Source organism: Paraburkholderia sp. BR13444, from assembly GCF_040948755.1.
GTDB lineage: Bacteria > Pseudomonadota > Gammaproteobacteria > Burkholderiales > Burkholderiaceae > Paraburkholderia > Paraburkholderia youngii.
Map to the genome: position 1 here is coordinate 1 of NZ_JBFPKM010000027.1, position 55993 is coordinate 55993.

Below are 55993 nucleotides of genomic sequence, written 5' to 3' on the forward strand. Positions count from 1 at the left end.
CCCCTTCCCATCCCGAACAGGACCGTGAAACGACTCCACGCCGATGATAGTGCGGATTGCCCGTGTGAAAGTAGGTAATCGTCAGGCTCCCCCAAAGCCAGAAACCCCACCCGCAGCGGTGGGGTTTTTGCGTTTGCGCGGTCAATTCCGCGCGCTTCACTACTCTCCGATCCGCAGCGCATCCGCGTAACCCGGCGACTTCCGACACGTTCGTCCAAAATCCGTGTCCTTCTGGCTCAGGCGGTCAGCACTTCATCCAAAACCGCTATGCCCGCTTACGCGCCGGCGTTCGATCGGATCTCCCTGCGATAAAGCGGTCTAGTCTCTCACTGGCCTCCGTAATCGCCCAAAGCGGAGCGCGATGCAGTTGCCGATCGTACCTCGTAGCGATCGATGCAAAGAGCTCGAATCCCGCTTCGTCCAGCTTCCATTCGTCGCGTTCCCGACCTGCGTCGAACACCATCGCCGAGGCGCGATCCGCGGCGTGGAGTTCTTCTTGGCTCATCGAGCCGAAGCCGGCATCGGCGAGGTAGCTGGTCAACAGCATGATCTGCGTGAGTGTCTGTGCATCGCTCTTCGTGCCGACGCCGCGGCGCAATGCGTCGAGCGACAGATGAACTCGTAACGCGAGATCGTCGGCGATCTGGCGCGCGATGGGCAACAGCATGGCTTTGGCATGCCGCGCGCGGGCGGCGCCAGAGTTGCGGAAAGGAATCGGTTGTGCCATGGAGATCCAAGGGGTTTGCCTGAGCACATGCAATAACGGCGCGCTTCGCAAAAGGTTGAGCCTTCATTGCGTTTTACCCGCTTCCTTCAACGAAAACGTTTGCTGGCGACCACTTGCGCGCAGATTGCCGGCATGTCGCGGCGTCCGTAGTCGAGCGGATTGACACCTAAATCGCCCGTGGTGCGCCGTTCGCTACCCTTGAATCCAGCGGTTTTCCCGCCATCCTCGCCCACGGAAAGGCGTCGCCGCATTGCCGCCTCGCGGACGTCCGGCCGTCAGCCTCGGCCAAACCTCTCTATCATGACAACTGGAACAACGCCGACCAGCAAGCCGGAACGGAGCAAGTCCCGTCGGCAAGCGCCATCCAGTTGCGTTCGACCCGGGAAGCATCGAAGCGGGCTCCACGCGGCGAACCGCATCGGGCGCGCGATCATGCGCCGCGTCGCCGCGCCACGGTCGGCTGGCTCGAGGTGTCTGTCGTCGACGGATGTAACCAGCGGCACGGGCAATGACGCGGGCTATTTCGCGCGCATCACACCCAGCGCGACGATCTTCGTTCCGTGCAAGGACGGCATCAGCCACGACGAAATCGAGGACGCGCGCCGATCATCTGGAAGCCGGCTTCAAGGTGCTGCTGCAGTTGATGCTGAGCGCCGCGTCGAGGACAGGGAGCGTACGCGTATGAAGATCCTGATCGCACGAATGAACCACGAGACCAACACGTTCTCGCCGGTAGAAACCCCGCTGGCCGCATTCGGCCGCACCGGTCCCAGCTACGGCCGCGCCGCGTTCGACGAAAACAAGGGCATGCAAACGGCGATGGCCGCGTTCATCGACGCCGCCGAGCGCGTGCACGCCGAAATCGTGACGCCGATCTCCGCCATGGCGAATCCGAGCGGGCCGGTGGACGCCGCAGCCTACGATACGATCTGCGACGCGATCCTGGCAGGCGCGACGGGTTGCGACGCGGTGATGCTCGATCTGCACGGCGCGATGGTCGCCGAGAACTCGGCCGACGGCGAAGGGGATCTGCTCGCGCGCGTGCGTGCGTCGTTGCCGCACGCGCGGATCGCGGTCGCACTCGATCTGCACGGCAACGTCACGCAAAAGATGATCGACAACGCCGACATCATCGTCAGTTTTAAAACCTATCCGCACGTCGACATGTACGAGACTGGCGCGCACGCGGCGCGCCTGCTGTTCGACATGATCGACGGCCACGCGAAGCCGGTGATCGCGTGGCGTCAACCGCCGCTTCTCACGCACACGCTACGCAGCGCGAGCGCCGACGGCGCGATGAAACGCGCGCTCGACGCCGCGCGCGCCGCCGAGGCCGACGGCATGCTCGCGGTGTCGGTGCTGGCGGGCTTCTCGCTCGCCGATATCGACGCGCCATGCATTAGCGTCGTTGTAGTGGGCAATGGCGAGCGCGCGGATGCCGAGGCGGTCGCCGAGCGTGTCGCGCGACAGATCTGGGACGAGCGCGACGATTTCGTCTATCGCAGCGCGCCGCTTGCCGAATCGGTCGCGCGGGCGGCGTCGCTCGCGCGCGGCGCCGACAAACCGGTGCTGCTGCTCGATCATGGCGACAACTGCATGTCGGGCGGCACGTGCGACACGATGGATCTGCTCGAGGAAGCATTGAAGCAGGGGCTCGAAGACATCGTCAGCGGGCCGTTGTGCGACCCGCAGGCGGTCGCGGCCCTGGCGGCCTCGGGGGTCGGAAGCACGGCCACGCTCGCGATCGGCAACAAGCTGACAAACGATGCTTTGCCCTCGCGTTCGCCGCTCGCCCTGACCGGCGTCGTGCGCGCGCTGACGGACGGCGAATACGTGATCAGCGGTCCGACCTACACCGGCCAACGCGCGTACATGGGGCGTGCGGCAGTGCTCGACGCCGGCACGGTGAAACTCGTCGTGACCGAACACACGCATGAGCCGTGGGATCTCGGCGTGTTCGAGAGCGTCGGCATCGATCCGCGCCGCGCGCGTTTTCTGCTGCTCAAATCACGCATGTATTGCCGGCCGGTCTTCGTGCCGATCGCGGCGGCGCTCGTCGAATGCGATAGTCGCGGCGTCACGAGTTCGGACTACAGTCTGTTCAGATTCGAGCGCGTGAAACGGCCGGTTTATCCATTGGACCCTGACACCGAATGGACCGCGACCAACTGATCAACACGCATGCGATTCGATAAATCGCGGCAAGGGCTTGTGAAGTCTGCAACGAGTCTCTATAATTCGCGCCTCTAAAGGCTCGTAGCTCAGTTGGTTAGAGCACCACCTTGACATGGTGGGGGTCGTTGGTTCGAATCCAATCGAGCCTACCAACGCATCTGTGACGTAGACGAAAGCGGTTCCGCTTTCGTCTACGGTCCAGTCAAGTCCATCCCGTCGTTCCCGCAGTTTCGCCGTTCGGCATCACGTCCCCTTCGTTTTCGTTCTCCGCTCGTGGCTCGCAGCTCGCGCACATTCACGCGTTCTCTGCCGCTTTTGCGTCGTCGTTCGACAATGCGCGGTACAGTTAGTCCTCCCGCTTTCGCCGACGACCCGACTGCCGTTCCCATCGCATCATTCGATCATGCGCTGCCGGCAGCATCCAACGGAGCTGACGCAATGAAGAAGCTCATCAACGATGTGTCCACCGTGGTCCCCGACATGCTCGACGGGCTCATCGCCCTCAATCCCCAGCTCTCGCTGTTGCAGGGGGGCACGACCGTGTTGCGCGCCGATGCCGAGGCCGTGGCCGCGCGTGGCGAGGTCGCGCTGATCTCCGGCGGCGGCTCGGGCCACGAGCCCGCGCACGGCGGCTACGTCGGCCACGGCATGCTGAGCGCGGCGGTGGCCGGCGAGATCTTCACATCGCCATCCACCGACGCCGTGCTCGACGCAATCCGAGCGGTGGCCGGCCCCGCAGGCGCGTTGCTGATCGTCAAGAATTACACGGGCGACCGCTTCAACTTCGGCCTCGCGGCCGAAATCGCGCGCGCCGAGGGCATTCCCGTCGAGATGATGATCGTCGCCGACGACGTCGCGCTGAGCGCGAGCGGCAATCACGCGGGTCGTCGCGGACTCGCGGGCACGGTGCTGGTTCATAAGATCGCGGGCGCGGCGGCCGCGCGCGGATTGCCGTTGCCCGAAGTCGCGCGGATCGCCAAAGAAGCGGCCGCGTCGCTCGGCACGATGGGCGTCGCGCTGACGTCGTGCACGGTGCCGGCCGCGGGCAAGCCGGGCTTCGAACTGGGCGATCGCGAAATCGAATGGGGCCTCGGCATTCATGGCGAACCCGGGGTGTCGCGCGGTGCGCTGGAACCGGCCGATGCGATGGTCGGCAAGCTGCTGGCAAAGATCATCGACGATCTCGCGTTGCAGGCCGGCGAGCGCGTCGCGCTGCTCGTCAACAATCTTGGCGGCACCCCATCGAGCGAGCTCCACGTGGTAGCCGGCGCCGCGCTGCGCGAGCTTGCCGGGCGCGGCATCGAAGTTGCGCGCGCGTGGGCCGGCACGTTCCTGAGCGCGCTCGAAATGGCTGGCGTGTCGCTGACGCTGCTGCGGGTCGATGACGAACGGCTGAGCCTGCTCGACGCCGCCTCGCATACGAGCGCATGGCCCGCGCTGAGCGGCCGCGTCGCGCAGGTCGCGGTGCGTGCGGCGCCACCCGCGCCGCCAAGCGCCAGCGGCGCGACGCTCGCGCGTGACGCGACGCTGCGTCGAGCGATCGAAGCGGTCTGCGAGTGCCTGCTGGCAGCCGAGCCGATATTGACCGAACTGGACCAGCGCGTCGGCGACGGCGACCTCGGCATCAGCCTCGCGCGCGGCGCACGCGCAGTGCAACTCGAACTCGATTCCTACGCGTCCGCAACCACGCCGAGCGCGGTGTTGCGCGGCATCTCGGCGACGCTGCGGCGCGTGGTGGGCGGTACGTCGGGTCCGCTATACGCGGTGATGCTGTTGCGCGCGGCGGCCGCGCTCGAACCGTCGGGCGGGGCCACGGCACGGCAATGGGCGACGGCGTTCAGCGCCGGTGTCGATGGAATGATGGAACTCGGAGGCGCGACGCCGGGCGATCGCACGATGGTCGATGCGCTGAAGCCCGCCGCCGACGCGCTGTATGACGCACTCGCTCAGGGCGCGTCGACGGATGCCGCATTGCAAGCCGCCGTCTGTGCGGCAATCGATGGCACGTCGCGTACCGCTTCGATGCATCCGCGCCGCGGGCGTTCGAGTTATGTCGGCGAGCGAGCGATCGGTCATGTGGACCCGGGCGCGCACGCGGTGGTGTTGTGGCTCGCGGCGATTGGCGAGGCCCTTTCCGGTTAGGCGCGGGCGAACGCGAACGCTACTGCGAACAACGACCCCTTCAAGGCCGCAGCAGATCGAACCCCGCGAAAGCAACGACGCCGCTCAGCGCGATCAGCGCCACCGAGTGCTGTCCAACGTACAGCAGCCCTGCGGCGGACCAACACGTGACGGCGAAAGCGGCGATACGTTTCATGCTTCCTTCTTCTACGAGTCGAACTCAAATACCGGCTCAAAAGCCCAGCGCAACGGCCAGCAAACCACTGACGACACCGCACACCACCACCGCACAGGCCACCACCGTCAGCACGCGCCGCGGAAACGACCGCGCGAGCATCGCGAGCGACGGCACGCTGACGAGCGGCAGCGTCATCAGCAGCGCGGCGGCGGGGCCGGCGGCCATGCCGAACGACAGCATCGCCTGAATGATCGGCACCTCACCCGCGGTCGGAATCACGAACAGCGTGCCGGCGACCGACAGCGCGATGATCCACAGCAGGCTGTTGTCGACATCCGGGCCGACGTGCGGAAACAGCCATGCGCGCGCCGCGCCGAGAATCAGCACGAGCACGATGTATTCCGGCACGAGCCGCAGCGTCATGCGCCCGAGAATCGAGACCCAGCGCGAGAACGCGGTGCCCGGATCGTCGGCGCTGACCAGTTGCGCGACGGCTTCTCGCGACGCTTGCGCTTCCTGCGGCGTGATCATGCGGTTCACGAGGTAGCCGAGGCCGAACACCATCACGATGCCGAGCGCGAGGCGCAGGCCCATCCACTGCCAGCCGAGCACGAAGCCCATGAAAATCAGCGTCGCGGGATTCAGCGCGGTGTTACCGAGCCAAAAAGCAATCGCCGCGCCCGGCGCCGCTTCGCGCGCGCGCAGGCCGGCGACGACCGGCGCCGCGCAGCAGGTGCACATCATGCCAGGCAACGACATCAGGCCGCCTTTGACGACACTGTTGAAGTCGGCGCGACCGAGCGCACGCGCGACCCACTGCGGCGGAATCAGCGCTTGCACCGCGGAGCCGAGCAGCAGGCCAAGCACCATCGCCTGCCAGATCGCCTTGCCGTACGCGAGCGCGAAGTCGATCGCGGCCTGCCACGAGGCCGCCGGCGCGCTCGCGGACGTGCCCATCAGGATCGACTTGCCGATCGAATGCTGGCTCGCGGCGACGAACGCGCGGTTGTAGTACGGAAACCACTTCACATAGAAGAGGCCGACGACGGCGATCAGCAGGAAGACGATCCAGCCAAACGTGACGCGAGGTTGCCGAAGGGTTGATTGCATGATGGTTCTTAAATGTCGTTGTGAGTCAACCGAGGACTAGCGTACGGGTGTCGAGCTGCGCGAGCAGCGTTTTCGCCTGCTCGACGACGTCGGCGTCGTTCGGGCGGAAATGGAGTTGCAGCGCATTCGGCAGCTGATCGAAATGCTGGCCGCTGCTGCGCGCGTACGCGGGATCGTAGTGAAGTTCGATCAGTTCGTGCGCGAGCTCGGCGCGCCGGTTGTCGTCGACGAGCCGCTGCCAGCCCGCGACCCGCTCGCGGCTGTGCAGGCCGATCAGCCGTTCCAGCTGTCCCTTGAAGTAGTCGGGATGCTCGAACAGATGCGCGTAATCCTGCAGCAGAAACGCCGCGCGATCCTCGCGGCTCGAACGCACCTCGACGCACGCGCCGCGATGAAACGTTTCGAGCAGCGCGAGCGGCAGCGTGACGGAGCCGATGCGCCGGCTTTCCGCCTCGACGAAGACCGGCCGGTTCACGTCGAAGTCTTGCAGCGCGGTGACGAGCAGCGTGTCGAAACGCTTTTGCGACGGCTGCTGCACGCCCGTGTACGCGCCGAGCAGCGAGCCGCGATGCGAGGCGAGCGCCTCGAGGTCGAGCGTTTGCGCGCCGGCCTCATGCAGCGCCGACAGCAGCCGTGTCTTGCCGCTGCCGGTCGGGCCGACGAGCGCGATGTAGCTGAAACGGCGCGGCAGGGTTTCGAGCCTCTCCAGCGTGGCGCGCCGGTAGCTCTTGTAGCCGCCCTCGAGTTGCCGCGCCGACCAGCCGATCATGTTGAACAGCGTCGTGACCGACCCCGAGCGCTTGCCGCCGCGCCAGCAGTAGATCAGCGGGCGCCAGTTGCGCGGCCGGTCGGCGAACGTGGTTTCCAGATGATGCGCGATGTTGCGCGCGACGAGCGCCGCTCCGAGCCGCGTGCCCTCGAACGGCGACACCTGCTTGTAGGTCGTGCCGACCAGCACGCGTTCCTCGTTGCTCAGCACTGGCGCGTTGGTCGCGCCCGGAATATGGTCTTCCTCGAACTCGAGCGGCGTGCGAACGTCGACGATTTCATCGAAATCGCCGGCTTTATCGAGGCTAACTAGAAGACTTTTCAAGGGAGTAGGGACGAAACGGACCGCGGGAAGACCGAAATTATCGCATGCGCGGCTCGTTCGGGCCGGTAATGCGTCCTTTCAGGCGTTCTCTAGTGACGCGTTCCTTCAACCGACTGCCTCAGATGACCTCGACCCGCGCTTCACCGCTCACAAGCTCGCCGATCACTCGCGCGTCGGCGAAGCCATCGGCGTGGAACAGTGCGAGCACCTCGTCGACCGCTTCGGGCGCGCACGACACCAGCAGCCCGCCCGACGTCTGCGGATCGGTCAACAACGCACGGCCGGCCGACGGCAACGCGGCGGGCAGCACCACGTCGCGGCCATAGGCATCCCAGTTGCGGCCCGATGCGCCGGTGAAGATGCCGGCTTCCGCGAGGCTCGCGACGTTCGGCAGCCACGGCAGGTCCGCATAGTGCACGCGCGCGGTCAGCTTCGAGCCGCGCGCCAGTTCCAGCGTGTGGCCGAGCAGGCCGAAGCCGGTGATGTCGGTCAGCGCATGCACGCCGTCGAGCCGCGCCAGTTCGGCGCCCGGCCGGTTCAGCTTGGTGGTCGCGCCGATCATGGCCGCGTAGCCGGCCTCGTCGAGCCGGTCTTTTTTCAGTGCCGCGGACAGAATGCCGACGCCGAGCGGCTTGCCTAGGATCAGCACGTCGCCGGCCCGGCCGCCCGCATTGCGCTTGACGCGCTTCGGATCGACGATGCCCAGCGCGACGAGGCCGTATATCGGCTCGACCGAATCGATCGAATGGCCCCCCGCGAGCGGGATGCCCGCGTCCGCGCACACCGATTCGCCGCCTTTCAGCACGGCCGCGATCACGTCGTGCGGCAGCACGTTGATCGGCATACCGACGATCGCAAGCGCCATGATCGGCTTGCCGCCCATCGCGTAGACGTCGGAAATCGCATTGGTCGCGGCGATGCGGCCGAAGTCGAACGGATCGTCCACGATCGGCATGAAGAAATCGGTGGTCGCGACGATCGCCTGGTCCTCGTTGAGCTTGTAGACGGCGGCGTCGTCGGCGGTGTCGTTGCCGACCAGCAGGTCGGGGAAAAACGGCAGCGGCGCGCTGCGCTTGAGCAGATCGGCGAGCAGGCCGGGCGCGATCTTGCAGCCGCAGCCGCCGCCGTGCGACAGGCTGGTAAGGCGGGGCGACTGGCTTGCTTGGACTTGGGTCATGAGGGCGGGAGTTCGGGTTCGTCGAATGACCGCATTATGAGGGTAGTTTTCACACTGTGCAGCGTCGGCAAGGGCCGCAAACCGGCTTTATGCGGAAGCGGTATATCCGAACGATAAACACCTGCATAAAAAGTAGTAATGCCGAAGCAAATACAAACGGCAGATGCGAGCGATCAAACGAATTCTTCGCGTGCTAACACAATTGCGCACCGCCGCGCGAATCGATCGCCGTCGACAATTAGCAAACCAATTACCGCGCGATTGCAAAGCCTTATTTATTGCTGCCTGCGCCGGTCCCATACAAGCCATTGTTAAATCCGCCCGCGCCCTCGGTTTTTTGTCCCTGACCGGCGGTTTTGCCGCGCGCCTTACCTTGCCCGCTGTCTTTCGACTGGGGTTTCAGTGATTCGTGAACCGCCGACGCGCCCGGGTCGGGCGTCGAACCCATCCCGGACGAGCGGCTTTCCATGTGCGAAGAGCCGCCCGACTGGGGAATCTGCGCAAGGCTGGGGGAGTTCGTGGCCAGCAGTGCGGCGCCGAGAAGCGCAAGCGAGGCTGCGCCGGCTGCCGCGCGACAGGAGTAAGTAGAGGAGTTCATAGGAGCGCAATAATCCGTCGACAAGGTCAATTGAATTCACCATTCGCGGATTCAGCATGAACGGTGCCCGGGGCCTGGAATAAATCGTGCAGGCAGAGGCGCGGTTCATTCAGGCGACTTTCGCATGTCTGATTTACCCGGGTGGCGAATGCACTACGATCGAGCTACGTGTCGTGAAACGGCATCTATAATCAATTTTGTTCCCAAAAGAGCCGAGGCCATGCAATGACGCAAATGACTCGGCGACAATTCCTGAAGGTTTCTGCCACCTCGCTCGCCGGATCGAGCCTAGCCCTGATGGGCTTCTCGCCGACACCCGCGCTGGCCGAAGTCCGTCAGTACAAATTGTCGCGTGCTACCGAAACCCGCAACACCTGCCCGTACTGCTCGGTGGGCTGCGGCGTCCTCATGTACGGCCTCGGCGACGAAGCCAAGAACGTGAAGACGAGCATCTTCCACATCGAGGGCGACCCCGACCATCCGGTCAATCGCGGCACGCTATGCCCGAAGGGCGCGAGCCTGATCGACTTCATCCATAGCCCGAGCCGTCTGCGCTATCCCGAGTACCGCGCGGCCGGGGCGAACGAGTGGAAGCGCATCTCGTGGGAAGACGCGCTGGACCGCATCGCGAAGCTGATGAAGGAAGACCGCGACGCGAACTTCGTCGAGACGACCGCGGACGGCAAGAAGGTCAACCGCTGGCTGACTACCGGGATGCTCGCGGCGTCGGCCAGCAGTAACGAGGTGGGTTATCTGACGCACAAGACTGCCCGCAGTCTTGGCATGCTTGGATTCGACAATCAGGCGCGTGTCTGACATGGCCCGACGGTGGCAGGTCTTGCCCCGACGTTTGGCCGTGGAGCGATGACGAACCATTGGGTCGACATCAGAAACGCGGACTTGATTCTCGTGATGGGCGGCAATGCGGCCGAGGCCCACCCATGCGGTTTCAAATGGGTCACCGAAGCCAAGGCGCACCGCAAGGCGCGCCTGATCGTGGTGGACCCGCGCTTTAATCGCACCGCGTCGGTCGCGGACTACTACGTGCCGATCCGCACCGGCACGGACATCGCATTCCTCGGCGGGGTGATCAACTATCTGCTGACGAACGACAAGATCCAGCACGAGTACGTGAAGAACTACACGGACGTGTCGTTTATCGTCCGTGATGACTTTGCGTTTAACGACGGCCTGTTCTCCGGCTACAACGCCGACAAGCGCCGCTACGACAAGACCTCGTGGGACTACGAGCGCGGCGACGACGGCTTCGCCAAGGTCGACCCGACGCTGCAGGACCCGCGCTGCGTCTATCAGCTGATGAAGAAGCATTACTCGCGCTACACGCCCGAGCAGGTCGAAAAAATCTGCGGCACGCCGAAGGACAAATTCCTGCACGTGTGCGAAATGCTCGCGGCGACGTCGGTGCCGGGACGTGCGACCACGATCATGTACGCGCTCGGCTGGACCCAGCACTCGGTCGGCTCGCAGATCATCCGCACCGGCGCGATGGTACAGCTGCTGCTCGGCAACATCGGCATCGCGGGCGGCGGCATGAATGCGCTGCGCGGTCACTCGAACATCCAGGGCCTGACGGACCTCGGCCTGATGTCGAACCTGCTGCCTGGCTACATGACGCTGCCGATGGAAGCGGAGCAGGACTTCGACGCCTACATCGAGAAGCGCACCCAGCATCCGCTGCGGCCGAACCAGCTGAGCTACTGGCGCAACTATCGCGCCTTCCACGTGAGCTTCATGAAGTCGTGGTGGGGCGACAAGGCGACCGCCGAGAACAACTTCGCTTTCGACTATCTGCCGAAGCTCGACAAGTCGTACGACCTGCTGCAGGTATTCGAGCTGATGAGTCAGGGCAAGATGAACGGCTACATCGCGCAGGGCTTCAACCCGCTTGCCGCCGCGCCGTACAAGTCAAAGAACGGCGCGGCTCTGGCCAAGCTGAAGTGGCTCGTGATCATGGATCCGCTCGCGACCGAAACGTCGGAGTTCTGGAAGAACCACGGCCCGTTCAACGACGTCGACAGCGCATCGATCCAGACCGAGGTGTTCCGTCTGCCGACCACCTGCTTCGCCGAGGAACGCGGCTCGCTCGTCAGTTCGAGCCGCGTGCTGCAATGGCACTGGCAGGGCGCGGACGGCCCGGGCGAAGCGAAGAGCGACCTCGAGATCATGGCTGGGCTGTGGCTGCGGATTCGCGACGCTTATCGCAAGGACGGCGGCAAGTATCCCGATCCGATCCTGAACATGAGCTGGCCGTATGCGAAGCCGGACAGCCCGACGCCGGAAGAGCTCGCGATGGAGTTCAACGGCAAGGCGCTCGCGGACGTCACCGATCCGAAGGACCCGACCAAGGTGCTCGCGAAGAAAGGCGAGCAGCTCGCGAGTTTCGCGCTGCTGCGCGACGACGGCTCGACTTCGAGCGGCTGCTGGATCTTCTGCGGGGCGTGGACCCAGGCGGGCAACCAGATGGGCCGCCGCGACAACTCGGACCCGACCGGCATCGGCAACACGCTGAACTGGGCGTGGGCATGGCCGGTGAACCGGCGGGTTCTGTACAACCGCGCGTCGTGCGATCTCAACGGCAAGCCGTTCGATCCGACGCGCAAGCTGATCGCGTGGAACGGCAGCACGTGGTCTGGCGCCGACATTCCGGACTTCAAGGTCGACGAGCCGCCTGACAGCGGCATGAATCCGTTCATCATGAATCCGGAAGGCGTCGCGCGATTCTTCGCGCGCGACGCGATGGTCGAAGGGCCGTTCCCCGAGCACTATGAACCGTTCGAGACGCCGCTCGGCTACAACCCGCTGCATCCGGACAACAAGCTGGTCGTCAGCAACCCGGCGGCGCGCGTATTCCCGGGCGACAAGGCCACGTTCGGCACGCACGAGAACTTCCCGCATACGGGGACCAGCTATCGTCTGACCGAGCATTTCCACTACTGGACGAAGCACGCGAAGCTGAACGCGATCATCCAGCCCGAGCAGTTCGTCGAGATCGGCGAAGACCTCGCGAAGGAGATTGGCGTGGTGGCCGGCGACCGGGTCAAGGTGAGCTCGAACCGCGGGCACCTGATCGCCGTCGCGGTCGTGACGAAGCGCATCAAACCGCTGACTGTCGAAGGCAAGAAGGTGCAGACCGTCGGGCTGCCGATTCATTGGGGCTTCATGGGGCTCGCGAGGCCGGGCTATCTCGTCAATGCGCTGACACCCCCGGTGGGCGACGGGAACTCTCAGACACCGGAAACCAAGTCGTTCCTCGTCAAGGTCGAAAAGGCATAAGGTAAAGAGATGGCACTGCAATCACTGGACATCAGACGCGTCTCGGCCACCACCACGCAGCCGCCGGTGGCTCGCGCGCCGGCCACCGCGCAGGTCGCGAAGCTCATCGACGTATCGAAGTGCATCGGCTGCAAGGCGTGTCAGACGGCCTGCATGGAGTGGAACGATCTGCGCGACGAGATCGGCGTGAACGTGGGCGTCTACGACAACCCGCCCGACTTGAGTCCGGATTCGTGGACCGTCATGCGTTTCGCGGAGTACGAGAACTCCGCCGGCGATATCGAATGGCTGATCCGCAAGGACGGCTGCATGCATTGCGAAGACCCTGGCTGTCTGAAGGCCTGTCCGTCGCCGGGCGCGATCGTGCAGTACACGAACGGCATCGTGGATTTTCACGAGGAGAACTGCATTGGCTGCGGCTTCTGCATCGCCGGCTGCCCGTTCAACATACCGCGTATGTCGAAGAAGGATCGCCGCGTGTACAAGTGCACGCTGTGTTCGGACCGCGTCGCGGTCGGCCAGGAGCCGGCCTGCGTGAAGACCTGCCCGACCGGCGCGATCATGTTCGGCACCAAGGAGGACATGAAGCTGCAGGCCGAGGACCGCATCGTCGATCTGAAGGAGCGCGGTTTCCAGAACGCTGGCCTGTATAACCCGGAAAAGGTGGGCGGCACGCATGTGATGTACGTGCTGCATCACGCCGACCGGCCATCGCTGTATCACGGCCTGCCGGACGATCCGCGCATCAGTCCGATGGTGACGTTGTGGAAGGGTATAGCCAAGCCGATCGGGCTCGCCATCATGGGGATCGCCGCGCTCGCGGGCTTCTTCCACTACACGCGCGTCGGTCCGAACGAGGTGACCGAGGCCGACGAAGCCGCCGCCGTCAAGGAAGCCGAAGAAGCGCGCCGTTCGCGGGAGGGTAAGCAATGAACCACTCTGAGCACACCGACTTCACGGACCTGAAGGGCAACCGCCTGATCGTGCGCTATACGCCGAACGAGCGCACGAATCATTGGATCACCGCGATCTGTTTCATCCTGCTCGCGCTGTCCGGTCTCGCGATGTTCCATCCGGCGATGGCGTTTCTGTACTTCGTGCTTGGCGGCGGACAGTGGACGCGAATCCTGCACCCGTTCATCGGCTGCGTGATGTTCATCTCGTTCCTGATTCTTGCGTTGCGCTTCTGGCATCACAACTATCTGGACCAGGCGGATATCCAGTGGATGAAGCAGTATCGCGACGTGCTGAACAACCGCGAGGAGCGCCTGCCCGCAATCGGCAGGTACAACGCCGGGCAGAAGCTGCTGTTCTTCGTGATGGTGATCTGTATGCTGCTGCTGTTGCTGAGCGGCATCGTGATCTGGCGGCGCTACTTTTCGCTCTACTTCCCGATTGACCTGATCCGGCTCTCCGCGGTCGTGCACGCGGTGACGGCGTTTTTGCTGATCGTCGGCATCATCGTGCATGTCTATGCGGCGCTGTGGGTCAAGGGCTCCATAGGTGCGATGACGCGCGGCACCGTTACTTATGGCTGGGCGCGCAAGCACCATCCGAACTGGTTCAGGGAAATCATCGGCAAGTAAAGTATGCTCAATCGGCGCTGCCTCAGCGCGTGTTTCAATGCGCCGCACGCAGCACTCCGCGCACCGGGCCGCCGCGCCACGTCGATGACGGGCGGCGGCTCTTCAGTTTTCAGAGGTCGATAACTTGGCTCAACGAATTCTCGAAGCCGCCGACATCGAGTCGCTCGATCCCTCGGCAATCCCCCGCATCCGCATGCCGGAGCGGCTCGCGGTGTTCGCGCCGCGCGCCGCGCGCCTGCGCCAGCTCGCCTCGCGCGGCAATCCGATTGCCGGCTACCTGCGGCTGATGGCGGCGCTCGCCGATGCGCAGCAGGCGGTGCTCGCGCACTTCAAGGCGCAGCCGCCGAGCCCCGAGCTGATCGCGAGCGCGCAGCAGTATTCGATGCCGCTGATTCCGGCGCTGTCCGGCGCGCGCGATCCGGCGTGGCGCGACGTGCTGCTGCAACTGCTCGACAAGATCGAAGCCGCGGGTCCGTTGACGCCACCGCTCGTCGCGGTGTTCACGCAACTGCGCTCGCTCGACGTCGCCACGCTCGAAGCGCAGGCCGACGCGATCTTCGCGCAGCGCTTCGCCGACGTCGAGCCGGCGAGCGCGCCATTCATCATGGCCGCGCTGCAAGTCGTATGGACCGACCTCGCCGCCGACATCGACAAGCGCGCCGTGCCGTACCTCGACACGCCGGGGCTGTGCCCGGTGTGCGGCTCGCATCCGGTGGCGAGCACGGTGCGCATCGGCGGCGCATACGACAACTATCGCTATCTGCAATGCGGGCTGTGCGCAACCGAATGGCATATGGTCCGAAGCAAATGCTCGAACTGCGATTCGACGAAAGGCATTGCGTACCACGTGGCCGGCTCGCCCGACGCCGACGCGGCCACGCGCGAAGCCGAAACGAAAAACGCCGTGCTGAAGGCGGAGTCGTGCGACGAATGCCATACTTACCGCAAGATCGGCATCCAGGCGAAGGACTACGAGTTCGATCCATTCGCGGACGACCTCGCGAGCCTCACGCTCGATCTGCTGATGGGCGCGGAAGGTTACCGACGCGCGTCGCCGCATCCCTGGCTGTGGCCGGAGCAATCGGCCGGCGGGACGGAAGCGGAGGACGACGAGTCCGCCTGACGGCGACCTGGCCGGACGCAAGTTCAACACGACATAAGGGATTGCTCGTGAGCGATGTGAGCGGCTCGGAATTGCGCGCGCTGATGGCGCGCGTGCCATCGGTGGACAAGGTGATGGCGTCGGCCGAATTCGCGCCGCTGATCGGCGAATACGGCCGCCCTCAGGTGCTCGATGCGTTGCGCGACGCGCTCGACGCGTGGCGTATCAGCGCCCAATCGGGCGATGCGGCGGCCAACCCGGCGGTGAGCGCGCTCGAAACCCCGCAGCTGCATGCGACGGTCGCTGCGGCGCTGCTCGCGCGCAACGCGTCGCGGCTGCGCAGTGTGTTCAATCTGACCGGCACCGTATTGCACACGAACCTCGGCCGCGCGCTGCTGCCCGACGAGTCGGTGCGCGCCGTGATGACCGCGCTCACGCAACCGGCGAACCTCGAGTTCGATCTCGCCACCGGCATGCGCGGCGATCGCGACGACCTGATCAACGATCTGATCTGCGAGCTGACCGGCGCCGAGGCGGCAACCATCGTCAACAACAACGCGGCCGCGGTGCTGCTCACGCTGTCCGCGCTCGCGGCGAAGAAGGAAGTGGTGGTGTCGCGCGGCGAGCTCGTCGAAATCGGCGGCGCGTTTCGCATTCCCGACATCATGAGCCGCGCGGGCGCGAAGCTGCGCGAAGTCGGCACGACGAACCGCACCCATCTGAAGGACTATGAACAGGCGATCAACGCGCGCACCGCGCTGCTGATGAAAGTCCACGCGAGCAACTATGCGATCAGCGGCTTCACGAAGGAAGTCGGTATCGAAGAGATCGCGCCGCTCGCGCACGCGCGCGGGCTCGCGGTGGCCGTCGATCTCGGCAGCGGCACGCTGGTCGATCTCGCCGAATGGGGCTTGCCGCGCGAGCCGACGGTGCGCGAGACCGTCGCGGCCGGCGCCGATGTCGTCACCTTCAGCGGCGACAAACTGCTCGGCGGACCGCAGGCCGGGTTGATCGTCGGGCGGCGCGATCTGATCGCCAAGATCAAGAAACATCCGCTGAAGCGCGCACTGCGCGTCGGCAAGCTGACGCTCGCGGCGTTGGAGCCTGTGCTGCGGCTGTATCGCGCGCCCGAGAAGTTGGCGGAGCGGCTGACCACGCTACGGCTCCTCACGCGTCCCGCCGAGGACATTCACGCTGCCGCGCAGCGCGTGCTACCGGCGCTGCAGCAGGCGATCGGCGCGCGCTACACCGTGGCGGCGGAACCGATGTTCAGCCAGATCGGCAGCGGTGCATTGCCCGTCGACGTGCTGCCGAGTCATGGACTCGTCATCAGGATGACCGACGGCAAGCGCGGCGGCCGTCATCTGCTCGCGCTCGAAAAGCAGTTGCGCGAGATGGCGCGGCCGGTGATCGGCCGGATCGCGGACGACGCGTTGCGGCTCGATCTGCGCTGCCTCGAAGCCGCCGACGAAGCGCAATTGATCGCACAGCTAATCGCGCAACCGAAAAGAAACTGAAGGACAGGCACGCATGATCGTCGGTACAGCAGGGCATATCGACCACGGCAAAACCAGCCTCGTGAAGGCACTGACCGGCGTCGATACGGACCGGCTCAAGGAAGAAAAAGCGCGCGGCATTTCGATCGAGCTCGGTTACGCATACGTGCCGCTCGAGAACGGCGACGTGCTCGGTCTGATCGACGTGCCGGGCCACGAAAAGCTCGTGCATACGATGACCGCGGGCGCGAGCGGCATCGACTTCGCGCTACTCGTGATCGCCGCCGACGACGGCGTGATGCCGCAAACGCGCGAACATCTGGCGATCGTCGAACTGCTCGGCATCCGGCGCGGTGCGATCGCGTTGACGAAAGTGGATCGCGTCGACGAGGAGCGACTGCGCGAAGTGCACGACGAAGTGAGTGCGTTCGTCGGCAATAGCGTGCTCCGCGACGCGCCGGTATTCGATACCTGCGCGACTCGCGCGGGCGACGCGGGCGTCGCCGCGTTGAATGCGTATCTGCGCGAGCAGGCCGCCACATGGCGTATGAAGCGCGACGACGGCCTGTTCCGCCTCGCCGTCGATCGTGTGTTCACGCTCGCCGGGCAGGGCACGATCGTGACCGGGACCGTGGTGGCAGGCAGCGTGAATGTAGGCGACACGATGCTGCTCGCGCCGAAAAATCAGCCGGTGCGTGTGCGCAGTATCCACGCGCAGAATCGCCCCGCCGAAATCGGCCGCGCCGGCCAGCGCTGCGCGCTGAATCTGGCGGGCATCGACAAGAGTGCGATCGAGCGCGGCGACTGGGTCGTCGATCCGCGACTGTCGCAAGCGAGTGAGCGTATCGACGTCACGTTGACGCTGCTCGCCGATGCGCCGCACCCGCTCGAACACTGGACGCCGCTGCATGTGCATCTCGGCACGCAGCATCAGGTTGCGCATGTCGCGCTGCTCGAAGGCGACACGCTCGCGCCCGGTCAGCGCGCGCGCGTGCAACTCGTGTTCGAGCGGCCGCTGTGCGCGGTACCGGGCGATCGCTTCGTCGTGCGTAACGCTCAGGCCAATCGCACGGTGGGCGGCGGGCATGTGCTCGATCCGTTCGCTCCGGCGCGCAAGCGGCGCTCGGCGGAACGCTTCGGCTGGCTCGACGCGATACAGACGCTGCTCGACACCGGCTCACTCGATGCGCCGTTCGCGCACGCGCCATACGGTTTGTCGCGGGCGTTGCTGGAGCGCCTGACGGGGAAGCCGGCAGCCGGGCTCGCGTTGCCCGCCGGGACGCGCACGATCGAACTGCCGGGCCATGACGCACTGCTGGTTGCGGACGCGACATGGCATGCACTGGCCGGGCGCGCGACGAGTGCGCTCGCGCAATACCACGAGCGCTCGCCGGATGAGTTGGGCCCGGACGTGTCGCGCTTGCGGCGCATCGCGGCGCCACTGGTCGACGACGCGCTGTGGCGCGCGGTGGTCGACGATGCGGCGGCGCGTGGCGAGCTGATCAGACGCGGACCGTGGCTGCATTTGCCCGGCCACACCGTGACACTCGATGCCGCCGATCAGGCGCTTGCCGCGACGCTGCTGCCCGAGATCGAGGCGGGACGTTTCGATCCGCCGTGGGTGCGCGAGCTCGCGAACGGGCACGGTGTGCCGGAGGAGCGCGTGCGTCAGTTGCTGCGCAAGCTCGCGCGTCAGGGCGAGCTGTTCCAGGTCGTGCATGACCTGTTCTATCACCAGCAGGTGATTCGCGAACTTGCGTCGATCGCGGCGACGGAGGCGCACAAGAACGCCGGCACCGTGGCGGCCGCGCCGTTTCGCGACGCGACAGGACTCGGCCGGAAACGCGCGATCCAGCTTTTGGAGTTCTTCGACCGGGTTGGGTATACTCGCTTCCACCGTGGCCTGCACCTCGTGCGCACGGATAGCCGCTGGCTCGATCTGCGTTGATCTGGCTTCTGCGGCCTGTTTCTATCGGGCACGCGTCATTCAATCACCGTAGGAAGGCATTCGTATCCGGTGGTGCGGCTGGGCTTCAAACCCAGTTGAGGGCGTCAGACGCTCTCAGGTAGGTTCGACTCCTGCTGCCTTCCGCCACATGGGCCTTCCGGGCCATTCCGGCTTCTTTGTAGAGGTAACCATAAAACTTCCGCCTGGAAGTTAATTGGTTTAAAAATCGCCTGCCCAATTTACGTTTTGTCACGCATGACGGTAGCCGCCTGCATTCTGGCAGTCGATACGGTCGTTCCCTGCGATGGTGGCCATTGGAATCATAGAAATCAGGCGGCTTGCTCCGGCTTTAGCCTTCGCTATCTTCGTTGTGTGAAACCAAGGCGCGGATTGCATGAACCATTCTTTACCGCAACGTCACAGCCTCATTGCCGGCGCGTGATCCCGGAATGCCTGTACCGGTTCTCGAGCGCGCCAGCCTCGAGTATCCGGCCGGTTCGGTGCAGTCCGAAATGCTGCATGAGGACAATGCCAGTCCCATCGGCATGCCGTGCAACATCCGGCTGAACGTCCCTTCAGGATTCGCGGATCACTGGGTGCGAGGATGTCGTCTGGGGCCTCAAGTTTCTTGGCGAGGACGAGAACTTCGCGTGGGCGAAGTGGCTGGAGTGTCTTGACGACCGCTCGTTCAAGTCCCGCGGCCGTCTCATTCTGGTTTTAGTGTTATCCGGCCATTCTTTGTTTGATTCGACCATCTTTTACCGGTGCCAAGACGGTCCACATGTTTTTGAAGTCCCCGAGCCCATGCAAAGTCGGCCTCACGTCCGAGGTCGCGCACGAGCCTGACGACCTTCACCCGATGGCAGTGGCTCAAAAACTCGTCGAGCACGTCGCCGCGCAGGTTATGCAGGCTCACCATCAGGTTGCTCGCTTCCTCGAACGACTGACCTTTGCCGATGTCGCTGGCGAGTTCCAGGATCGCCCGCTCGGGCACTGACACATTGACCTCCGAGTCGCCAGCGGCAAGTGGCTTCAGGCCCTTGTCGTAGGGCAGATCGTCGTCGAACAGAGAGGTGGTCTGGAACGAGTAGACCAGATGCTGGCCCACCCAGGACGGGATGCGATAGGGCTTCTGGCCCCACAGCACAACCTATTCGCGGAACGCGATGTTGTGCCGGACGCCCTGCCAGGCAAGGGCGGTTTTGCCTCCAACGTGAAGACCCGCAATGCGGCGAGTCAGGTACGCGATCGAACCGTCCCGTGTCGGCGTGTCCCCGGTCAGAAGGTAGACGCCCTGCGAGAGCCGTTGCAGCCACCCGGATCTGACCATGTGCGCTGCGAGCGCAGCGCTGATCCCCATGTCCCTGAGCATGCCGGAATCGATGGGGTGACCGCGCCGGCTTTCCTGCATCAACCGCTGGACTGTCCTGCTTCATTTTCTGCAAATTTTTAACGCACCCTAAGATCGAAACTTGCGTCGCCGCGCGATTTCCCGGGCCGGTCATCCCCGGCTCAATGTGAAATCCCATACGGGTGGTCAGATAACTATCCTTATCTGACCACCGGGATTCATTGCCCACCCTAGGCCACCGGAAAACGCGACGGCCCAGTGTGAATGACGCTGGCCCTTGGCTTCGGCTATGTCCGGTGCACTTTTGCGCACCCTCGCCCAGACCGTGGCGCGTGTCCGGCGGCGCAAGCCGTCCTCGTCCAGTCCACCGGTGACCGACCTGGATCAGGATCAAGCCACCCTCGGCACGACCGCTTCACACCACACGCGCTACAAAGCTGCAGCGATGAAATCTGATCCGCTTACCTGATGATCGAACGCGGCTTGACAAACGAGTCCTCATAGAAGCGGCCGTTGGCGACCTCACCCCATCGGCCAGGAGCAGCCACTCGACATGAGCGCGTAGATCGTCAACAATCACGGCCGCAGCCATCCCGGGCCACCGACTTGCGTCTATCGGAACATTGCTGAGCGTATTCGGGCGCCCCTTTTACTACGCCGCAGCGCCCATCGCCCACCCGCGAAAAACCGGAATGCTCTGATTCCCCCTCCCTCAAGACACCAACGATCCCGACCATGACCCGTTGTCACGTTATTCCCGGCTTTCCCGCGTCATGTCGCCGAGCAGGCGCGCAAACAGAGCAGACAATGCTCAATATGAAGCGTACACCTAGCGCCACCGGCCTCGATTGAACGACGTTTTGAGTGTACGCGTCTTCCTGACTTACTTCGGGCGCGACTATAACGAGATAAACTAGGTCTACCGGTCTTACTTCGAAGACGACCGCCGTCCAGCGCGAACCTGTGTCGGCGTGACAGAACTGGTTCGCAGCGTCTTAGTTGAGATCGACTGCGTCGCTCGCCGACCAGTTGACCCCAAACTCCAGCCATCAACATGAGGTGACTCTACAGATCAAGGGGAATCGGCATCGCGAACTTCAGCTGATTCATGACAACGAGTGTATTGAAGCGACGCACATTGTTGTTTCCGAAAAAGAAGTGGCGCGTGAAGTTCTCGTAGTCGGGCATGCTTGAGGCCGAGATCATCATCACGAAGTCGACGTCGCCCGTGACGTAGTGGCACTGAATGATCTCGGGCGCCTGCATGACCGCCCGTTTGAAATCGTCAATCATGTCTGCGCGCTCGCGCTCAAGGGATACGAGCGCCAGCATTGTCATAGATTTGCCGACGCGTGACGGGTCCACAACCGAAACATCCTTGACGATCACCTTCGCCTCACGCAGACGTTTCAGCCGTCTCAGGCATGACATGGAAGAGAGGTTGACCCTTTCTGACAGCTGTTGTGCAGTGAGCTGATTATTTTCCTGTACGGCGCCCAATAGCTTCAGATCAAACGTATCCAGCTCCGTCTTGTGGTCGGTGCTTTTTTTCATTCCCGTGCCCGTTTATGTTGAAAATTAACACACCGCGGCGTGCTTCTATTATTTTACATCGGAGGTCTTCCATAAAATGAAATTGTTCGTCAAACAAGGAGGGGACAGCGTGTTCAGCCATAAACAGGGAAGCACGATTGCGGCGCGCCTGGATCGCATTCCCACGCATTCGTTTCATACCCGCCTCCTCGGTCTGGTTGGTGGCGGGATGCTTATCGATAATTTCGACATCTATATTGCTGGGTCGGTCCTCGTCGTCCTGTTGCACAGTGGCTGGTCGACACTTTCCTCGAACGCTGCGTTTGTTTCCGCAACATTCGCCGGAATGATGATCGGTACGTTTGCAGCGGGGTTGATCGGCGATCGATATGGCAGAAAGCCTACCTTCCAGATCAACCTTGCAGTATTCGGCCTTGCCTCAATCGGCGCAGCGGCCGCTACCAACATAGATCTACTCATCGCGATGCGATTTATCTGCGGCGTGGGCCTTGGTGCAGAGATCGTCACCGGTTACAGCACACTTGCTGAATTTGTTCCGCCCCAGTCGCGCGGCAAATGGCTTGCCCTGCTGTCAATGTGCTCTTCCTGCGGACTTCTTACAGCAACGCTCTTCAGTTATTTGCTGATCCCCATTGCTGGTTGGCGCATTATGTTCGCGATCCCCGGCGTTGCAGCGCTATTCGTTCTGTGGCTGCGAAAGGCTATTCCCGAGTCGCCGCGCTGGCTGGAGATGCGTGGACGACATGCCGAGGCGGACGCCATCGTCTGCTCCATCGAGGACTCCGCACGTAAGACCGGTGCAACATTGGCTTCCCCCGCCGCTTTTCCCATGCGCACTTCGGAATCGATCTGGCAGTTGAAGTTTCTACGACCGCTCGTCCTCGGCACGATCATGCAGGTTGTGCTTTTTACGGTGCTCTATGCACTTGTAGCATGGCTGCCCACGTTCCTGGCACGGCAGGGAATGCCGATCAACCAGTCATTAAAGCAGTCTGCAATCATGGCACTCGGTGGTCCGGTGGGCGCGTTTGTCGCCCGCCTGCTTGCTGATCGTCTGGGCCGCCGCAAAGGGATCATTTTCGGGTCTGTAATCGCCGCCGCGATGGCCGCCGCCTTCGGCCACGTTTCGTCGCCCATGGTGGCGATGTCATTCGGCTTCGCAACGTATGCATCGCTCTTCTATCTGCTGGCCACGGTGCAGGCCATTTACCTGCCGGAGATCTTTCCGACAGAAATCCGGATGCGCTGCAACGCCGTGTGCGTTGGCATTGGCCGCGCAAGCGCGATTGGTGCTCCTTTCGTCATCGTCTACCTCTTCGAACATGGTGGAGTCACCGCGGTCATCACGTTGATCTGGATACTGTTTGCAGTTCAGGCTGTGTCGATGGCCGTTCTCGGATCGGAAACGAGCCGCAAGCCGCTCGATGATGTTGGAGGGAGCCCTGTTGATCAACGTCCGCCCCGCTCAACTGAAACAACTGCTGCGTGGAGCCAGTAATGACGTATCGAGCGAACGATCGCATGCTTACGCCCCAGGCGTTGCGCTCTGCCGTACGGAAAGGCACCTATAGAGGCCATACGGCAGTACATGCGCCTGGCTATGTGCAGAGCAATATCTGCATCGTTCCGCGTGAATATGCAGATGAGTTCTTGCTGGTTTGCCAGCAGAATCCGCAACCTTGTCCGTAGATCGCTCGAACAGACGTGTCCGATCCATATCTTCCGACACTGGGGATCGATATCGATATTCGCACCGATGTGCCGCGATATCACGTCCTCGAGCACGGCGTACTCACCGCGGAGGTTCAGGACTTACGTGCGTTGTGGCACGCTGACCTTGTGACATTCTTACTCGGCTGTTCGTAGCTCGCCGCCCCGCACGCGCGGCCGCCGCTTTGTATCACTTACGCACCGTCGTCGATGTTGGTAACCGATCTGCGAAACGAGTCTCTGGCTGTTATCTGACCTACTGGAAATGTCTCATGCGTGACTTTGAACTCCCCGGGCGTTCTGAGGCTCTTGGCACCCGCGGTATGGCCGCCGCCTCACATCCTCAAGCCACCCTTGCTGCGCTCGACGTCCTGAAGGCAGGCGGCAATGCTGTCGATGCAGCGATTACAGCGGCCGCAGTGCTTGCGGTCGTTGAACCCACACAGACTGGAATTGGTGGCGACTGCTTCGTCCTGCTAAAACGCCCCGAGCAATCCATCATCGCACTAGACGGTGCTGGTTGGGCGTGCGCTGGCGCAAGCGCGTCGGAGTACCGGGCGTCTGGCGTAGCTGGAATCAATCCCCTCTCGGCACATGCAGTGACGGTACCCGGCTCCATTCGGACGTGGGCCCAACTTGCGCGGGACCACGGGACCCGCCCGTGGCCCTCCCTGCTGCACCCAGCCATCGAGGCAGCCACGAACGGCGCGCCGGTCACAGAAAGGCTTGCACGAGACTGGGCCCGACAGACGGTCAAACTGAGCAACGACGCCGACACCGCGAGGGTTTTCCTTCATAGCGACGGGAGCGCTTATCAGGCCGGCGAATTGCACAGGCAGCCCGCCCTCGCGGAAGCGCTGTCATCGATTGCGTCGGATGGTCCAGACGTTTTCTACGAGGGATGGATCGCCGAGGATATCGTGACCAAGCTGAGAACGCTTGGCGGTTATCACCGGGCCGATGACTTTGCGGACTGGCGCCCTCGTTACGTCACCCCGATCTCCACTTCATACCGCGGGTACGAGCTCTGGGAGTGCCCACCGAGTGGGCAGGGAATTATTGCTCTCGGAATGGCCGCGATGCTCGAACGCTTCGATGTGTCGAAGTTTGGTCCGCTCTCGGCGGAACGTTTCCATCTTCAAACCGAAGTGGCCCGACTGGCCTATGCCGAACGCGATCATTATCTATCCGATAGCGAAGATCCGGACACAATCGTGCAGCACATGCTTGCCGCAGACAGAATTGACCAGCGCATTGCGCGCATCCGGATGAATGGCCGAATGGCCGACGCGGCTCCAATGTATGGGCCGGCTCACCGTGACACGATCTACCTGACCGTCGTTGACAAGGACGGACTCGCGGTCTCCTTCATCAACTCGATCTTTGATGACTTCGGCAGCGGACTGATTGCTCCACGTTCGGGCATCCTTCTTCACAACCGTGCTTGTGGCTTTGTGACGGACCCTGCTCACCCTAACGCCATCGCCGGCAGAAAGCGGCCGATGCATACGATCATACCCGCGATGCTGACCCGAGACGGCGAAGCCGTCATGTCATTCGGCGTCACGGGCGCGCATTTCCAGCCGCTCGGACAGATCCAGGTCCTGACAAACATCGTGGACTACGGAATGGGAATCCAGGAAGCACTCGATCACCCCCGTATGTTTGCCCACGGCGACACGCTTCATCTTGAACACAGTGTGCCTCAGCCAGTCTGGAGCGGACTTCGCGCGCTCTCCCATTTCCCTCAGCCGGCTCCGAATCCGCTGGGGACAGGACAGGCCATCTGGATTGACAGGGCGCGCGGACTTCTCAGGGGCGGTGCCGATCCACGTCGCGACGGCGTTGCGCTCGGCTATTGATCAATCACTTATACAGGAAACATTCCGTGACGAAGCTCGTGTCCGGCCCGTTGGGCTTTCTCCTTAATCCGCAACCGCCGCGCCAACATCCATATCACCTTGGCGGACTCAGCGAAATCCTGAACCTGCACGCGTTGAACGAAGCGAGAGCCGAGATCACGACGTGGCCCGGTTACGCCGTCACGCCTCTCGTCGCGCTTCAAGGGCTCGCTTCGAAGGCCGGACTCGGGAACATCCTGTACAAGGACGAAGGGTCGCGCTTCGGACTGGGCAGCTTCAAGGCTCTTGGCGGTGCGTATGCAGTATTGCGCTATTTGAAAAAGGAAGTGTCGAGGCAGCTCGGGGTGGAACCTGACACGTCCTCCCTCATTCGTGGCGAGCATCGGGAGATCACCGAGATGCTTACCGTCGTCTGTGCGACCGACGGAAACCATGGCAAGTCGGTTGCCTGGGGCGCGAGAAACTTTGGCTGCAAGTGCGTGATCTATGTCCATGCACACGTCAGCCAGGCGCGACGTGACGCGATCGCAGCCTACGGGGCGAGCGTGCTTGAAGTCAAGGGCGCCTACGACGACGCCGTGCGCAAGGCCGCCGACGATGCGTTGGAAAATGGATGGCAGGTTATCTCGGACACGTCCTACGAGGGGTACACGGAGGTACCGCGCGATGTCATGCAAGGTTACGGCATCATTGCCGCAGAGGCCGCGACCCAGTTCCCCGCCGGCGTGCGTCCGACTCACGTCTTCGTACAGGGTGGCGTTGGCGGGGTTGCGGCAAGCCTGTGTTCGTGGTTCTGGGAGAGCTACGGAAGTGATGCCCCGCGATTCATCATTGTCGAGCCAGCTAATGCCGATTGCCTGATCCGTAGCGCTGGGGCGGGCAAACCCACTCCGGCCGCGGGCGACCTCGACACCATCATGGCCGGCCTCGCGTGCGGCGAGGTATCGGTTATCGCATGGGAGATTCTGCGAGAAGGCGCAGATGCGTTTCTGACAGTGACAGACGAGGCGGCCGCAAGCTGTATGCGCCTGCTTGCCGAGGCCCCGTTCGGCGACGCCAGGGTGGTTGCGGGCGAATCAGCGGTTGCGGGTCTCGCGGGAGTACTGCTCGCCGCAACTGATCCGGAAAAGCGCAAAGCGCTGGGCTTATCGGAATCGAGCGTCGTGATGCTGGTTGGGACCGAGGGCGCGACTGACCCAGCCCTTTATGAACAGATCGTCGGGCGTAGTGCCGATGCAGTACGCGACAGCATGCTGCAAGTGGCCGACGCGTGATTTGAGGGATTCATATGGACTCGACAATAGTGGAAGCGATTTGCATTGGAGCCTACGATGCGCAAGTGGTGCGAGCCGTCGAGGAAGAAGTCGAGGCCTCGCGGGAAAATCTCGTTGAACTTTGCGGCGCGCTTGTCGCAGCGGAAAGTGCAAACCCGCCCGGCAACACCGCTGCAATGGCACGCACTCTTGAGGCCTTCCTGCGAAGGCACGACCTGCCGGCGAAAACCGTAGCAGCGGACGCCGAGGCACCGAACATTGTCTGCACGGTAACAGGAAGCCGCCCCGGCGCACATGTGGTGTTCAATGCCCACATGGACACCATGCTCGCGGGCGACGAGTCCGCGTGGACGGTTCCTCCTCTGGAACTGACCCGAAAGGACGGCCGACTGTATGGCCTCGGCATGGGGAACATGAAAGGCGCGCTCGCAGCGATGGCGCTCGCGATGAAGATCGTCCAGCGCCGTCTGCCCCAGCTAGCCGGAAAGTTGAGCCTCACCGCGGTATCGGATGAAGTCATGTTCGGCTCGCGCGGCTCGCCTTACGTGCTGAAGCAAGATCCCGAACTGTACGGTGACTACCTAATCAGCGGCGAAGGACCAGGGTGGATGAATTTCGCTGTCGCAGAAAAGGGGCTGCTCTGGCTCGACATCACCGCGAAAGGGACGGCTGGCCATTCGTCTCGTGCGCTCACGGGACAAACCGCCGCAGCAAGAATGGCCAAGTTTATGTGCGGGCTCGACCAGCTGAACGACTTCTACGCCGATTTGCCCAAGGAAATCGAGGGCATTGAGGGAGGCGAAAACGATGTCGGCTTCCGTCTATCCGCGAGCGTTGGAAGTATCGAAGCAGGAAGCGTACGCAGTCTCATTCCACCGGTCGTTCGTGCCAAGGCAGACCTGCGCCTGCCCCCCGGTCTATCGATCACCGATCTCAAGGCACGCATCGACGAAATGGCTAAAAGCTGCGAGGGTATCAGCATCGAGTATGCAAAGGGATGGCCTGCAAGCTGGGCTCCGCTCGACAGCGATCCCGTGAAAAGCCTCGCGGGTGCAGTCGCAGCCGTTCGCGGAGTAGCCCCACGCTATGTAGTCAGGCTCCCGGGCTCGGATGCGCGTTTCTGGCGCGACCACGGAATCGCTTCGGTCTGCTATGGTCCGCAGCCCACCCTGTCCTCGGGGATCGATGACTATGCTGTCGAGCAGGATGTTCTTGATTGCGCTGCCATCTATGCGCTGACTGCGATGCAGCTCATGTCCGCAAAGGCGTGGCCTCCGGGCAATTAAATATCGGGAGATCGTACATGTCTATTTCCCCTGCTGGAGGCGACCTTATGAAAATCGGCCGGATCGAACTCGACATGAACGCGCGATGCGTGCGGCGCGATGGCCAGGACCTGCGACTGGGCTCGCGCGCCTTCGACCTGCTGGCGACGCTCGCCTCCGCAAACGGTCGAGTGGTGTCGAGATCCGAGCTGATGCAGACGGTCTGGCCCGGCACCGTCGTCGAAGACTGTAATATCGACGTCAACATCTCTGCGCTGCGCAAGGCGCTGGGTGATGACCGGGACCTCATCGTCACGGTCGCGCGCCGTGGCTACCGGTTGGCCCCGTCTCGGGAAGTACAGCCGAAACTCCGTACTGCCGCCAGTCCGCGGCCGCTCCCGCGCCGCGTCGGGAATCTCGTCGGGAGAGACGTGGTCGTGGCCAAGGCAGCCGAGGCATTGGTCGACTCCCAGGTGCTTACCCTGACGGGCACAGGTGGTGTCGGAAAATCGAGTCTTGCGCTTGAACTCGCCTATCGGATAGCGCCGTCATGCCCGGCGACGGTGGCCTTTGTCGATCTTTCATCCGCAGCCACGACCGACGAGGTGCTGAGAGCCATCGCGTACGGTTGCGGTGTCGACATGCCGGAGGACGTCGTCTGTTCCGAGCGTCTGGGCGCAGCGCTGTCGAATGCGCCGTGGTTGTTGGTACTCGATGGTGCGGAGCACGTCATCTCAGCGGTTGCACAAATCGTGGAAGCATTGTTGGCGGCAAGCCTGAATATCCAGTTCCTGGTGACGAGCCGGGAGCCGCTGAAGATTCGCAACGAGACGGTTTTCCGGGTGAACCCGCTTGGCGTTCCCAAACTGACGGACCGTTGCGACGAGATGTTGGACAGCCCAGCTGTCCAGCTGTTTGTCCACCATGCGCGGCAGATGCATCCGAGGTTTGTCCCTCGCATCGGCGAGATAGCGAGTATCGCAAAGATTTGTCAGCGCCTGGATGGTATTCCACTCGCAATCGAGTTGGCCGCCGGCAGGGCGGAATTGTTGGGCGTCGAAGGCGTGCGACGCCTGCTGAGCGATGGACTGTCGTTCCTATCCGGGGGATACCGCACTGCGACGGCGCGGCATCGCTGTCTACGGGCGGCCTTCGATGTCAGCTTCAACCTGTTGAGCGACCCGGCCCAGTCCCTGCTCGTTCAACTTTGCCGGTTCGTCGGACCGTTTAGCTTCGATTCGCTGCGTGGAGTCGTCAACGACATGACAGTGACGACAGGCAGCTTGATTGAAAACATCGATGAGCTTGTCTCGAAGTCGCTTGTCAATGTCTGTATCGATGGGCCGGAGGCGATGTATAGCCTGTTCGAATGCACCCGGACGTACGTCGCAGAGAAATTCCAGTGCGCGTCGAATGAGCACGTCGCCAGCAGGCCAGTTCAAATACCTCTCGAAGGCGACGTTAGCTTTCTCGGCGAGCTATTGCCCTTAAGCGTCTGAACGACGACCCCGTCGATCGGGCCAGCCGTAGTCAAAGCGCGAACGACGTAGACACAGGGCGCGATCCCGCAACGCTTCCGACGCCACCGGGATCGGCACGATAGCCGACAAGTCCTACCACCCGTACTTGAGTTCGACGCCCGCGTAATCGGCATTGCGGCCGCCCGCCTGACGAATCGAGTTTCCCACCTGGAAGTGCACCGCTTCGACCGAACCTACCAGGTTGGCCGCAATCGTCCAGTCCGCGCGCAATTGCACGTACATGCCTGTCCACAGGCTCCCTTTTCCCGCCGTGCCCGGCACAGGCTGATTCGGCTGCTGGTAGACGGCGTCGCCAGTCGTCTCACGCCACTGGAAGCCCAGCGCGTCAAGCAGCGTGAGACTGGCCGAAGGCTTGAGCGTGATCGACGGTTTGATATGGATAAGGTTCGCGTAGCCCGTATAGCCTGCCAGCGTGAAGTAATAGCCGTTCGGAAATAGCGGATTGAAGGTCTCGAGCCGACCATCATGCGGGTGCCGGTCGCCAGACGCCGCGCCTAGTTGCACTGCGATACGCGGCGTCCACGGCATGTCGAATTTGTACTCCGCGAATGGACAGTCTCATGATGCGGGTCTTGGTCGGTGAGCGCGTGGCATGACAGGAGCAGGAAATACGCGAAAGGGCTCGCGGAAAGAGTATAGGTTTGTCTGGATCACCAAGAGTCGGATTGAGAACATTTAATCTCTGGCACATGCCGCATATCCGTTCGATCGAGCTTGGGGACGTGCGTAAGCGCGAAGACGGCGCCGAATCGTAGCGCAAAGCTTTTAGGTCTCTCTGGGCGCAAAAGGAATGACGGCTTCATTTCAGGACTTTTTAGTTTGCGCCAAGGACTTCGGCCGCTTGCGTCAGTAGAGTGCCAGCCGGCATGTGGCGCTATTCAGCGCGTTCTCGCTCGTCGCCGCATCGCTGTCCAACTCAACACGGAAGGTCGTCGCCACGCTCGCGCGCGGCGATGCAACGACGGAGATCCAGCATGAACACGCAGCAAATCGATTCGACCAGACCTTCGGCATCGCGCCGCAGGCTGCTTTCGGCAGGTGCGGGCATGGCCGGCGCCGTGGCCGCCATGTCGAGCCTGTCCGCGAATGCAGCGGCGTCCGTGACGGGCGGCTCGGTGCATACGCACGGCACCTCGCATCATCACGGCGGCAACTACGTGAGCGCGAAGGACGGCACGCAAATCTTCTTCAAGGACTGGGGCACCGGCGTGCCGGTCGTCTTCTCGCACGGCTGGCCGCTCTCGGCTGACGCGTGGGACGCGCAGATGCTCTTCCTGGTGAACCAGGGCTACCGGGTGATCGCGCACGACCGTCGCGGCCATGGCCGCTCGGGCCAGCCGTCCGAGGGCAACGACATGAGCACCTACGCCGACGATCTCGCCGCTGTGCTCGACGCGCTCGACGTGAAGGGCGCGATGCTCGTGGGCCATTCCACGGGCGGAGGCGAGGTCGCGCATTACATCGGCCGCCATGGCGAAAAGCGCGTGGCGAAGGCCGTGCTGATCGGCGCAGTGCCGCCGCAAATGGTCAAGTCCGCGAACAATCCGAACGGTCTGCCGATGTCGGTGTTCGACAACATCCGCGCCGGCGTGGCGGCGAACCGCTCGCAGTTCTATCTGGACCTAACCACACCGTTCTACGGCTTCAACCGCCCCGACGCAAAAGTCTCGCAGGGCCTCGTGCAGGACTTCTGGCGCCAGGGCATGGCCGGTTCGATCAAAGGCCAGTACGAGTGCATCAAGCAGTTCTCTGAAGTCGACTACACCGACGACCTCAAGAAGATCGGTGTGCCCACTCTGATTCTGCACGGCGACGACGACCAGATCGTGCCGATCGACGATTCGGCGAAGCTCTCGGCGAAGATCGTCAGGAACGCGACGCTCAAGGTCTACAAAGGCGCGCCGCACGGCATGTGCAGCACGCACGTCGATCAGGTCAATGCCGACCTGCTCGAGTTCCTGAAGTCCTGAGGCGCTACGACGAGATCTGCGTGACTCGCTTGCGAGGCAACGCGCGTCGGTTCGGAACTCTTCGGCCTGTCACAAGGACCTTCAGCCGCGCGCCGCCTTAGCTCGATGCCAATCGCGGCCACCATGCCCCGCCGTGCGGCGGGGCATGCATGAGTTCGCCCCGCTGCGGTTCATACGTGCACTGCAGCGCGCGACCCTGTCGGGCATACGTCGGCACGCGCACGGCTTGGCATGGCGCAGCAACGTGCCTGCGTCGGACCTGAACGGTTGGCTGGGGCGCTCCCGGCAGTAGCCGCTTCGCGTTTGGAACGAACGCGAAACAGGCCTTTTGCGCCTGGCGCCCGGTTTTGAATGGCTTCGAAAAGGGAATGAAATGGGTTTGAAACTGCAAGGCTCGCACCCGCATAGCCTCGAGATCACGCGTCTGGCTGCCGCCGTTCGCGCGAATGCTGACGATGCGCGCGTCTGGCGCTGGTACGCCGACCTCATGGAAGACGGGCGCGTGAGTTGCACGCGTACGCGCAAGGGATGGCTGATCACCGTAGACGGTCGCTGCACGGTGGAAGATGAGTCGTTCGATTGCGCCGTGCGTCGAGCGGAGCAGACATGGAGTGACATCGCGCAGTCTCAGGTTAAGCTGCTCCGCCGCGGCAAGACCGCTGTGAAGACGATCGGCTCGAGTTTGCCGCAGCTTAGGTGAAGCGGCGAGGCAGGGTGCATTGCCGCATGCACGACGGGACTCCAGGGCATGGTTGCTCACGCTAAGCGCGCCGGAGATGACTGCGTTGATTGGCGGCCTGCGCGTGCTCAACGTCCACACGGGCCGGGACGCGCACGGCGTCTTCACAGAGCGTCCCGAAACGCTCACCAACGACTTCTTTCGCAACCTCCTCGACATGAGCACCGAATGGCAGCCGGTCTCGGCGGCGAAGGACGTGTTCGAGGGCCGCGAGCGCAACACCGGCAAGCTCAAGTGGACCGGCACGCGCGTCGACCTGATCTTCGGTGCGCACTCGGTGCTGCGCGCGCTGAGCGAGGTCTATGCGAGCGCGGACGGCGAGCAGAAGTTGGTGCGCGACTTCGTGGCCGCGTGGGTCAAGGTGATGAACCTCGACCGTTTCGAGTTCGCGTGAAGGAGGCACGGGTCACGCGACGAACGACGTATGTCGTCAGCGCGTGACTCGAGGGATCGGGCGAGGTAACCCAAGTGTTCTCTCGCGCATTCGAGGCCGACGCCCGAGAGATGCCGATCAGAATGAGGATGACTGCGGGTCCTTTGCGGCTGCGTTGGAGCCGTGAGCACCCGGCAGCGAGCCGAACATGTGCTGGCTGCATTTCGCCTCGCGCCATGCGGCACCCAACCTGGAACCGGACAGCACCCTGCGCGCGAGCGGAAGTATCTGCTCACCGGCAAGCATGCCTAGCAGGCCCATCAGCGCAATGGTAGGCGGCGCCGGCGACTGCACGCCGATCACACCGTAGACGACCCCGGCAAGGATGCCGGCCAACATGGAAAAGATATACGGTTTCATAGTGCGAGTCTCATTAAAGACCTGTCCCATTACAGGATTTACCCAGCGAATTCGTGAAAAGACTACCGGCTACTCTGCATTAAGAAAATCCCAATTAAGCGTTTTTAAGATTAATTATTTGGGAAATAAAATTTAATCCATTTTTAGTTGTTGCTGCCCCGTCTTCGCGTGTCAAATAACCGCAGCTGGATGCCGGATTGCCCAGCGCCAATGCACATCGGACGCCCACCGGCCATGCCGGCACGGCGACTCCCTCCTCTTTCCGGTTCAAAGGAAATACCCGTCATGAACAATTCGAAGCTCGAAGTACTCACTCCGCAGAACAGCCAACTGATCATCATCGATCACCAACCGCAAATGGCGTTCGGCGTGCAGTCGATCGACCGCCAGGTGTTGAAGAACAACGTCGTCGGTCTGGCCAAGGCGGCCAAGGTGTTCGACATTCCGACCACCATCACTACGGTCGAGTCGCAAAGCTTTTCGGGTTATACGTATCCGGAACTGCTCGACGTGTTCCCCGAGCACAAAGTGCTCGAACGTACGTCGATGAATTCGTGGGACGACCAGAAGGTGCGCGACGCGCTCGCGGCGAATCGCCGCAAGAAGGTGGTCGTGGCGGGTCTGTGGACCGAGGTCTGCAACACCACATTCGCGCTGTGCGCGATGCTCGAAGGCGACTACGAGATCTACATGGTGGCCGATGCATCGGGCGGCACGTCGAAAGACGCGCACGATTTCGCGATGCAGCGCATGGTCCAGGCGGGCGCCGTGCCCGTCACGTGGCAGCAGGTCCTGCTCGAATGGCAGCGCGACTGGGCTCACCGCGCGACCTACGACGCGGTGATGGCGATCGCGAAGGAACACTCGGGCGCGTACGGCATGGGCGTCGACTACGCCTACACGATGGTCCACAAGGCAGCACAGCGCACGGCCACGCCGCACGAGGTCCTGCCGGCTGTACCGGCACGCTGATCGCCTCGTCGCGATCGCCGAAACCGGGGCGATGCGCTCCGCGTGAAGGCGGCGGCAGCGCATGCGATCCACCGATCGCTGCGCTGCAGTGCATCTCCCGCGAGGTACTCGGGTTGAACCGCGAGGTCTCGCATCAGCATTCCAACCTCACAGAGAGACTGATCGAATGGAATCTTATCTGCTGTCCCTCGCTGCAGGGATGCTGATAGGCGTGATCTACAGCGTGATCAAGGTCCGCTCACCCGCGCCTCCGCTCGTTGCCCTCATCGGCCTGCTTGGCATGTTGATCGGCGCGCAGGCCGTGCCATCCCTGAGGCAGTTGTTGGGCTTTTAATCGAACTGATAGAAACGAGGAAACGCAAATGGGCGCAACCGCAACCCATCCCGATCTGATTTTGCATAACGGACGGTTCACGACACTGGATCGTTCGAACCCGGTCGCCAGTGCCGTGGCGATTGCCGACGGCCGCTTCGTCGCGGTCGGCAGCGAGGCGGAGGTCATGCCGCTCGCGGGCCGCGCGACCAAAGTTATCGATCTCGGTGGCCGGCCGGTGCTGCCTGGCCTGATCGACAATCACCTGCATCTGATCCGCGGCGGTCTGAACTACAACATGGAGCTGCGCTGGGACGGCGTGCGTTCGCTCGCCGTTGCGATGGAGATGCTCAAGCAGCAGGTTGCGGTCACGCCCGCGCCGCAATGGGTGCGCGTAGTCGGCGGCTTCACCGAGCACCAATTCGAAGAGAAGCGGCTGCCGACGCTCGACGAGCTGAACGCCGTCGCGCCCGATACGCCCGTGTTCATCCTGCATCTGTACGACCGGGCGCTGCTCAATGCCGCCGCATTGCGCGTCGTCGGCTATACGAAGGACACGCCGGAGCCGCCGGGCGGCACGATCATGCGCGACAGCGCGGGCAACCCCACCGGGTTGCTGCTGGCGAACCCCAATGCATCGATCCTGTACGCGACACTCGCGAAAGGCCCGAAGCTGCCGCTGGAGTATCAATACAATTCGACGCGCCATTTCATGCGCGAACTCAATCGCCTTGGCGTGACCGGCGCGATCGATGCCGGCGGCGGCTCGCAGAACTATCCGGACGACTACGAAGTCATCCGCAAGCTCCATGATGCCGGCGAAATGACGGTGCGCATCGCGTACAACCTGTTCACGCAAAAGCCGCAGGCCGAAAAGGAAGACTTCGTGAACTGGACCGGCTCGGTCAAATATCACGATGGTTCGGACTACTTCCGCCACAACGGCGCGGGTGAAATGCTGGTGTTTTCGGCGGCTGACTTCGAGGACTTCCGCGTGGCGCGCCCGGAACTGCCGCCCGGAATGGAAGGCGAACTCGAAGGCGTGGTGCGGATACTCGCACAGAACCGCTGGCCGTGGCGCCTGCATGCGACCTACGACGAAACCATCAGCCGTGCGCTCGATGTATTCGAGAAGGTCAACAAGGACATTCCGCTCGACGGCATCAACTGGTTCTTCGACCACGCGGAAACCGTTTCGGAGCGTTCGATGGATCGCATTGCAGCGCTCGGTGGCGGCATCGCGGTTCAGCATCGGATGGCCTACCAGGGCGAGTATTTCGTCGAGCGCTACGGCGCGCAAGCGGCGCAAGCCACCCCGCCCGTCGCGAGAATGCTGGAGAAGGGCCTTAAGGTTTCGGCCGGCACCGATGCGACGCGCGTCGCGTCGTACAACCCGTGGGTGTCGCTCGCATGGCTCGTGAGCGGCAAGACGGTTGGCGGTCTGCGGATGTATCCGCAACGTAACCTGCTCGATCGCGATACGGCGCTGCGCATGTGGACCGAGTACGTGACGTGGTTCTCGAACGAAGAGGGCAAGAAGGGGCGCATCGTGGCCGGGCAGCTCGCCGACCTGATGGTTCCCGACCGTGACTTCTTCTCGTGCGCGGAGGAGGACATTGCCGGTACCACCGCGTTGCTCACGGTGGTCGGCGGAAAGATCGTCTGGGGCGCGGGCCCGTTCTCGCAACACGATCGGCCGATCCCGCCTGCCATGCCTGACTGGTCGCCGGTGCGCCAATACGGCGGCTATGGCGGCTGGGGCGCGACGCAGCGCGACGGCGCGCCGCTCGCAGGTGCCGCCGCCGCCGCGATGTGCGCCTGCGCGAGCGCCTGCGGTTTGCACGGCCATGCGCACGCGAGCGCGTGGGCCAGTGCATTGCCGACTTCGGACGCAAAGGGCTTCTGGGGTGCATTCGGCTGTTCCTGCTGGGCGATCTGACATGACGATATGGAACGGCCGCGGCAACCCCGCATGGGTTCGCGCGGTGCTATCGCAGCCTTGGGTTGGGCCGCTCGTGCGTCTTGCGCTCGTGTCCGCCTACCTTATCGGCGGTATCAGCAAAGCGCTGAACTTCGAGGGCGCGATTGCGGAGCAGGCGCATTTCGGCCTGCACCCGGCCGCCCTGTGGGCCGCTCTCGCGGTGGCGGTCGAGATCGTCGGCTCGCTGTGCGTGGTATTGCGCCGCTTCACGTGGAGCGGCGCAGGCGGCCTCGGCATGCTGACCGTCGTTGCGATGCTGGTTGCCAACGACTTCTGGAACCATGCCGGCGTCGAGCGCTTCATCGCGCTCAACAGTTTTTTCGAGCATCTGGGACTGATCGCGGGGCTCGTGCTCGCGACCCTGCTCGACGATACGCAGCGTCCGGCCGGCGAGAGCCGCGCCTGACCGATTGATCAGTACGATGAAATATCAAGGAAATTCCGCTATGAAAGCCATTCGCACTGCCTTAGTTGCCCTGATGATCGCGGGCGGTCTCGTTGCCGCGCCCGTTGCTTTAGCGAAGCCGCCCGTGATGCCGATGGAATCGCCGTCGGTCGCCGTCGGTCCGCAGTACGACACGACGCACGTGTACGTGGCACCAGAGGACTTCGACCGCTTCACCGACAGCTTCGTGGCGACGTTCGGCGGCAGCAAGTCGAAGCAGGGTGTGTTCCAGGTCACGCCGACACCGAGCCAGACGATGTCGCAGCTCGTCTTTACCCCGGCAGGCACGATCTCCGTGTTCGGCTTCAAGACGCCCATGCCGTATCCGTTCGGCGCGGAGCGCACGGGCTACCTCGTGACGGACATGGACGCGGCGGTGAAGTCGGCACGCGCACTCGGTGCGGATGTGATCGTCGATACGTTCCCCGACCCGATCGGCCGCGATGCGATCATCACGTGGCCAGGCGGCACCAACATGCAGCTGTACTGGCATACCGAGGCCCCGCATTACGACAAGCTGCATACCATTCCCGACAATCGGGTCTACGTGTCGCCGCAAAGCGTGCACAAGCTGGTCCACGATTTCGTCAAGTTCTCGCACGGCAAGGTGGTGTCCGATGATCTGAAGGCGCCAGGTGTCGAGATCGGCAGACCTGCAGACACTTATCGCCGCATTCGTATCGAATCGCCGTTCGGCAAGATGACCGTGCTCGTGACGGACGGTCATCTGCCTTACCCGTTCGGGCGCGAAATGACCGGCTACGAAGTAGCGAATCTGACCGATACGCTTCAGAAGGCGAAGGCCGCTGGCGTCAATGTGCTCGTGCCGCCATTCACCTCGGCCGGCCGTGATGCCGCGATCGTGCAGTTCCCGGGCGGCTATATCGCCGAAATTCACACGGGCGCGGCGCAATGAAGTCCGAGGACACGATACTTGCCGCGATCGCCGGCTTCGTCGACACGCTGAGCTTCGTTGCTCTGTTCGGTTTGTTCACCGCACACGTGACGGGCAACTTCGTGTTGATAGGCGCCGACATCGCTGGCTCCGGGCAGGGCGTTCTGCTCAAGCTGATCGTGTTCCCCGCGTTTATCGGCGGGGTCGTTCTCAGCAGCCTGCTCGTGCGTTGGCTCCCGCAGGAACATGCGCGTCAGGGCGCACGCCTCCTCTATGCGGTGCAGGCCGTGCTGATATTCGGCTTTTGCCTCGCCGGCGTATGGGCGACGCCGATCAGCCGGCCCGACAGCTTGCCCGTCATCCTGGCTGGCGTCGTGGGTGCGTTCGCGATGGGTGTGCAGAATGCGCATCCGCGCCTGGTCCAACGCCCTGGTGTGCCCAACACCGTCATGACGGGCAATGTGACGCAAGCCGTTCTGGATGTGATCGACATGCTGTCGCCGGGCACGCCCGACAGCGTGCGCACCGCGGCGCGCTCGCGCTTCGGCTCGATGATGCCGGCCATCGTCGCGTTCGCAGTCGGCGCGGTAGCCGGCGCACTAGGGGTGGTCTATATGGGCTTTTGGGCGCTGCTTGCGCCGGCGTGTGCCCTCGTCGGGCTCGCGGCGATCACGGGAGAACATGAGCGCGCGATTGCACCGGGGCACTCATGAATCCAGGCGGTGCAGGGAATCATCCTGCGGAGGCTCGGCGCGTGAGTGGGACAGGCCAACACAAACATAAGCCGACAAAGGCAAGGAAATCCATGGTATCGAAGACGATGCGCGCGCGCCGATGCGCGCAGGCCGCGCGCTTGACGGCCATCGCCGGGCTGCTGCTGGCGGGCGCCGACGCGGCGTTCGCGCAAACGGCTGCGCAACCGGTTGCAGATGCGAGCCTCGCGGCTGACCCGGTCGGCGCGACCGCAGGCACGGCAGTGAACGACGCCGCATCGAACGACGCGTGTAACGTCAAACGTCCTGCCGTGATGTTCAACCGCTGGCAGGAGGACTGGTCGGTGCTTGCGAACCCCTGCGTTCCGCGCAAGCCGCTCGACAGCCTCAAGTACATTCCGCTCGGCGGCGACCCGGCCTCCTATCTGTCGCTTGGCGCGAACCTGCGTGAGCGTATCGAAACCAATGACGCACCGCTGTTCGGTATCGGCACCGCGCGCTCGGATACCTATCTGATTCAGCGAATCGAAGTGCATGCCGATGCGCGTCTCGCCGAGCACTGGCAATTTTTCGTGCAACTCGTGGATGCGCGGGCGTTTGGCAAGAACGTGGTGACACCGGTGGACAAGAATCCGCTCGATCTCGAGCAGGCATTCGCGGCCTACACCGGAGCGGTCGGCGGCGGTACGTTCAAGTTTCGCGTTGGCCGCCAGGAAATGGCATTCGACTTGCAGCGCTTCATTGCCGTGCGCGATGGCCCGAACGTACGACAGGCGTTCGACGCCATCTGGGCGGACTACGAATACCAGAAGTGGCGCTTTATCGCCTACGCAACGCAGCCCGTGCAGTACCGCAACGCGACCGTGTTCGACGATGTGTCGAACCGCAATCTCACTTTCAGCGGCGTGCGTTTCGAGCGCCAATCTGTCGGGCCGGGTGACATGTCCGGCTACTGGTCCCGCTATAACAACACCAACGCGCGATATCTCGACGCTCAGGGTTCCGAGCACCGCGACGTGTGGGACCTGCATTATTTCGGTACGCGCGGCGGTGTCGATTGGGACGCCGAGGCGATGTTGCAGACGGGAACAGTCGGTAATAGTACGGTTCTCGCGTGGGCGGTCGGCTCGATCGCGGGGTACAAATTCGACATGCCGTGGACGCCGCGTATCGCAGTGCAACTAGACGCGGCGTCTGGCGACCGGCACCCGCATGATGGTCGGCTCGAGACCTTCAATCCGCTATTTCCGAACGGCTATTACTTCACGCTAGCAGGCTATACGGGCTACGCGAACCTTATCCATATCAAACCATCGATCACGCTCAAGCCTTCGGCCAGTCTCACACTGCTTGGCGCGCTGGGCTTCCAGTGGCGCGAGACGACAGGCGACGCCGTTTACCAGCAGCCGAATCAGCCCGTGCCGGGCACGGCGGGCAAGGGCAGTCTGTGGACAGGCATGTACGTGCAATTGCGCGCGGACTGGACGATTGCGGCCAACCTGGTGGGTTCGGTCGAAGCGGTGCACTTCCAGGTGGGAAACTCGATTCGTGAGGCGGGCGGCCGCAATGCCGATTACGCGGGCGTCGAACTCAAGTACGGGTGGTAGGACTTGTCGGCTATCGTGCCGATTCCGGTGGCGTCAGGAGCGTTGACGGGATCGCGCCATTGGTCTACGTCGTTCAGGCTTTGACCACGGCTTGCCAGATGGACGAAAGGGCTCATTGTTCACGCGCTCAAGGCTAACAACTCGCCGAGAAAGCGAACATCGCCTTCGAGAGGTTTTTGAACTGCCCGCCTGGCGGCGTGCTCATCCGACGCGCATTGGAACTTCTCCGCGACGTACGTCCGGGTGCATTCGAACAGGCTATACATCGCCTCCGGCCCATCGATACAGACATTGACAAGCGACTTCGAGACAAGCTCATCGATGTTTTCAATCAAGCTGCCTGTCGTCACTGTCATGTCGTTGACGACTCCACGCAGCGAATCGAAGCTAAACGGTCCGACGAACCGGCAAAGTTGAACGAGCAGGGACTGGGCCGGGTCGCTCAACAGGTCGAAGCTGACATCGAAGGCCGCCCGTAGACAGCGATGCCGCGCCGTCGCAGTGCGGTATCCCCCGGATAGGAACGACAGTCCATCGCTCAGCAGCCGTTGCACGCCTTCGACGCCCAACAATTCCGCCCTGCCGGCGGCCAACTCGATTGCGAGTGGAATACCATCCAGGCGCTGACAAATCTTTGCGATACTCGCTATCTCGCCGATGCGAGGGACAAACCTCGGATGCATCTGCCGCGCATGGTGGACAAACAGCTGGACAGCTGGGCTGTCCAACATCTCGTCGCAACGGTCCGTCAGTTTGGGAACGCCAAGCGGGTTCACCCGGAAAACCGTCTCGTTGCGAATCTTCAGCGGCTCCCGGCTCGTCACCAGGAACTGGATATTCAGGCTTGCCGCCAACAATGCTTCCACGATTTGTGCAACCACTGAGATGACGTGCTCCGCACCATCGAGTACCAACAACCACGGCGCATTCGACAGCGCTGCGCCCAGACGCTCGGAACAGACGACGTCCTCCGGCATGTCGACACCGCAACCGTACGCGATGGCTCTCAGCACCTCGTCGGTCGTGGCTGCGGATGAAAGATCGACAAAGGCCACCGTCGCCGGGCATGACGGCGCTATCCGATAGGCGAGTTCAAGCGCAAGACTCGATTTTCCGACACCACCTGTGCCCGTCAGGGTAAGCACCTGGGAGTCGACCAATGCCTCGGCTGCCTTGGCCACGACCACGTCTCTCCCGACGAGATTCCCGACGCGGCGCGGGAGCGGCCGCGGACTGGCGGCAGTACGGAGTTTCGGCTGTATGTCCCGAGACGGGGCCAACCGGTAGCCACGGCGCGCGACCGTGACGATGAGGTCCCGGTCATCACCCAGCGCCTTGCGCAGCGCAGAGATGTTGACGTCGATATTGCAGTCTTCGACGACGGTGCCGGGCCAGACCGTCTGCATCAGCTCGGATCTCGACACCACTCGACCGTTTGCGGAGGCGAGCGTCGCCAGCAGGTCGAAGGCGCGCGAGCCCAGTCGCAGGTCCTGGCCATCGCGCCGCACGCATCGCGCGTTCATGTCGAGTTCGATCCGGCCGATTTTCATAAGGTCGCCTCCAGCAGGGGAAATAGACGCGCGTGTCTTCGCCAGCGGTCAGTGGTGAAGATATGCCGGCTACCGACGGAGTGCGCGCTTTATAACGCTGCTGGCGTGTCTGAACGCAGCGTCTGTCGGGCAGGTGTCAGCCAACCCATCGAAAACCATGAAGTCATGATCGTGCCGATATAACGAGCGGCGTTCACTCTGACGCCTGCGCGCAGGAGCTTGCGGGCATATTCTTCGGCGTCGTCTCGCGTAATGTCGTTCTCTGCCGTGATGACGAGTGCGGCGGGCAGGTCTTCGAGTTCGTCGGGTTTCGACTTTATCGGCATCGCCGCCGCGAGTGACCGCGATCTCTCAGGAAACTGTGACTCGATGAAGCGCTCCAGCGCCCTAGCCGTCATACCGGGCCCCGTCGCAAACTGACGATATGACTGCGTGGTGGCGTCTGCCGACAGGATGGGGCAAAACAGCACTTGCAGGCGCAGACTCGGGCCATGCCGGTCTCTCGCCCATCGCGCTACGACTGCAGCGATGTTTCCGCCTGCACCATCGCCGGCCACCGCGATCGCGCGACCATCGAGCTGCAGCACTTCGGCATGTGCAACGACGTATTGCAGCGCGGCGTATGCCTCTTCGTTCTGTGTCGGGAACAGGCCTGAGGCGCGGGCGAACAACGAACGAAGACAACCGCCACCTCTGCTTCAGCCGAAAGGCGTGAGACGAGCCTGCGGTGGGTTGCGAAGCTCGCCATGCGCCAGCCGCCGCCCGGAAAGTAGAGCACAACCGGCAGTAAGCCCGGCGCGCCGGCCGGTCGCACGATGTGCACGTCAATGGCGCCCGTCGGTCCGGTCTTGAAGCTCAGCGCTTCGGTAGTGACGGCATACTCGTCTGCGCAACTGTCGTCACTGTCGGCGCAGCCGGGGAATGATGGCTATTGGGCGAGCAGCGAATCCGGATGCATGCCGGCTTCGGAGACCAGATCGAGAAACTGCTGCACTTGTCAGATCGGAAGGTTAGAAGAGGCGCCTGCCCTCCGGAAGCCGGACGCCACGCAACCCCACGTTGCAGAAATCGCAATGGAATGACGGTCTCGGGCGGTGTGTGCGCGTGCCGGAAAGCCGTTGATTTGCGGCTGGTGGGCCGCTTTTCGGATTCGCACGCTGTCGGTTCTCCATGTGCTCCCGGACCGGTAAGTGGCACGGCGACGGAAGGACCGTCACCGTCCAGATCAGGTCCGCAGCGAGCGTGGAACACGTTCGCGGCGAATCCGCACGGGCATGCGCTGCCCCAGGCGCACCCACGCGAAAATCGGGTTGCCGCCGGCGAGCAGGTCGCGGCGGCTCGGGGGCTTGTCTGGATCGGCACTGCTGCTGGCGAGACGTTCTTCACGCACTTCGATCAGCGTGCCGATCGAGAGGAGCCGCGCCTTCGCGTGGTCGCCCACGCGGACTGTGGAAAGCTTCGTCTCCTCGAGTAGCCGTACACCTCGTGCTTCGCGTCACACGCTATGCAGATGGCGGCTTAATGTCCCGAAGTTGCCAGGCTCAGCCGGTTCGTCACGCCAGTGACGCCCGCGACTTGCTGCGCGTGTTGCTGCGCGAGATCGATCTGCGCCGCTTCGGGCACGGAGCCTTCCAGCGTGATGGCGCCCGACTTGGCGACGACCGACATATGCGAAGCGTCCACCCCGCCTGCCTTGATGATTGCTTTACGAACGTTGGTGGCGAAATGACGGTCGGCAGCACGCTCGGCCTTCTGCTCTGTCTTACGCTGCGCCTTGACCGGATCCTTCGGCACGGCGGGACGCGCCTGAACGGGCGGCAAGTATGAGACCGCCGCGTCGTCGGCGAACACGCTGCCAGCGTAGCCCGTCAACAGAACGATGGTAGCGAGTGCTGCGGCCGGTTTGAGCTTCGAATACAGTTTCATCGGGTCGATCTCCTTGATTGGCGAACCTTTTGTCCGCCGTTAAAAATTTGAAGCTCGCGCGTCCGCGCGAATGATGCCGCGTCAGAGCGGTCATCGAACCCTTGCAGCTTATGGATCGCGCACCTTAAAGTCCTTGATAAAACCTGAAGTGTTATGAATAGCTCAGATCATCCCAATGCGGGTACCTCAGAGTGGCCGGCACTCCAACGTCCGCAATGGCCCACAACTGCGCATTGAGCATCGGGCAGGTTTCGGAGTGGACCGGTCGTTCAAACGACCGCCGCATGACTCAGGCGAGCGGCGGAAAGTGGCCGATTGGGTGAGGTCGCCAATGGCCGTTTTAAGGCCTTCCAGTTCGCAAAACAAGGAGTCGACTGACTGACCGCTTTTGAGAGGGCCGTCTGACCGGAGTGGGTCGTCAAGGCTCGTTTGCAGCTCCGGGAAGCCGACATTCGAATCCACCGCATCGCGACAGCAAGGCGGCTAGCTGCAGACGCATGGCGGCCGAATGGCGAGCGTCGGCAATGGCCGATCTTCAGTCGCTCGATTTGCACGTTCGTGGGCGGCCGCGGTAGCTCGTGGGGCGTTCTTGTTGGCTGCGCACCGCCGGATGATGACCGCGACGACGGAAGATTTACGGTTGAAACTTGTCAACTTCGGAAGTTATTTGAGTAACAGCACGGTGCGGGCGGCCAGTTTTGACCTTGAAATCCAGTCAAAGCGGAAGTTATTTGGTTGAATTTTCGGAAGCCAATCGAGTTCCTCTACACTTCCTTCCGAAAACGTCCTTTAAGTCGCTGATTTAAGAGCGGTTTGTGGGTAACGGTGTGCTTGCCGCTTCCAGCGATGTCCCGCACAATTTCCGCATGAATCGTGGGTAGGAACGTGGGTTTCGTGGGTAGGAGCGGAGGGCAACATGGTAGGACGACAGTTGCACCGGCTCAGCGCATTGCGGGTCGCCAAGGAGGTAGCGCCGGGCCACTACGGCGACGGTGGCGGGCTCTTCATGCAGATTGCCGATAGCGGCGCGCGCTCATGGGTGCTCCGCTTCTCGATCGATGGACATGTGCGGGAAATGGGCCTCGGTCCGCTTTCGCGAGTCCCGCTGGGCGAGGCGCGGAAACAGACCGCAACTTATCGGGAGATGGCCAGAAACAAGGTTGACCCGATCCTTGCCCGGCGTGAACAGCAGCGGCGGCAATTGCTCGATATCTCGGTCGACGCCAATGTGACGTTCCGCGAGGTCGGCGCGCTGTCGGCGTTCTATCACGACTCGCTCGACATCAATAACCCGCCGACTGTGCCGGCGCCGCTCCGGGTTGCGATTTCCCGCGGTTTCATCGATGAGGGTCTGTCCGGCCGGGTTCGATGCACCTTGCATGCATCAGCCGCGTTGAGCTTAAGCGTATGCACGGCTGGGCCAGGCAGGAACGGCGCCGCATCGCCGCGCACCCACGTTTCATGTCCCGCGAGGAAATACGGCGACAGTGGATTGCCCGACTGTCCACCGGGCATCTCGAAGATGCCGTCCTGCTCACGCCCCGGCGACACCGCAAAACGCTCGGATGCGCCGAACACAGGTGACTGCACGCGCGGCATATTGATGTCGCCCGGCAGCGGATCGTCCGGCGTGCTGAGCCAGCTGCGCACCCACGGCAGCCACGACGGCACGATCCGCGCGAACGGATGCGCGATTGCCGAGCGGTTGCGCTCGCCCCAGCGTGCATCTTCAAGCTTCGTGCCCATCGGCAATTGTGCGATCGAGCGGTCGATCCGATCCAGCACGAACGCACGCCAGTCCGCGAAGCCCTCGGGTATCCACGCGTGCTGGCCGGCGAGTGTCTCCATTGTCGCCTCGTAACGCGAGTTCGCCGCGCGATAGCTGAGTTCGGGTGCGATCGCGCTCATTTGCTTGTCGAGCGCACCGAACCAGGCGTCGTACAGCGAGTAGTAGAACGCGCGCACCAGCCGGTAGCCGACCGCAGTCACATCCGCATGACCATCCCAGGTTTCGATGAGCCGGCGGAATGCCGCGCGTTTGGGATGGCCCTTGAGAGCGGTCGCGTCGAGCGCGTCGAGCGCAGTGCGTCGCCAGTGTTCGATCCAGAAAGCCCGGTCGTCGGTCTGCACCGCCAGCAAGTCGCGTTCGGTCGCATGCGGCATCGCGAGCAGATCGTCGCGAATCTGTGTCGCACGTGCGCCGAGGTCGGTGCCCGCATCGCCGATGCGTGCTGCCTCGTCCGGTGGCAACGTCCGGTTGTTCGCAGTCCAGATGCGGCCCGCCGGCGGATCGATGCGCAACGGATACGCATCAGGCGGCAGATACCCCTCCCAACCGCTATACGTGTCGGAGCGAAACGGGAAGGCGGCGAGCGCCGCGGCATCCGCATCCAAATCGGCAAAGCGCGGCAAGGGGCCGGCGAGCGTCCAACCGATATGGCCCTGTGCATCGGCCACCATGAAGTTCTGCGTCGGCACGCCGGAGGTCTGCGCAGCGTGCAACGCGTCGGCGACGTTCGACACGCTTTCGAGCCGTATGAGGTTCACGTTGATCGCCTGCGGATCCTGCGCAACCCAATGCAAGGCATACGCATGTGGGCCAACAACGATCTGGGGCCCCCAGCGGGTTTGCACGACCGGAAGATCGACGCTCGCGCCGCCGTTCACGTCGAGGCGCTCATGGATCACCTGCGCCCTCTGCCAGCCGCCGTCGGGCACGCCATAGCGAAGCGGATCATCCGGGTCGCGCATCAGTTCGACGAGATCGATGAACCGCCCATAGCTGTTCGTGAACCCCCAGGCAATATGGCCGTTGCTGCCGGCCACGACGAGTGGCGTTCCTGGCAGGCTCCCCCCCGTGATGTGCCGCGCGCCGCCATCTGGCGCCGGATAGATCAGCGATAACCGGTACCAGATGTTCGGCAGCGACAAGCCGAGGTGCATGTCGCTCGCGAGCAGCGCGCGCCCGTCGACGCCGTGCACACCGTCGACCGCGAATCCATTGCTGCCGACCATCGAATTGGCGGAGGCCCCAGCGTCGATGAATCCGGGCTCGCCGCTCAATAGCCCGGTGGACTCCGTGCCGAAGTCCGCGGCGGACCGCGCTGCTGGCAGCCACGGCGGTGGCGTCGCGGGCAGGGCGGTGGGCGACGGTGCGAATGCGCGCATGTCGTCGAGCGGAGCATCCCAGCGGCTCGTTGCGGGCAGCAGGAACGCAAGGAGGTCCGCAGGCACTCGCTCGCGCAGCGTCGCGCGTGACAGCACGTGCGTGACCTGGCCGTACTGCAGGTCGATGTACATGGCATAGACGGCGAGCAACGTGTCCTCGGGGCGCCACGGGACCGGTTGCGTGCGCAGTAGCCAGTATTCGAACGGTCGCGCGCGAAGCGAGCGCAGGCCGTCGTTGACGCCCGCCGCATAGCTTTCGATGAGTTGCCGCTGCTCTGCGGGCAACGCGGGGAGCGCCGCCCGCGCGTGTTCGCGAAAACGCATAGGCCGGTCGCGCCGGTCCAGCTCCAGCGCTGCCGGACCAATGAGCGCGGCCATCTCGCCGGCCGCGACCCGACGCAGCAAATCCATCTGAAAGAATCGGTCCTGTGCGTGAACGAAACCGGTCGCATACGCGACATCGTCACGCGTGCCGCCTTGTACCGTCGGCACGCCGAGCGCGTCGCGCGCGATCGTCACCGTTGCGGATACCGGCGCGTCGCGCGTGCCGTCGAGTTGCGGCAGGCTCGCCCGCAGAGTCAACCCGGCTGCCACCACCAACGCGGCCACAGCGATGATGACGGCGCACAGCAGAATCAGCGGCCAGGCGCGGCGCCGCTTTTGCGGGAAAGGCTCGAACGGATCATCGTGGATCATGCGGGGGTCGTCCAATGCTTGCTGGCTTGCTGCAACGGCAATCTGATCGCCGAAATGCCTTGCGACCATAGCATGGCCGTGTGGTTGTCGCCGGCTGCGCCCACCTGGCGGTCTCCGACTCCGACACCGAGCAGGTCTCAAACCCGGCGTTCGCGCGCACCGCCGCGGCCACGAGCGAAATCATTGCGACCCGCGATAGAACGCTGGAAGGTTGCGGCGCTGACGCGCTCATCAAGGTTGACGGCCGCGACGCCGCGAGGCTTCGCCGGTCTCAGCATGTCCACCTCTGCGTCGAACCGGGCGAGCACGTCGACGGGACGGCAACATCCCGTGCCGGCGCGGGGCGGATGAAAACCCCGAGTGGAAGAGGATACGATTCGCCGGATGTCACGGGTAGTGGCGTCGGTGCGGCGGGCAGTAGCCCTTCGACGCGATCTTCCAGGCGCAAGGCCAATGGTCTGAATATGGGTACCCGTGACGGCGCGAACAGCGACGTCAACAGACCACGGAACGGCCCAAGGCAAGACGGCCAGTAGCCAGCCGGTTGCACGCGGCGTCATTCGCCGCGGCCGTGATTGTCGTTACGCACCGCAGCATCGAGTGCGGCATCGCTCTCTGCTTCACCATCACCGGATAACTGCCGATCTTTACCTGCAAGTGCACGCCCGAAGCCTGCCGAACGCAGACAGGCGAGACCACAGTTCGCCCTGCGCAAGGGCGGTGGGGCGCGCACGGAAGCTGACGAAAAGCCGGACTCCGTTCGCATTATCGTTTCCGTGGTCGGTACCCGATAGTTCAGTCTCGGCGACTGGCGGCCGTAGGGCGCAGATCACTCCGAGATTTGGAACGTCGTTTGCTCAGATGTCTCCGTCGGCGGTGGCACACTGCGCTTGCGCTTCGAAAGCCTCAAGTGCATGGATCAATTTTCTGTCGTGGACCCGATCGTTGATGAGCACCATTGCACCGCAGACTGTTACGCGCGAAGCGCGTGATCGACGGCACCGGTAGAGCAGAGACGGTAGAAATGCAAAAGAACATGGTGTGGGCCGACAACGCGAAGTCCGTTGTCGCAGCCAAACGCCCCCACGTAGCAGCGCTGCTCGCGCTGGCGCTGGCGGTGTCGTCCGCATTGAGCGGCTGTAGCTCGTTGTACTCGGAAGGCGCGGTTGCGGGCGCCGGTATCGCGGGTGCCGCGGTCGCGGGCAAGGTCACCAGCAATGCGGCGGTCGCGACCGGTATCGGTCTTGGCGCGGTCGCCGCCGCGCGCGCCGGCGTGCAGTACTCGGAGCGCGTGGTCCACACGAATACGCAGAACAGCATCGCGCAGGCGGCCGGTCCGCTCGAGGTCGGCGCGGTCGCTCCCTGGAGCATCACCCACTCTTTCCCGATCGAAGACGACGAGCACGGCCGCGTGACCGTCAGCCGCCTGATCAGCACCGGCGCGCTCGACTGCAAGGAAATCGTCTTTTCCGTCGATCAGAACGCAACACGCGACAAGCCCGCGAGCAGCGCGTTTTACATCGCGTCGGTTTGCCGTGACGGTAAGGACTGGCGTTGGGCATCGGCCGAACCCGCCACCGAGCGCTGGGGTGCGCTGCAATGATATTGCGTTCGCCTGGCGTTCCGAGGGGTGATCGGCTGCGGCTCATCGCGGCCGGCGCGCTGTGCGTTGGCGCGAGCCTGCTGGCGAGCGGCTGCGCGTCGATCGGCGCCGCGAGCGGCGCGGCGGCGGGTGTCGCTTCGGGCATCGTGACCAGCAATCCGGCCGTCGCGCTCGGCGTCGGCGTGGCGGTGCAGGCCGCCACCGACGAAGCGGTCGCGCGCTACATGCGCAGCATGCACAAGGATCAGCAGGATCTGATGGCGGCGCTGGTCGGGACGATGGCGGTCGGCGAAACGAAACCGTGGTCGGTCAAGCACACGTTGCCGATCGAAAACGGTCACGGCCAGGTGCGCGTGACGCGCGCGGTCAATTCGGCGCTCGCGCTGTGCAAAGACTTCGTGTTCTCGGTGCAGGACGGCGACGGCCTGAACGCGCCCGAGAGGTGGTTCACGGCGAGCGCGTGCCAGCAGGACAAGGGCTGGAAGTGGGCGACGGCCGAGCCGGCGGTCGCACGCTGGGGCAACCTGCAATAAAAAAAGCGGCGAGTGTTTGTCGCTGCTTCTTGCCTCCGTCATTAACGACGGCAGGCCCCATCGTAAGCAGTTCCTGGAGGACGCAGTCCACCTTGCGCGCGCAGGGCAGCCCCCGATGACCAGGATGCAGTCCTGATGGGGCTGCATCGTTGAGCACAGCCCCGCGTGATAGATCGAACGCTAGCAGGAGTGATTTAACGTCGCTCTGTACATCGGAGAAGCGGCGACGTCTTCCAATCAATCGTCACGCCATAGCACACGGGTCGACAGCTCCCGCATAGGAAGCGGGTGTGGATCGATCGACGCTACCTTGCGGCGAACACGGAGACCCCGCCATTGACGAATCCATTTGCGGCGCAACTCGGGCATCCTGCTGGCGATGTCGCCGAAGAGTAGGGAACGAAAATCAGCCCTGTCGCCGGGTCGACTGCAACCGAATGCGCATTGTTACCAGTGTTCAGGCGAGTGACAACGCTGCGGGAACCGGCGTCGACAATGGTTAGTACCGGCGTACACGGCGATGCGGCCGAGCAGGCGCCATTCGTCGAGGCATTGCCGGAAGAAGTCCAACGGCTTGCCGCGTTGTAGTAGCGATTGGTGGACACATCGTATTCAAGCTGATCACCTCCACCCGCGTTGAGGGACGCCAGGAGAGCGCCGTTTGAACGATCGATAATCTGCATGAGCAACGGCGCGCCAGTCGTCCCTTCTCGGCAACCGACCGCAATATCGTTCCCAGGCCCGAGCGCCAACCCAGTAGGATCGCAGTTACCTTCCCCATACATCGCGACGCCCGCAAGGGTTGTATAGTTCTGCGTGCCGCCGTTTGGTATTGCGCGAACAGATGCTCCCGGCAGTTTTACGAGTTCACCATGAGGATTCGTCGTGCTGCCGTCTACGTTCACGTAGAAGTTGTCGCTCGTGGCGTCGTACCGGCAGGCTTCGAGTCCGGCAGTGGGTTTACCCGCGTTGTCAGTGAATGTGACCTTTGCCACGACGGTCTGAGTTGCCGTGTTGATGAATGTCGCGAAGGGCGGGTTCTCTTCCGGACTCGAGATCATGAAGATGCCATGGGTCGAATCGAGACAACCTTCATCTGCGCGCACGCCGGTTGTGCTGACCACTATCTTGCTTATCACTGCCCCTGCTGCAGGGTCGACGATCTTCACAGAATTCACGTCCCCCGCATAGATGAGGCTGCCGACAGGCGTCGCGCCGTCCGGACCGGCCTGCGAATTTGGACCGGGTCCAAGTCCCGTAAACGCGAGCGGACCGCTCCCCTGGATTGCCTTGACGAACGACTTCGACGGAATGTCGATCTGATCCAGCGAAGCGTTATTTCTGTCGGTAAAAAAGTAATGGCTACCGGAAACGACGCCGATATCAAAGGAAAAGTTGACGCCGGTCTTGATGTTCGGCACGGCAATGTCGGATACATAATGCGGCCCGCTTGTAAGGTTGTCCCCGCCGCCACAGCCCGCAATAACGACCGCCACCGACGCAACCGCCATTGCATTTGCCCAAATGTACCTTCGCATCGCCCACCTCCTCTGTTCGTTGAAATATGTCGAGCTTCGTCAATGCGTCCGTAACAGTGGAGCATACGCTTTCCATTAAGTAGTCGTCCGTATCGTATTCACCAGGTATCAAACGTGATTTGCTTCAGTTTTTCATAAGGTTTCCGTGGAGCGTTGCCGCTGCCGCTGCCCTGAACAAGGCGACTCCGCAAATGCAGAGCGGAACTTTTAGCCATTCAATGTCGCGAAGTTCGCCATACCACTATGCTCGGGCTTCGCGCCAAAACCAGCTGACAAGAGGGCCCGTCGCGGCGAGATGCAATCGGTTAGCACCGGTTTGCACGCCTCCATGAAAGCGCGTTCATTTGCGAGCCGTGAACACGTCGCTCAGCTAACTGCAGACTGATCAGACGCGCGCCGTCGGAGTCGATTCTGGAATGTGAGCTGAAGGATGCACCGGGCCATTGTCCCGATGCACAGCTGGCGACCATGGTTGACGGATGTCGAGTGGTGTTTTCGATGAACAAACTCCAGCCGTCGCTCGGTGCACCGCTTGGGACTCAATTGTGCGGCATCTTCGCACTCCTGGCCGTCGGCATCGGGTGTGCGAGCTAAAAGCGCTCCACGCGACGCGTCGGCCGGCGGGCCACGATAGTCGAGTGTGAGTCGTCAGGGCTGATGCTCCTTCTTCACGCGTGGTTGCATGCAGCATCCCGCGGCGCTGGAAGCGCGAGGCAGGACTACGCTTCTTTTGTGTCAAAGATCAGAAGATCTACACCTGCCTGCGCGAAGTTGCCGAGATCTGCCGCAGTCGCCTGGCCTTCGGGCTGGTCAACGACTTGATGGCGTCGACCGAGTCGAAACGAAGCATGGGCGACGAGGTGGTAAGGCGAGTTGCCTTGGGTTAACGCCACCGGCCCCGCACTGATCTCATAACCTTTCAGGCCCGGCAGTGTCTTCGCCAGTGGCACATGGGTCGACGCGTAGTAGTCATCGAACGCCTTGGCATCCGTTTGCTTCTTATAAAGTGCGACGAGCTGGGCCATGATTTCGTCTCCTGAAGCCGACCTTGAAAGGGTGGTTTCTTCTCCAGCCAGCGCGGATCCGTAACACCGTCTGCGGTTGAGCCGATGGGCAGCTCGTTGAGTCTATGACACCTCCACGAGAGTTCAAGCCCGTTCGGAGTGCTGCGCTCACGCAGTGCGCGAGCGCGTCCCACGCGAGCGGCGGCAACGCAACACCACATTCCCCCTCATACTCGACGACAACTTAATTGCTGGCAACGATGATTGCCCCCGCCGTGCACATGAAGGCGGTCACAGACGGCGAGTTCGAGCGCGTCGTTGTGGACGCCACCGCGCGTATCGAGCGGGAAGGTCCCTCACTGGCAGACCTGGTACGGTCCCATGTCGAGATGGAAGTGTGTCCGATGCAGCACGTTGTAGTCGGGGCCGAGCACAGCATGAAAGTAACCGCACGTTCCTTCATGAATGCGAGCCAGCAGGCGACCCGCGCGGGAGTCCGCGTTCCAGTCGTTTGCGATCGTGACGCGCGAGCCGCCCGCGAGATAGAAGGCTTCGACGTCGATGGCGTTGGCGTAGGCGTGTTCGCTCAAGCGCCCATCCGCCGCGTGATTAACGTTGCGGCAAGCGTAGCTGCCGATGTGATCAATGCGCTTAATGGCTTCACCGTAGAGCGAAAGCGCTGCCGGTTGCCAGACGTGGCGCTCACTCATCGCAAGTGCCAGCGCCAACGGGCATGTCGCCAGAAACGCGTGATTCACGCTCGCGTATGCGAATCTCTCAACGCGTACTGCATGCGCTACATCGCAACCCTGCGGTGTCGTCTGGTCTGCGACAGGGATGAATTGCAGCCCGGAAGTTTCCAGTGCCACCATACAGCGTGTTGGATCGTGCGTCGCCCGCCAGAACTTCCACGGCGTGAGCGGGCCAGGTTCGGCACGCACATCGAGCGGCAGGAACGGATTGTCGCGCTCCGGCACGCTGATATATCCTTCGTAGACGAGCCACGTCATCACCGCGGCACTCAACGTGGCGAACAGCAAAAGGATGGCGACGACGCGGGCCATCATAGCTCGAGCGGCCCGGCCGGTATCGCCGGCGAGAGCAGTGCGTCGCGAGTGTTCATCATGCGTCGAGTGTATTAAGAGCGCAGCTATGCGGCGGCTTTGCTAACCTGCTTTATTGCGTATAAGAATCGTCGATTACGTACATGACATCAACGCAGTAGTCATCCTCTTTTGCGATCAAGGGGACCCGTGAGACATTGCGGCGGGCGGCCGTTGCCACGCTTGCGCCTATGATGTTGCCATCATGAGGAAGCGTAAATCTTTACACAGTTATTGGGGGCGAAGTTTTGACGTTCCCGGGTGAACGTCCATGTGCAGCGGGATCTGCGAAGACTCAGAACTGATAACACTCGTTGAACTAACCCGCTGACGCGGGAGGAGGCGGTTGGCTGGCGACTTCGACTCCGGGATCATCCGCAGGGCACATCCGTTCGAGTGGGACGATGGCAGTGCAGTTTGCTGTCCTGACCATTCAGAGCGGAGTCCACCATGACACCTTTACGTCGACGCATGATCGAGGATATGCGCGTGCGCAACCTCGCGCCCAATACGCAACGCGCGTATCTCCAGCAGGTGAACAACTTTGCCAGGCACTTCGGGCGGTCCCCCGAACTGCTGGGTCCCGAGGAGGTGCGCGCCTGGCAGGTGCACCTGACTGAAGTCCAGCGGCGCTCATCCAGCACGCTGGTGGTGGCCACCGCGGCGCTGCGCTTCCTGTACCACGTCACGCTCAAACGCGAGTGGGCGGTCGAAGAACTCCCGATCGCGCGGACGCCGCGCAAACTCCCGGTGATCCTCAGTCAGGAGGAGATCACCCGGTTCCTTGAAGCGATCCGTAGCGTCAAGCATCGAACCGTACTGATCGCGGCCTACGCGGCCGGCCTGCGCATCTCGGAAGCCACCCGGCTGAAGGTCGGCGATATCGATAGCCAGCGCATGATGCTGCGTGTCGAGCAGGGCAAAGGTCGCGCCGACCGCTACGTGATGCTCTCGCCACGGCTACTGGAGGTCCTGCGCAGCTACTGGTGTATCGGCCGGCCCCAGTACTGGCTGTTTCCCGGCCGCTTCCCGGATCAACCCGTGGGGGCCGACGTGGTGCGGGAGGCGTGCCATGACGCCCGTCGCCGTGCCGGGATCACCAAGCCGGTCACGCCGCACTCCCTGCGTCATGCGTTTGCGACGCACCTGCTCGAATCCGGCACGGACGTGCGCCTGATCCAGCTGCTGATGGGCCATCGCAGCCTGGCCACCACGGCGCGCTACCTGATGGTCGCGACGAGCACGATCTGTGCGACGGCCAGCCCGTTCGAGCGGTTGCCGTCGATGTCCCCGCAGGCTTCACGCGAAGCACCTGTTGACCAGGCCTGAACCGCGATGAAGGCCCCGCTGGAGCTGGCGGACATCCTGCACCGCCATGGCCCGGCCTACCGGCAACAGCATGCCGACTCGCTCGACCGCGAGCAGCGCCGCGTCATGCGTGCCATCGAGCAGTGCCGGACGGCGGCCCTGGGCGGTCACGTCGAACAGTGCGACAGTTGCGGACATCAGCGCATCGCCTATAACTCGTGTGGCAACCGGCACTGCCCGAGGTGCCAGTCGCTTGCCCGGGCACGTTGGCTCGACCACCGTCAGGCGGACCTGCTGCCGGTGCCGTACTTCCACGTCGTCTTCACCGTTCCGCAGGAGATCGCCGCCATCGCATTCCAGAACAAGCGTGTCGTCTACGACATCCTGTTCCAGGCAACGGCCGAAACGCTGCAGACGATAGCGGCAGACCCCCGGCATCTCGGCGCCACGATCGGCTTCATCGCGCTGCTGCACACCTGGGGGCAGAATCTGGTCCACCATCCGCATCTGCACTGCGTCATCCCGGGCGGCGGCCTGACTGCCGACGGCACGCGCTGGGTGGCTTGCCGGCCCGGATTCTTCCTGCCGGTGCGGGTTCTCTCGCGCCTGTTCCGCCGGCTGTTCCTCGAGCGCTTGCAACATGCCTTCGATACCGGGGCACTGCGCTTCTTCGCGTCGCTGGCCCACCTGTCCGAGCCGGGCGAGTTTGCCCGCTATCTTTGCGGCTCGCGCCAGACCGAGTGGGTCATCTATGCCAAGGAGCCATTCGGTGGTCCGCAGCAGGTCCTCGACTATCTCGGGCGCTACACCCACCGCGTCGCGATCTCGAACAGCCGGCTCATCAGTCAGGGCGAACGGCACGTCACATTCCGCTGGAAGGACTATCGCCATCCGGCCAGACCACGCGTGATGCAACTCGACGCCCACGAGTTCCTGCGCCGCTTCCTGCTGCACGTGTTGCCGCACGGACTGCAACGGATCCGCCACTACGGACTGCTCAGCAACCGGTTGCGTGAGGCCAGCCTCGCCGCATGTCGCCGTCTGCTTGACGCACCGCCCCCCGATATCCGGCTGACATCCGGACCCGACTACCGCGACTACCTTGCGCAGCTGACCGGCCGGTCACTGCGCGACTGTCCGGTCTGCAGACACGGTCATATGGTCTGCGTCGAATACCTCCTGCCTGGCGCGCCGCCGCGGGCGCCGCCGTACCCGCAATGAGGTACGAACGTACACCCCTACCGGGCGCCGGACCCGGCACATCCTGCGGATCCGCGCGGCAGGCTTGCCCATTGCGGCCGCAGCGCACCTTTCTCCTGCACCCCGGGCCGCTTGCGGACGATCAAGTCTGGTCGTGCCTGCCCGATCGTGCATCCGGATCCTTTCCTGCCGTCGCTTTGCTTCCCGCAAGCGGCGGTCACAGCCGCCACGGCACCGATTCAATTCCCATAGCCACCGACACTGGAGCGGCTTAGCTCAAGGAATTTTTAGCAGGGCAGAAACGGCTCGTTTGCGGAGCCCTTATCCTGCTCACTGCGCCGTTTCCGCCCTGCTAAAAATCCTCTGGATTATCGCGGCAATCCGCTCGCCTGCGACTACTCTGTAATCCCCCTCGCCACGAGGCGGAGCGGGGCGCCACTTACCTCCAGCCGCCGGTCGAGCCGTCAAGGGCACATAACGGGCCGATGACAGTAGTTCGGCCAAAGCCGACTGTCGCGCGTTGACTCCGATATGCCCGCTCACTGCTGCTCACCGGCCGCTCGCCGGCAATTCGAGGCGAATGACCGCTGCGAGTTCAACGAATGCGTACTAGCGTCAAGGGTTGTTCAGCGTCAAGGGTTGTTCAGCGTCAAGGGTTGTTCGCTGCCTGCCCTGATTCTGATCACTGTGAGCGCGCGGCGACGCGTGCGGGCAGGCGGCGAACAAGCCTCGGGGGAGGAAACCGCGGAGTGGACCGGGACGCCCGGAATTCCG

General features: G+C 63.1%; 43 protein-coding genes, 2 tRNA genes and 5 pseudogenes. 31 read left to right on the forward strand and 19 right to left on the reverse strand.

Translation table 11 applies throughout. From position 1 onward, the window contains the following. Positions 1-265: 265 nt before the first annotated feature. Both AB3X95_RS37760 and AB3X95_RS37765 read right to left on the reverse strand, forming a co-directional pair. Complete coding sequence (locus AB3X95_RS37760) at positions 266-727, reverse strand: hypothetical protein (RefSeq protein ID WP_176124937.1); 462 nt, start codon at positions 725-727, stop codon at positions 266-268. A gap of 86 nt (positions 728-813) precedes the next feature. Next, positions 814-978 carry a hypothetical protein gene (locus AB3X95_RS37765; protein ID WP_368623906.1) on the reverse strand — a complete coding sequence of 55 codons (165 nt, stop codon included), beginning with the start codon at positions 976-978 and terminating at the stop codon, positions 814-816. A gap of 430 nt (positions 979-1408) precedes the next feature. Here AB3X95_RS37765 and AB3X95_RS37770 point away from each other — a divergent pair, with 430 nt between their 5' ends. The 3 genes from AB3X95_RS37770 (at position 1409) to dhaL (ending at position 5044) form a co-directional block, all read left to right on the forward strand. Next, a complete protein-coding gene (locus AB3X95_RS37770; protein WP_368623907.1) occupies positions 1409-2899 on the forward strand; it encodes a M81 family metallopeptidase in 1491 nt (496 codons plus the stop codon). A 78-nt stretch (positions 2900-2977) separates the two neighbouring features. Further along, positions 2978-3054, forward strand: a tRNA-Val gene (locus AB3X95_RS37775). Positions 3055-3340: 286 nt separating this feature from the next. Beyond that, positions 3341-5044: a dihydroxyacetone kinase subunit DhaL gene (gene dhaL, locus AB3X95_RS37780; protein WP_368623908.1), complete on the forward strand. Its 1704-nt coding sequence runs from the start codon at positions 3341-3343 to the stop codon at positions 5042-5044. 40 nt (positions 5045-5084) lie between these two features. On the opposite strand, the gene AB3X95_RS37785 is transcribed toward dhaL, so the two are convergent. The 5 genes from AB3X95_RS37785 to AB3X95_RS37805 form a co-directional block, all read right to left on the reverse strand. Next, positions 5085-5219 (reverse strand): hypothetical protein, encoded by a 135-nt coding sequence (locus AB3X95_RS37785; protein ID WP_018424239.1) that lies wholly within the window; start codon positions 5217-5219, stop codon positions 5085-5087. Between the two features lie 36 nt (positions 5220-5255). Beyond that, positions 5256-6311: a permease gene (locus AB3X95_RS37790; protein WP_368623909.1), complete on the reverse strand. Its 1056-nt coding sequence runs from the start codon at positions 6309-6311 to the stop codon at positions 5256-5258. A 25-nt stretch (positions 6312-6336) separates the two neighbouring features. After that, the gene (gene mnmH / locus AB3X95_RS37795; RefSeq protein WP_176107288.1) at positions 6337-7404 is read right to left on the reverse strand and encodes a tRNA 2-selenouridine(34) synthase MnmH; all 1068 of its coding nucleotides are present in this window, start codon (positions 7402-7404) and stop codon (positions 6337-6339) included. A gap of 118 nt (positions 7405-7522) precedes the next feature. Continuing rightward, positions 7523-8581, reverse strand: a complete 1059-nt coding sequence (gene selD, locus AB3X95_RS37800) for a selenide, water dikinase SelD (protein WP_368623910.1) — start codon at positions 8579-8581, stop codon at positions 7523-7525. A gap of 271 nt (positions 8582-8852) precedes the next feature. Next, the gene (locus tag AB3X95_RS37805; RefSeq protein WP_368623911.1) at positions 8853-9179 is read right to left on the reverse strand and encodes a beta-xylosidase; all 327 of its coding nucleotides are present in this window, start codon (positions 9177-9179) and stop codon (positions 8853-8855) included. Positions 9180-9404: 225 nt separating this feature from the next. On the opposite strand from AB3X95_RS37805, the gene fdnG reads away from it, so the two are divergent. The 7 genes from fdnG to AB3X95_RS37840 all read left to right on the forward strand — a co-directional run bounded on the left by fdnG (position 9405) and on the right by AB3X95_RS37840 (position 18752). Further along, on the forward strand, positions 9405-12473 hold the full coding sequence (gene fdnG / locus AB3X95_RS37810) for a formate dehydrogenase-N subunit alpha (protein ID WP_368623912.1): 3069 nt from the start codon (positions 9405-9407) through the stop codon (positions 12471-12473). Positions 12474-12482: 9 nt separating this feature from the next. Further along, positions 12483-13406, forward strand: coding sequence for a formate dehydrogenase subunit beta (gene fdxH, locus AB3X95_RS37815; protein WP_368623913.1), 924 nt, complete (start codon positions 12483-12485; stop codon positions 13404-13406). Then, positions 13403-14059 (forward strand): formate dehydrogenase subunit gamma, encoded by a 657-nt coding sequence (locus AB3X95_RS37820; protein ID WP_184228978.1) that lies wholly within the window; start codon positions 13403-13405, stop codon positions 14057-14059. The genes fdxH and AB3X95_RS37820 overlap by 4 nt, the downstream gene beginning before the upstream one ends. Before the next feature lie 124 nt (positions 14060-14183). After that, positions 14184-15182 (forward strand): formate dehydrogenase accessory protein FdhE, encoded by a 999-nt coding sequence (gene fdhE, locus AB3X95_RS37825; protein ID WP_368623914.1) that lies wholly within the window; start codon positions 14184-14186, stop codon positions 15180-15182. Between the two features lie 47 nt (positions 15183-15229). Next, positions 15230-16678 carry an L-seryl-tRNA(Sec) selenium transferase gene (gene selA / locus AB3X95_RS37830; RefSeq protein WP_368623915.1) on the forward strand — a complete coding sequence of 483 codons (1449 nt, stop codon included), beginning with the start codon at positions 15230-15232 and terminating at the stop codon, positions 16676-16678. 13 nt (positions 16679-16691) lie between these two features. Then, positions 16692-18605 carry a selenocysteine-specific translation elongation factor gene (selB, locus tag AB3X95_RS37835; protein ID WP_368623916.1) on the forward strand — a complete coding sequence of 638 codons (1914 nt, stop codon included), beginning with the start codon at positions 16692-16694 and terminating at the stop codon, positions 18603-18605. Between the two features lie 51 nt (positions 18606-18656). Beyond that, positions 18657-18752: transfer RNA gene (locus tag AB3X95_RS37840), tRNA-Sec, on the forward strand. Positions 18753-19311: 559 nt separating this feature from the next. Here AB3X95_RS37840 and AB3X95_RS37845 read toward each other — a convergent pair. Beyond that, positions 19312-20016, reverse strand: a pseudogene (locus AB3X95_RS37845) (type IV toxin-antitoxin system AbiEi family antitoxin domain-containing protein). A 905-nt stretch (positions 20017-20921) separates the two neighbouring features. On the opposite strand from AB3X95_RS37845, the pseudogene AB3X95_RS37850 reads away from it, so the two are divergent. Then, positions 20922-21014: pseudogene (locus tag AB3X95_RS37850) on the forward strand (hypothetical protein); the annotation flags it as partial. A gap of 7 nt (positions 21015-21021) precedes the next feature. On the opposite strand, the gene AB3X95_RS37855 reads toward AB3X95_RS37850, so the two are convergent. Then, the gene (locus AB3X95_RS37855; protein ID WP_176124932.1) at positions 21022-21510 is read right to left on the reverse strand and encodes an Lrp/AsnC family transcriptional regulator; all 489 of its coding nucleotides are present in this window, start codon (positions 21508-21510) and stop codon (positions 21022-21024) included. A gap of 76 nt (positions 21511-21586) precedes the next feature. Between AB3X95_RS37855 and AB3X95_RS37860 the strand changes: the two genes are divergently transcribed. From AB3X95_RS37860 to AB3X95_RS37880, 5 genes are all read left to right on the forward strand, one after another. Beyond that, positions 21587-23008, forward strand: coding sequence for an MFS transporter (locus AB3X95_RS37860; RefSeq protein ID WP_176124933.1), 1422 nt, complete (start codon positions 21587-21589; stop codon positions 23006-23008). 484 nt (positions 23009-23492) lie between these two features. Continuing rightward, positions 23493-25082 (forward strand): gamma-glutamyltransferase family protein, encoded by a 1590-nt coding sequence (locus AB3X95_RS37865; protein ID WP_176124934.1) that lies wholly within the window; start codon positions 23493-23495, stop codon positions 25080-25082. A 26-nt stretch (positions 25083-25108) separates the two neighbouring features. Further along, positions 25109-26356 carry a diaminopropionate ammonia-lyase gene (locus AB3X95_RS37870; protein ID WP_309235181.1) on the forward strand — a complete coding sequence of 416 codons (1248 nt, stop codon included), beginning with the start codon at positions 25109-25111 and terminating at the stop codon, positions 26354-26356. 14 nt (positions 26357-26370) lie between these two features. Further along, positions 26371-27642: a M20 family metallopeptidase gene (locus tag AB3X95_RS37875; RefSeq protein WP_176124935.1), complete on the forward strand. Its 1272-nt coding sequence runs from the start codon at positions 26371-26373 to the stop codon at positions 27640-27642. 17 nt (positions 27643-27659) lie between these two features. Next, entirely contained in the window at positions 27660-29120 is a 1461-nt protein-coding gene (locus AB3X95_RS37880) for a winged helix-turn-helix domain-containing protein (protein WP_368623917.1), read from the forward strand. Positions 29121-29234: 114 nt separating this feature from the next. On the opposite strand, the pseudogene AB3X95_RS37885 reads toward AB3X95_RS37880, so the two are convergent. Further along, positions 29235-29702: pseudogene (locus AB3X95_RS37885) on the reverse strand (alginate export family protein); the annotation flags it as partial. A 434-nt stretch (positions 29703-30136) separates the two neighbouring features. On the opposite strand from AB3X95_RS37885, the gene AB3X95_RS37890 reads away from it, so the two are divergent. The 3 genes and pseudogenes from AB3X95_RS37890 to AB3X95_RS37900 all read left to right on the forward strand — a co-directional run. Next, positions 30137-31132 carry an alpha/beta fold hydrolase gene (locus AB3X95_RS37890; RefSeq protein ID WP_184229068.1) on the forward strand — a complete coding sequence of 332 codons (996 nt, stop codon included), beginning with the start codon at positions 30137-30139 and terminating at the stop codon, positions 31130-31132. A gap of 373 nt (positions 31133-31505) precedes the next feature. Continuing rightward, a complete protein-coding gene (locus tag AB3X95_RS37895; RefSeq protein ID WP_013092661.1) occupies positions 31506-31832 on the forward strand; it encodes a hypothetical protein in 327 nt (108 codons plus the stop codon). Between the two features lie 43 nt (positions 31833-31875). Next, a pseudogene (locus AB3X95_RS37900) lies at positions 31876-32265 on the forward strand (catalase-peroxidase); the annotation flags it as partial. Positions 32266-32382: 117 nt separating this feature from the next. Here the strand turns inward: AB3X95_RS37900 and AB3X95_RS37905 are convergent. Continuing rightward, the gene (locus AB3X95_RS37905; protein ID WP_176126488.1) at positions 32383-32664 is read right to left on the reverse strand and encodes a XapX domain-containing protein; all 282 of its coding nucleotides are present in this window, start codon (positions 32662-32664) and stop codon (positions 32383-32385) included. A gap of 285 nt (positions 32665-32949) precedes the next feature. Here AB3X95_RS37905 and AB3X95_RS37910 point away from each other — a divergent pair, with 285 nt between their 5' ends. From AB3X95_RS37910 to AB3X95_RS37940, 7 genes are all read left to right on the forward strand, one after another. Further along, positions 32950-33636 carry a hydrolase gene (locus tag AB3X95_RS37910; RefSeq protein WP_176126486.1) on the forward strand — a complete coding sequence of 229 codons (687 nt, stop codon included), beginning with the start codon at positions 32950-32952 and terminating at the stop codon, positions 33634-33636. Positions 33637-33802: 166 nt separating this feature from the next. After that, a complete protein-coding gene (locus tag AB3X95_RS37915) occupies positions 33803-33970 on the forward strand; it encodes a DUF1427 family protein (RefSeq protein ID WP_013092658.1) in 168 nt (55 codons plus the stop codon). Positions 33971-33998: 28 nt separating this feature from the next. Beyond that, a complete protein-coding gene (locus AB3X95_RS37920) occupies positions 33999-35888 on the forward strand; it encodes an amidohydrolase (RefSeq protein ID WP_176126484.1) in 1890 nt (629 codons plus the stop codon). A 1-nt stretch (position 35889) separates the two neighbouring features. Continuing rightward, entirely contained in the window at positions 35890-36336 is a 447-nt protein-coding gene (locus AB3X95_RS37925; RefSeq protein WP_368623918.1) for a DoxX family protein, read from the forward strand. A 40-nt stretch (positions 36337-36376) separates the two neighbouring features. Next, positions 36377-37291 carry a glyoxalase gene (locus tag AB3X95_RS37930; RefSeq protein WP_368623919.1) on the forward strand — a complete coding sequence of 305 codons (915 nt, stop codon included), beginning with the start codon at positions 36377-36379 and terminating at the stop codon, positions 37289-37291. Beyond that, complete coding sequence (locus AB3X95_RS37935) at positions 37288-37983, forward strand: YoaK family protein (protein ID WP_368623920.1); 696 nt, start codon at positions 37288-37290, stop codon at positions 37981-37983. The genes AB3X95_RS37930 and AB3X95_RS37935 overlap by 4 nt, the downstream gene beginning before the upstream one ends. 92 nt (positions 37984-38075) lie before the next feature. Then, positions 38076-39590: an alginate export family protein gene (locus AB3X95_RS37940; RefSeq protein WP_368623921.1), complete on the forward strand. Its 1515-nt coding sequence runs from the start codon at positions 38076-38078 to the stop codon at positions 39588-39590. Between the two features lie 119 nt (positions 39591-39709). Here the strand turns inward: AB3X95_RS37940 and AB3X95_RS37945 are convergent, their stop codons facing one another. The 4 genes from AB3X95_RS37945 to AB3X95_RS37960 form a co-directional block, all read right to left on the reverse strand. Continuing rightward, complete coding sequence (locus AB3X95_RS37945; protein WP_368623922.1) at positions 39710-41140, reverse strand: winged helix-turn-helix domain-containing protein; 1431 nt, start codon at positions 41138-41140, stop codon at positions 39710-39712. 89 nt (positions 41141-41229) lie between these two features. Beyond that, positions 41230-41811, reverse strand: a complete 582-nt coding sequence (locus AB3X95_RS37950) for an alpha/beta hydrolase fold domain-containing protein (RefSeq protein WP_368623923.1) — start codon at positions 41809-41811, stop codon at positions 41230-41232. Between the two features lie 554 nt (positions 41812-42365). After that, on the reverse strand, positions 42366-42581 hold the full coding sequence (locus tag AB3X95_RS37955; RefSeq protein WP_184226702.1) for a hypothetical protein: 216 nt from the start codon (positions 42579-42581) through the stop codon (positions 42366-42368). A 77-nt stretch (positions 42582-42658) separates the two neighbouring features. Next, positions 42659-43066, reverse strand: a complete 408-nt coding sequence (locus tag AB3X95_RS37960; RefSeq protein ID WP_184226703.1) for a BON domain-containing protein — start codon at positions 43064-43066, stop codon at positions 42659-42661. Between the two features lie 916 nt (positions 43067-43982). Between AB3X95_RS37960 and AB3X95_RS37965 the strand changes: the two are divergent. Further along, positions 43983-44243, forward strand: a pseudogene (locus AB3X95_RS37965) (Arm DNA-binding domain-containing protein); the annotation flags it as partial. Between the two features lie 89 nt (positions 44244-44332). Here AB3X95_RS37965 and AB3X95_RS37970 read toward each other — a convergent pair. Continuing rightward, positions 44333-46930 carry a penicillin acylase family protein gene (locus AB3X95_RS37970; RefSeq protein WP_368623924.1) on the reverse strand — a complete coding sequence of 866 codons (2598 nt, stop codon included), beginning with the start codon at positions 46928-46930 and terminating at the stop codon, positions 44333-44335. A 1024-nt stretch (positions 46931-47954) separates the two neighbouring features. On the opposite strand from AB3X95_RS37970, the gene AB3X95_RS37975 reads away from it, so the two are divergent. Together AB3X95_RS37975 and AB3X95_RS37980 are read left to right on the forward strand one after the other, a co-directional pair. Then, entirely contained in the window at positions 47955-48533 is a 579-nt protein-coding gene (locus tag AB3X95_RS37975) for a hypothetical protein (protein WP_176121213.1), read from the forward strand. Then, on the forward strand, positions 48530-49066 hold the full coding sequence (locus AB3X95_RS37980; RefSeq protein WP_368623925.1) for a hypothetical protein: 537 nt from the start codon (positions 48530-48532) through the stop codon (positions 49064-49066). Before AB3X95_RS37975 ends, AB3X95_RS37980 begins: the two co-directional genes overlap by 4 nt. A gap of 305 nt (positions 49067-49371) precedes the next feature. Here AB3X95_RS37980 and AB3X95_RS37985 read toward each other — a convergent pair whose 3' ends face one another. The 3 genes from AB3X95_RS37985 to AB3X95_RS37995 all read right to left on the reverse strand — a co-directional run bounded on the left by AB3X95_RS37985 (position 49372) and on the right by AB3X95_RS37995 (position 52675). After that, positions 49372-50604 carry a hypothetical protein gene (locus tag AB3X95_RS37985; protein ID WP_368623926.1) on the reverse strand — a complete coding sequence of 411 codons (1233 nt, stop codon included), beginning with the start codon at positions 50602-50604 and terminating at the stop codon, positions 49372-49374. A 719-nt stretch (positions 50605-51323) separates the two neighbouring features. Continuing rightward, entirely contained in the window at positions 51324-51629 is a 306-nt protein-coding gene (locus tag AB3X95_RS37990; RefSeq protein ID WP_368623927.1) for an EthD family reductase, read from the reverse strand. Between the two features lie 335 nt (positions 51630-51964). Then, positions 51965-52675 (reverse strand): extensin family protein, encoded by a 711-nt coding sequence (locus AB3X95_RS37995; RefSeq protein ID WP_368623928.1) that lies wholly within the window; start codon positions 52673-52675, stop codon positions 51965-51967. Positions 52676-53161: 486 nt separating this feature from the next. Between AB3X95_RS37995 and AB3X95_RS38000 the strand changes: the two genes are divergently transcribed. Next, a complete protein-coding gene (locus AB3X95_RS38000) occupies positions 53162-54040 on the forward strand; it encodes a tyrosine-type recombinase/integrase (RefSeq protein WP_368594375.1) in 879 nt (292 codons plus the stop codon). Between the two features lie 6 nt (positions 54041-54046). Next, entirely contained in the window at positions 54047-55240 is a 1194-nt protein-coding gene (locus tag AB3X95_RS38005; protein WP_368594374.1) for an IS91 family transposase, read from the forward strand. Positions 55241-55993 lie beyond the last annotated feature (753 nt).

Excerpts from the sequence above, each read along its gene's own strand:
- AB3X95_RS37995 (WP_368623928.1), bottom strand. The coding sequence starts at position 52,675 with ATGATGGCCCGCGTCGTCGCCATCCTTTTGCTGTTCGCCACGTTGAGT.
- AB3X95_RS37895 (WP_013092661.1), top strand. The coding sequence starts at position 31,506 with ATGGGTTTGAAACTGCAAGGCTCGCACCCGCATAGCCTCGAGATCACG.
- AB3X95_RS37860 (WP_176124933.1), top strand. The coding sequence starts at position 21,587 with ATGAAATTGTTCGTCAAACAAGGAGGGGACAGCGTGTTCAGCCATAAA.
- AB3X95_RS37905 (WP_176126488.1), bottom strand. The coding sequence starts at position 32,664 with ATGAAACCGTATATCTTTTCCATGTTGGCCGGCATCCTTGCCGGGGTC.
- AB3X95_RS37770 (WP_368623907.1), top strand. The coding sequence starts at position 1,409 with ATGAAGATCCTGATCGCACGAATGAACCACGAGACCAACACGTTCTCG.
- AB3X95_RS38000 (WP_368594375.1), top strand. The coding sequence starts at position 53,162 with ATGACACCTTTACGTCGACGCATGATCGAGGATATGCGCGTGCGCAAC.
- AB3X95_RS37785 (WP_018424239.1), bottom strand. The coding sequence starts at position 5,219 with ATGAAACGTATCGCCGCTTTCGCCGTCACGTGTTGGTCCGCCGCAGGG.
- AB3X95_RS37760 (WP_176124937.1), bottom strand. The coding sequence starts at position 727 with ATGGCACAACCGATTCCTTTCCGCAACTCTGGCGCCGCCCGCGCGCGG.
- AB3X95_RS37925 (WP_368623918.1), top strand. The coding sequence starts at position 35,890 with ATGACGATATGGAACGGCCGCGGCAACCCCGCATGGGTTCGCGCGGTG.
- AB3X95_RS37765 (WP_368623906.1), bottom strand. The coding sequence starts at position 978 with ATGCGGCGACGCCTTTCCGTGGGCGAGGATGGCGGGAAAACCGCTGGA.
- AB3X95_RS37945 (WP_368623922.1), bottom strand. The coding sequence starts at position 41,140 with ATGAAAATCGGCCGGATCGAACTCGACATGAACGCGCGATGCGTGCGG.
- dhaL (WP_368623908.1), top strand. The coding sequence starts at position 3,341 with ATGAAGAAGCTCATCAACGATGTGTCCACCGTGGTCCCCGACATGCTC.
- AB3X95_RS37875 (WP_176124935.1), top strand. The coding sequence starts at position 26,371 with ATGGACTCGACAATAGTGGAAGCGATTTGCATTGGAGCCTACGATGCG.
- AB3X95_RS37805 (WP_368623911.1), bottom strand. The coding sequence starts at position 9,179 with ATGAACTCCTCTACTTACTCCTGTCGCGCGGCAGCCGGCGCAGCCTCG.
- AB3X95_RS37920 (WP_176126484.1), top strand. The coding sequence starts at position 33,999 with ATGGGCGCAACCGCAACCCATCCCGATCTGATTTTGCATAACGGACGG.
- AB3X95_RS37915 (WP_013092658.1), top strand. The coding sequence starts at position 33,803 with ATGGAATCTTATCTGCTGTCCCTCGCTGCAGGGATGCTGATAGGCGTG.
- AB3X95_RS37940 (WP_368623921.1), top strand. The coding sequence starts at position 38,076 with ATGGTATCGAAGACGATGCGCGCGCGCCGATGCGCGCAGGCCGCGCGC.
- AB3X95_RS37960 (WP_184226703.1), bottom strand. The coding sequence starts at position 43,066 with ATGAAACTGTATTCGAAGCTCAAACCGGCCGCAGCACTCGCTACCATC.
- AB3X95_RS37985 (WP_368623926.1), bottom strand. The coding sequence starts at position 50,604 with ATGCGAAGGTACATTTGGGCAAATGCAATGGCGGTTGCGTCGGTGGCG.
- AB3X95_RS37980 (WP_368623925.1), top strand. The coding sequence starts at position 48,530 with ATGATATTGCGTTCGCCTGGCGTTCCGAGGGGTGATCGGCTGCGGCTC.
- selD (WP_368623910.1), bottom strand. The coding sequence starts at position 8,581 with ATGACCCAAGTCCAAGCAAGCCAGTCGCCCCGCCTTACCAGCCTGTCG.
- AB3X95_RS37970 (WP_368623924.1), bottom strand. The coding sequence starts at position 46,930 with ATGATCCACGATGATCCGTTCGAGCCTTTCCCGCAAAAGCGGCGCCGC.
- AB3X95_RS38005 (WP_368594374.1), top strand. The coding sequence starts at position 54,047 with ATGAAGGCCCCGCTGGAGCTGGCGGACATCCTGCACCGCCATGGCCCG.
- AB3X95_RS37855 (WP_176124932.1), bottom strand. The coding sequence starts at position 21,510 with ATGAAAAAAAGCACCGACCACAAGACGGAGCTGGATACGTTTGATCTG.
- AB3X95_RS37990 (WP_368623927.1), bottom strand. The coding sequence starts at position 51,629 with ATGGCCCAGCTCGTCGCACTTTATAAGAAGCAAACGGATGCCAAGGCG.
- AB3X95_RS37865 (WP_176124934.1), top strand. The coding sequence starts at position 23,493 with ATGCGTGACTTTGAACTCCCCGGGCGTTCTGAGGCTCTTGGCACCCGC.
- AB3X95_RS37975 (WP_176121213.1), top strand. The coding sequence starts at position 47,955 with ATGCAAAAGAACATGGTGTGGGCCGACAACGCGAAGTCCGTTGTCGCA.
- AB3X95_RS37935 (WP_368623920.1), top strand. The coding sequence starts at position 37,288 with ATGAAGTCCGAGGACACGATACTTGCCGCGATCGCCGGCTTCGTCGAC.
- AB3X95_RS37790 (WP_368623909.1), bottom strand. The coding sequence starts at position 6,311 with ATGCAATCAACCCTTCGGCAACCTCGCGTCACGTTTGGCTGGATCGTC.
- AB3X95_RS37880 (WP_368623917.1), top strand. The coding sequence starts at position 27,660 with ATGTCTATTTCCCCTGCTGGAGGCGACCTTATGAAAATCGGCCGGATC.
- selB (WP_368623916.1), top strand. The coding sequence starts at position 16,692 with ATGATCGTCGGTACAGCAGGGCATATCGACCACGGCAAAACCAGCCTC.
- AB3X95_RS37910 (WP_176126486.1), top strand. The coding sequence starts at position 32,950 with ATGAACAATTCGAAGCTCGAAGTACTCACTCCGCAGAACAGCCAACTG.
- AB3X95_RS37820 (WP_184228978.1), top strand. The coding sequence starts at position 13,403 with ATGAACCACTCTGAGCACACCGACTTCACGGACCTGAAGGGCAACCGC.
- fdxH (WP_368623913.1), top strand. The coding sequence starts at position 12,483 with ATGGCACTGCAATCACTGGACATCAGACGCGTCTCGGCCACCACCACG.
- AB3X95_RS37930 (WP_368623919.1), top strand. The coding sequence starts at position 36,377 with ATGAAAGCCATTCGCACTGCCTTAGTTGCCCTGATGATCGCGGGCGGT.
- AB3X95_RS37890 (WP_184229068.1), top strand. The coding sequence starts at position 30,137 with ATGAACACGCAGCAAATCGATTCGACCAGACCTTCGGCATCGCGCCGC.